The organism is Cupriavidus sp. GW823-FHT07A04 (assembly GCF_058794615.1).
Genome location: NZ_JBXAHA010000029.1, coordinates 55,106 through 104,003 on the forward strand (window position 1 = coordinate 55,106; position 48,898 = coordinate 104,003).

The window sequence follows — 48,898 nt, forward strand, 5'->3', positions numbered from 1 at the left end:
TTCGATTTCCTCTCGGCCTTCGACTACGCCGGCGTATTCGCGCACGGCGTCAAAGTCACGGCTGAACTCACCGCCATGGGCGGCGTGCTGGGGGTGACCCTCGGCATCGCCTGCGCATGGGCGCGCACCCAGGGCCCGGCCTGGCTGGCGGCCGTCGCGGGCGGCTATGTGGAGCTGATCCGCAATACGCCATTCCTGATCCAGCTGTTCTTTATCTTCTTCGGCCTGCCCAGCGCGGGCGTGCAACTGGGAGAAATGCAGGCCGCCATCCTGGCCATGGTGATCAATCTTGGCGCCTACAGCGCGGAGATTGTCCGCGCGGGCATCGCGGCCGTGCCGCGCGGCCAGCTTGAAGCGGGCGCCAGCCTGGCGATGTCGCCCTTCCTGGTGTTTCGCCACGTGGTGCTGCGCCCCGCCCTGAAGAAGATCTGGCCGGCGCTGTCCAGCCAGGTGGTGATCGTCATGCTGGGCTCGGCGGTGTGCTCGCAGATCGCGGTCGAGGACCTGACCTTTGCCGCCAACTTCGTCCAGGGCCGGAATTTCCGCGCGTTCGAGGTCTACCTGCTGACCACCGCCATCTACCTGCTGCTCGCCATCGGGCTGCGCCAGGTGCTGCGCGGCATCGGCGGCATGCTGTTCCGGAGGGCGTCATGACCGATTTTTCAACCTGGGACATCCTGCGCAACCTGCTGATGGCGGTGCGCTGGACCGTGGTGCTGTCGCTGGTGGCCTTTGCCGGCGGTGCCGTCATCGGGCTGCTGGTGCTGCTGATGCGCATCAGCCGGCGCGCGCCGCTGCGCCGCGCGGCGTGGGCCTTTATCGAAGTGTTCCAGGGCACGCCGCTGCTGATGCAGCTGTTCCTGGCGTTCTTCGGCCTGGCGCTGTTCGGCGTGGAGATCCCGGCCTGGCTGGCCGCTGGCCTGGCGTTGTCGCTGTGGTCCGGCGCCTACCTGGCGGAGATCTGGCGCGGCTGCGTCGAGGCCATCCCCAAGGGCCAGTGGGAAGCCGCCGGCTGCCTCTCGCTGGGCCACCTGCAGCAGATGCGCTACGTGATCCTGCCGCAGGCGCTGCGCATTGCCATTGCGCCCACGGTGGGGTTCGTGGTGCAGATCATCAAGGGCACGGCGCTGGCGTCCATCATCGGCTTTGTCGAGCTGTCCAAGGCGGGCACGGTCATCACCAACGCCACCTTCAGCCCCTTTACCGTCTACGCGCTGGTCGCGCTGATCTACTTTGCGCTGTGCTGGCCGCTATCCCGCTACAGCCGTCACCTGGAAAGGAAGCTCAATGTCGCTCATCGCCATTGAAAACGTAAAGAAGCGCTTCGGCGCGAACGAAGTGCTCAAGGGCATCGACCTGAAGGTGGAGGCCGGCGAGGTGATTGCCATCATCGGCAAGAGCGGCTCGGGCAAGAGCACCTTGCTGCGCTGTATCAACGGCCTGGAGAGCATCGACGAAGGCAACATCACCGTGGCAGGCGCCAAGCTCGGCAGCAGCGAGCTGGAGCTGCGCGCGCTGCGGCGCAAGGTCGGCATGATCTTCCAGCAGTTCAACCTGTTCCCGCACCTGAGCGCGGGGCGCAACGTGATGCTGGCGCCCACCGTGGCGGCCGGCGTCAAAGAGCCGGAAGCATTGAGCCGCGCGCGCGAGTGCCTGGCCAAGGTGGCGCTGGGGGAGAAGTTCGACAGCTATCCCGACCAGCTTTCCGGCGGGCAGCAGCAGCGGGTGGCGATTGCGCGCGCGCTGGCCATGCAGCCACGGGCGCTGCTATGCGACGAGATTACCTCGGCGCTGGACCCGGAGCTGGTGGTGGAGGTGCTGAACGTGGTGCGCCAGCTGGCCAGCGAGGGCATGACGCTGCTGATGGTGACGCACGAAATGCGCTTTGCGCGCGAGGTGTGCAATCGGGTGGTGTTCATGCATCAGGGGCGCGTGCATGAGATCGGGCCGCCGGAGCAGCTGTTCAGCAACCCGGCTACGCCCGAGCTGCAGCAGTTCCTGGGAATGGCGGCCTGAGTTGGCCTGCTGACAAACCAGAGGCATTCGCCGAAGCCGCCGAATGGGCCAACGCCGAGCGCCATGACGAAGGCTGTTTTCTCCCTCTCCCCTCATGGGGAGAGGGCCGGGGAGAGGGGCGGTTTGGCTAGGAGCCACTTGAAGCGAAGCCAACGGTATTATCCCGCCCGCCCTCTCCCCCCTGCCCCTCCCACAAGCATCAACGTGCCAGCACGCCCCGGATCGTATCCGCCAGGTCCTTCGCCAGGAACTTCGACACGTAAGCATCGGCCCCCACCTTGCGCACGTGGTCTTCGCTGGCCGTCCCGGACAGCGAGGAGTGGATCACCACCGGGATCGACTTGAAGCGCGCGTCCGCCTTGATCTTGCGGGTCAGCGTGAAACCGTCCATCTCGGGCATTTCCAGGTCTGTCAGCACCAGCGCGATCTCGTCCTGCACGGTGCGGCCGTTGGCGGCGGCATGATCGGCGATCTCGCCCAGTTGCTGCCAGGCTTCCTGGCCGGTCTTGGTCATCAGCACCGGCACGCCCATGGCCTTGAGGCCTTGCTCGATCAGGCTGCGGGCAAAAGCGGAATCGTCGGCGGCCAGGATCTTGGTGCCGGGGCGCAGCGTCAGTTGCGGCCCGACCGTCTTGGGGTCCACTTCCGGCTGGCGGGTCGGCAGCACGTCGCGCAGGATCTGCTCCACGTCCAGCACCTGGACCAGGCGCGGGTTCGCGGGATCGGCCTCGTTATGGAGCTTGGCGATGCTGGTCACCATATCGCCCCGGACACTGGTCTCGGCCGAGACCACCTGGTTCCACTCCAGGCGCACGATTTCTTCCACGGCTTCCACGGCAAAGCCTTGCGTGGAGCGCGCGTATTCGGTCACCAGCAGGATGTTCAGGCCGCTGCGCGGCGTGCATCCCACCATCTTGGGCAGGTCGATCACAGGAATCACCTGGCCGCGGATATCGGCCATGCCGAGCATGGCCGGGCCGCCGCCGACCACGGTGGTGACCTGGGGCATTACCAGGATTTCGCGGACCTTGAAGACGTTGATGCCGAACAGTTCGCTCTGCGCGGACTGGTCCGACTCGCCCAGGCGGAACAACAGCAACTCGAACTGGTTGTTGTTGGTCAGGTTGGTCCGTTCGTCGATGTCTCTCATCGAGCTGCTCATACGCTTCCTTTGTCCCCGCAATGCGCGGGCTCGCTGCGCGGTGTTGATCGTTTCCCCGGGCCCGGCATCGCCGCGTGGCTCCAGCGGTGCTTGGCGCTGGAGCGGCGCGCTGCAATGACGGGCCACTGCTCCGGCTAACGGCCAATCTTTGGGGAAATTTAGCGGCAACGCGGCAAAGGACTGACGAATTCGCGCCCCACCCCATTAAAGTGCGGAATCAGGCAGGCCGGCGGGGCGGCTGGCGTGCGCGATACCGGACTCCCCGCCGCCATGCTCTTCCACATGCCCGCCAAACCCAAAGCGCATGGCCGAGAGCAGCCGCTCGCCATAGGTGTGATCCTGCCGCGAGCGGAACCGCGCAAACAACGCGCTGGCTAGCACCGGCACCGGCACGGCCTGCTCGACAGCCGCGTCGATCGTCCAGCGCCCCTCCCCGCTGTCAGCGACTTCGCCAGAGAAACGCGAGAGCTTGACGTCGCTGGCAAGCGCCTGCGCGGTGAGATCGAGCAGCCACGAGGACACCACGCTGCCGCGCCGCCACACTTCGGCGATATCCGCCAGGTCGAGCTGGAAGCGCTCAGCCTCGGGCAAGCTTTCGGCGGCCTTGGTCTTGAGGATGTCGAAACCCTCGGCATAGGCCTGCATCAGGCCGTACTCGATGCCGTTGTGGACCATCTTCACAAAGTGGCCCGCGCCCGCCGGCCCGGCGTGGATATAGCCGCGCTCGGCGCGGTCGTTCGCGGGGTTGCGCCCCGGCGTGCGCGGTATGTCGCCATAGCCTGGCGCCAGCGTATCGAACAGCGGATCGAGCCGGCCGACGACCTCCTGCTTGCCGCCGATCATCAGGCAATAGCCGCGCTCCAGGCCCCAGACCCCGCCCGAGGTGCCTACGTCCACATAATGCAACTGGCGCGCCGCCAGCTCGCCAGCGCGCCGGATATCGTCCTTGTAGAAGGTGTTGCCGCCGTCGATGATGACGTCGCCGGGCTCGAGCAGGTCCGCCAGCGCCGCGATCATCTGCTCGGTGGTGTCGCCTGCCGGCAACATGACCCAGATCGCGCGCGGGGCGGCCAGCTTGCCAACCAGCGCCTCGATGCTGGTGACGCCGACGGCACCGTCCGCCGCCAGGGCCTGCACCTTGTCGGCGCTACGGTTGTACACCACCACCTCATGCTGCGCGCGCAGCAGCCGCCTTGCGATGTTCGCGCCCATGCGCCCGAGCCCTATGATTCCGAGTTGCATATCCGGTCCTCTCACTGAGTCATTGGTGATGAAACTGGTGGCGAACCCTGCTGCCACGAGGCATTGTCTACCTCTCCGAGCGCACTTGCACAGGCCTCGCTGCCCTCGTGAACGTGCCACTTAGCGCACTTCAGCCAGGCCTGCCCCGCGTTCGGGCGCACTCGGGGGGCTAAATTCCGCAACCCGGATTTACACCAACTAAACAGCCGCTTAAAATTGCCCAGCCAGCAGCGGCGGACTTGCATACGACCGGGCGGCTCCGATTTCACCGGCCAGCTTCTGGGGACACAGGCCGGCTAACCGCCCCCTAGCCATGTCCCTGCTCATGCTGACAGCCCACCGCCTGCGCCCCGCCGTATCGACCCGCCGCCTCGAGTAGCGCCCGCATCACTCCTTCGCTACCCGCTTCGCATTCGCCCCAAGACCGCACTCTCCCGCGCGCCCAAAGCATGGCGCGCCACGGTTCGTTGTCCGGGCTCTGCGCTTTCAGCGCCAAGACACTCGCCTTCGCATCGCCATGTCCGCAAACAGCACGACCCTCGCCGCCCCGGAATCCGGGGAACATCAGCAAGGCAGCATCAACCGGCGCATCGTCGCCATCGTCTTCTTCAACTTCATTGCCTACCTGACGGTCGGCCTGCCGCTGGCGGTGGTGCCCGGCTTCGTCCACGGCGATCTTGGTTATGGCACGGTCGTGGCCGGGCTGGCGGTCAGCATCCAGTACCTGGCCACGCTGCTGAGCCGCGCCTACGCCGGCAACCTGTGCGACCTGCAGGGTCCCAAGAAATCCGTCACGCTCGGGCTCACGCTGGTTGCCGCCAGCGGGTTGTTGGCCGTGGTGTCCAGCCTGTTCGTGTCGATCGGCTGGCTTAGCCTGGCGTGGCTGTTCGCCGGCCGGCTGATGCTGGGCGCGGGCGAGAGCCTGGTGACCACCGGCACCATTGCCTGGGGCATCGGCGACGTGGGCGCCCGCCATACCGGCAAGGTGATCTCGTGGAATGGCATGACCACCTACGGCGCGCTGGCGCTGGGCGCGCCGGTTGGCGTGCTGCTGGATGCGCGCTGGGGCTTTGCCTCGCTGGGCATCGTCACCACCGTCATGGCCCTGGCCGCGTTCACGCTGGCCCGGCGCAAGGCAGCGGTGCCCACGGTAAAGGGCGCGCGCATGCCGTTTCGCACCGTGTTCCGCCACATGACGCCGTTTGGCCTGTGCCTGGCGCTGGGCTCGGTGGGCTTTGGCGCCATCACGGCCTTTGTCACGCTGTACTACGCCAGCCACGGCTGGGACCATGCCGCGCTGGCGCTGACCAGCCTGGGCGTGAGCTTTGTGGTGGCGCGCCTGCTGCTGGCCGATAGCATCGGCCGCTTTGGCGGCTATCGGGTGGCGCTGTGCTCGTTTGCCGTGGAAGCCGCCGGCCTGGCCCTGATCTGGCTTGCGCCGACACCCGCGCAGGCGCTGATCGGCGCCGCCGTCACCGGCTTTGGCTTTGCCTTGGTGTTCCCGTCGCTGGGCATGGAGGCGGTCAAGCTGGTGCCCCAGAGCAACCGCGGCTCGGCGCTTGGCGCCTATGCGCTGTTCCTGGACCTGGCGCTGGGGCTGACCGGCCCGGCGGCCGGCGTGATCGCCAGCCATGCAGGCTATGGCTCGGTGTTCCTGTTCTCGGCCGCGGCGGCGCTGGGCGGGCTGGGCCTGAGCCAGGTGCTGGCGGCGCGGTCGCGGCGCGCTGCCGTGCCGGCGCCGACGCCGACGCACTGACTATCGCAACGCGCCAATCTCGCGGCACGCCAGATGAGGCCGCGAGATATTCCGATGCGATGAATTGATTCGGGAATTTCTTGATCTATTTTCAGACTTGTCCGATTGATTTTCAGGCAATCTACATGCATTCAACCTTCAAGATCGATTAATCGCAGGCATCCGCCGTTTTGTGCTTGACCCATTCAACTTGCGCCGCTACAGTACGCGGGTTCTTAATTCCAGGGCTACCCAGTGAGCACTTGTTCCGACGACAGTAGTCGATCCAGGATCGGCACCTCCGCCTGACTGGCCACGGTATCCCTAGCGACCGTGCCCCGCTTGCGGCACGGTGCTTTCGAGGCCAGACGTCCTGTCCCGCCTCTCTTCTTGAATACGGCTTCATTCTTCTGATCGCGCCTGCGTTGCAGCACGCCGCTGCCTGCGCTTGCCCGCGATTTGCACAAGACTCACCGGTGCTTCCTGCTCAATACGGGAGTTCTCATGGTGTGGCACGAATTTGCCCTGCGCTTGCTCGAAGCGCTGGCGCTGGGCGCTTGCATCGGTACCGAACGGCAGCTGCGCCAGCGCATGGCAGGGCTGCGCACAAACGCGCTGGTCGCCGCCGGCGCGGCCTTGTTTGTTTCGGTTTCCGCCTTTACGTTTGACCCGCAGGGGCATGCGCGCATTGCCGCGCAGGTCGTCTCGGGCATTGGCTTTCTCGGCGCCGGCGTGATCATGCGCGACGGCCTGAACGTGCGCGGCCTGAATACCGCTGCCACGCTGTGGTGCTCCGCCGCCGTCGGCGTGCTTGCCGGCCTTGGCCATGCGCTGGAAGCCGCTATCGGCACCGCCTGCATCCTGTGCGCCAACTTTGGCCTGCGCATGCTGGGCCAGCGCATCAATCGCAACGGCACGGCCACCGCACCGGAAGTGGAGATGGTTTATCGCATCACCACGGTATGCACCGCCCAGGAAGAAATCCGTGTGCGCGGCTTGCTGCTGCATGCACTGACCGAAATGCCCGCCCTGCTGCTGCAGTCGCTGCACAGCGAGGACACCGCCGCTGGCGGACACATCGAAGTCCGCGCCGATGTGCTGGCCGCGCCCGGCCATGAAGGCAAGCTGGAGCAGATCGTCAGCCGCATCAGCATGGAAAAGAGCGTTTCCCTCGTGCGCTGGGCCATTCCGGCCGGCGCGCTCGAATAACCCCAAGGAGAAGGAAAGGAGCTGGATATGCGTTTGTTCAACTGGATGCTCCCCCAGGCCCCCAACCGCCGCGCCGCCCAGGCGAGCCGCGGCACAGCCGCCCAGCTGTTCCAGGTGGTGCTGCTCTGCAAGGATGACTATGGCGCCCGGTTGGAGCGGCAGATCCGCCAGGAGCTGGCCGCGCGCGACCTCTCGCTGCAGCGCCTGCGCACCCGGCAGTGCGAGCGCCGCGAGCTGGTCGAGATGCGTGTGCTGGTGCATTGCCAGCCGGGCGGCAGGCCCGGCATGGTCAAGCTGGTGCAGCGCCTTGGCCTGGAGCCGCTGGTTCGCGCCGTGCGCTGGGAAACCGTGCCGCAGCCCGAGCGCGCGTTAGCCGCGGCCTGAGCGCAAGGCCCGCCCGCCAAGATCCACCCTGATTGCCTGAGGAAAAACATGGACCCAGACCCTTCTAGTAGGCAGCGCCGAAGGCACGGCGTGTTCCAGCTGGCCTGATTCCGCGCCCGGCATCCTGCCGGTGCCGCGGCACCGGCTACCTGGACCCGCCAGGCTCCCATTGCGTTTCGCGCCGTCCCGGCCGCGTGCGCGCCGGACCCGCCCCGCCTTCCGCGCCGCCTTCCCCCGTTAGCAAAGCGGGCGCTTTCGCCCATCACCGGTTACCTGCGTGGATTTGCCACCCCGCAGCGCCGGGGATGCGTCACGCCTGTCGAATCCTGTCGTCCGTGAATCCTGAACCTGCGATTCCACCGACGACGCACCGGCAACAAGCGGTGCCCCTGTCCTGGCTGCCGCCACGGCAAGTGCACCGACCGAGGAGAAAAATCCATGCAAACGCCCACCACCCGCCAAAGCTTGCCGCTGCGCCGGCAGCCAGGCCTTGCGCTCGCCGCCGTCTGCGCGGCATGTCTCGCACTGGCCGGCTGCGATGGCGCCAGCCTGTCTGGCGCCATCGCCAACACGCCCAAGCACAGTACCGAACCGGTCCGCGAGGGCAACTTCATCACGGTGCCCGAGGCCTCGCCATTGCGCACGCAGTTGCAGGTGCAGACCCTCGTCGAGCAAGCGCTGGAGCGTCCCATCGAGGTACCGGGCTCGATCGAGCCCGATGCCGCCAAGCTGGTCAAGATCGTGCCGCCAATGCCCGGGCGCATCGTTCGCCTGCACGCTGCCCTGGGCGACACAGTGCGCAAGGGAGACCCGCTCTTCACGCTGGATTCCGCCGAGCTGAGCGCGGCTCAGGGTGAGGCCAGCAAGGCGCGCGCGGCGCTCCTTGAAGCCAAGCTGAACCTGGAGCGCCAACGCACCCTGTTCGACGCGGAAATCGCGGCACGCAAGGACTATGAACAAGCCCAGCTGGCCTACGCGCAAGCCAACAGCGACGCCGTGACCACGGCCGCCCAGCTCGCGCAGCTTGGCGCCGGCACCGCGCCGCAATCGCACCGCCAGTACACCATGCACGCGCCGCTGTCCGGCCGGGTGATCGAGCTCGAAGGCGCGCAGGGCGGCTTCTGGAACGACAACGGCGCACCGGTCATGACGGTGGCCGACCTGTCCACGGTCTACCTCGCGGCCAGCGTGTCGGAGAAAGACATCGCCTCGATCTTCGTCGGCCAGCCCGCCGAGATCCTGCTCAACGCCTACCCCGGCAAGCCCGTGACCGGCAAGGTCCGCTACATCGGCGAGATCCTCGACCCCGACACCCGCACCGTCAAGGTCCGCGTGGCCATCGACAACGCGGACGGACGCTATCGCCCCGGCCTCTTTGCCAAGGTGACCTTCGCGGGCGAAAAGCATGCGGCACTGCTGGTGCCGCCCACCGCGCTGCTGCAAAGCGGGCTCTACACGCGCGTGCTGGTGGAGAAAGCCCCGCTGCGTTTCGAGCCGCGCGTGGTCACCACGGGCGCGCATGCCGACGGGCAAGTCGAGATCCTGGCCGGGCTCAAGGCCGGCGAACGCATCGTCGTGAAAAACGGAGTGCTGCTACATGATTGACCGCCTCGTCACCCTATGCTTCAACCGGCGCGCCATCGTCTGGCTGGTCTTTGCGCTGGTGGCGCTGTACGGCGCCTACAGCTGGAAGCAGCTGCCCGTGGAGGCCTATCCGGACATTGCCGACGTTACGTCGCAGATCGTAACCCAGGTGCCAGGGCTCGGCGCGGAGGAAATCGAGCAGCAGATCACCATTCCGCTGGAGCGCGCGCTGCTGGCCACCCCCGGCATGCATGTGCTGCGCACCCGCAGCCTGTTTGCGCTGTCGCTGATCACCGTGGTATTCGAGGATGGCACCGACGGCTACTGGGCGCGCCAGCGCCTGCAGGAACGGCTGAACGAGGTCGACCTGCCCTACGATGCCAAGCCGGGGCTGGACCCGTACACCTCGCCTACCGGGGAGTTCTACCGCTACACGCTGGAGTCCACGACGCGCGACCTGCGCGAGCTATCCGAGCTGCAAACATGGACCGTGATCCCGCGCCTGAAGAAGGTGCGCGGCGTGGTCGACGTGACCAATTTCGGCGGGCTCACCACGCAGTTCATGCTGGAACTCGACCCGGCGCGGCTGACGCAGTACAACCTGACGCTGACGCAGGTCACCGAGGCGCTCAACGCCAACAACGTCAATGCGGGCGGCAGCGTCATCGACCGCGGCGAACAATCGTACGTGGTGCGTGGCGTGGGCCTGCTGCGCTCGCTCGACGACATGGGCAACGTGGTGGTCACGAGCAAGGACGGCACCCCCGTGCTGGTCAAGGACCTCGGCACGCTGCGCTACGGCAACGTGGAGCGGCGCGGCATCCTGGGCAAGGACGACAACCCCGACACGATCTCCGGCATCACGCTGCTGCTCAAGGATTTCAACGCATCGGAAGCGCTTGCGGGCGTGCACGAGGCGGTGCGGGACCTGAACGACAACCTGCTGCCCAAGGACGTGAAGGTGGTCGCCTACCTCGACCGCACCTCGCTGATTGACGCCACCATGCGCACGGTGGGCTTCACGCTGACCGAAGGCATGCTGCTGGTGGGCATCGTGCTGCTGCTGTTCCTGGGCAGCCCGCGCGCGGCGCTGATCGTGGCGCTGACGATTCCGCTCTCGCTGCTGATCGCCTTTGTCTTCATGTATCACCTGCGCATCCCGGCCAACCTGCTGAGCCTGGGCGCGATCGACTTCGGCATCCTGGTGGATGGCGCGGTGGTGCTGGTGGAGAACATCCTGCGCCGGCGCGAGCAGGACAAGGACCGCGCGCTCACCCCGCGCGACGCCATCGAGGCCACCTTGCAGGTGGCACGGCCGATGTTCTTCGGCATGCTGGTGATCGTTGCGGCCTACCTGCCCTTGTTCTCATTCGAGCGCATCGAGTACAAGCTGTTCTCGCCGATGGCGTTCGCGGTTGGCGCGGCGTTGATCGGCGCCTTGATCGTTGCGCTGGCGCTGGTGCCGGGGCTGGCCTGGATTGCCATGCGCAAGCCGCGCCACGTGTTCCACAACCCTGTGCTGGACTGGCTGGGCGTGCGTTACCGCGCTGCGCTGGAGCGCGGCATTGGCCGCATCCGCTGGGTGGCCGCCAGCTGCGCGCTGGCGCTCGCCTGCGTGCTGGCGCTTGGCGCCACCATCGGCCGCGACTTCCTGCCGTACCTGGATGAAGGCTCGCTGTGGCTGCAGGTGCAGATGCCGCCCGGCATCACCCTGGAGCGCGCCTCCGGCATGGCCAGCGAGCTGCGCCGGGTAACCCGCGAGTTCCCGGAAGTCTCCTACGTGGTGACGCAGACCGGCCGCAACGATGACGGCACCGACTACTGGACGCCCTCGCATATCGAGGCCAGCGTTGGCCTGCATCCGTACAAGACGTGGGCCTCGGGCATGACCAAGCAGCAGCTGATCGACAAGCTGGCGGCGCGCTACGCGCAGATGCCAGGCTACTCGGTGGGCTTCATGCAGCCGATGATCGACGGGGTGCAGGACAAGCTTTCCGGCGCCCATAGCGACCTGGTGGTCAAGGTGTTCGGCGAGAACCTGGGCGACGTGCGCCGCATTGCCGGCGAAGTGGCCACCGCGCTGCGCGGCGTGCCTGGCGCCGCGGATGTGGCAATCGACGTGGAGCCTCCGCTGCCCAACCTGAAGATCGACCTGGACCGCGCCGCCGCCGCACGCTACGGCATCAACGCGGCCGACGTGGCCGAGCTGATCTCCACCGGCATCGGTGGCTCGCCGGTTGGCCAGCTCTATGTGGGTGAGAAGAGCTACGACATGACGGTGCGCTTCCCGCCGGCCATGCGTGCCAGCGCATCTGGCGTGGGCGACCTGATGCTGACCGCGGCCAATGGCGCCAAGGTGCCGCTGGCGCAGGTCGCACGCATCAGCACCGTGTCCGGCGAAAGCGTGATCGTGCGCGAGATGGCACGCCGCCACATCATCGTGCGCCTGAACGTGCGTGACCGCGACCTGTCCGGCTTCCTCAAGGAGGCCCAGCCCGCCATCGAGCGCGCCGTGTCCTACGACCACAAGCGCATCCAGATCGAATGGGGCGGCCAGTTCGAGAACCTGGAACGTGCGCAGGCACGGCTCGCCATCATCCTGCCGATGACGCTGGCGCTGATGTTCGTGCTGCTCTTTGCCGAATTCCGCAACCTGCGCCAGCCGGCGCTTGTGCTGCTGGCGGTGCCCCTGGCCACCATCGGCGGCCTGGCTGCGCTGCATCTGCGCGGCATGACGCTGAACGTATCCAGCGCGGTGGGCTTTATCGCCCTGTTCGGCGTAGCCGTGCTCAACGGCGTGCTGATGATCTCGCAGATCAACCGGCTGCGCGCGCAGAACGGCTTGAGCCTGCGCGAAGCCGTGATCGAAGGCGCGGCAAGCCGCATGCGTCCGGTGCTGATGACCGCCACCGTGGCCGCCATCGGGCTCACACCGGCGATGCTGGCGCGAGGTCTCGGCAGTGATGTGCAGCGGCCGTTGGCCACCGTGGTGGTTGGCGGGCTCTTTACCGCCACCTTGCTGACCCTGCTGTTGCTGCCCGCCCTTTACTACCTGGTTGAAGCCCGCGCGGAGCGTGCGGCGCAAGCGGCCAGGGGGTCGGAAACCGATGCCGAAGGCGACGCGGCGGCAACCAGCGCCGCCGGCCAGGCCTGAGGAGAATCCCATGCAAATCAAAGACAAGAACTTGCTAGCGGCACCCGCCCTGCGCCACCTCTTCCTGGCAACGTCGATGCTGGCGGCATCCGCATCCTGGGCGCAGGACGCGCCCGCCACCGCCACCGCCACCGCCACCGCCACCGCCACCGCCACGGCCCGCGCACCGGTCCGCTTCTCCTCCTATCTCGACACGGTGGAGCGGCAGAACATCGGCCTGTCCGCGCAGCAGGAAACCATCCGCGGCGCCCAAGCCGAGATCTCGATCGCCGGCGTGCGCCCGGACCCGGTGCTCAAGTACGGTCGTGGCAGCATCGAGACCAGCCGTGCGGTGTCGCCCAAGCCGCCGCGCACCCATGAGTTCGAAATCGAGATCCCCATCGAGCTGGGCGGCAAGCGCAGCGCGCGCATCCGCGCCGCCGAGAGCAACCTGCGCCTGACCGAGGCGAACCTGCAGGGCTTCAAGCACACGCTGTACCAGGAATCCGCCACAGCCTTTGTCGAAGCCTGCCGCAGCCGCGAGGCCCTGGTCCGGCAGGAATCAACGCTGTCCGCTCTGTCCAATGTGGTACGCGCCAACGAGATCCGCCGCAAGGCGGGCGACATCGGTGGCCTGGAGCTGTCGCAGTCGCGGGTCGAGCGTGACCGCTTCACCGCCGAGGTGAAATCGGCGCGCGCCGCCGCGCAGGCCGCCATGCAAAAGCTGTCCATCCAGCTTGGCGTGCGCGTGGCCGAGGCCTTCGGCAACGCGCCGCTGGCTTGCGAGTTCCAGCCCTATGATCCTGGCACCGACAGCGGCGCGCTGATCGCCCAGGCGATGGAAGCGCGCGACGAGGTCCGGATCGCCCGCGCCACGCTGGAGAATGCCCGCGACAAGTCGGGACTGGCGCGCGCCAACCGCTGGGTGGATCCCAGCGTGAGCTTCGCGATGACCATGACACCCGGCGTGCGCGGCACCACGGACGACGAGGGCCAGCCCAACGGCGATGCCACGGCGCGCTCGCGCATGCTGGGCGTGTCGGTATCGATTCCGCTGCCCTTGTCGCGGCTGCAGCGCGGCGAGCTGATCCAGGCGGAGTCGGAGGTCACGCAGGCCATGCTGGCCCTGCGCGAGGCCGAGCTGAAAACCGAGGTCGACGTGCGCAACGCGCTCATCGCGTTCCAGGCTGCCCAGGACAACCTGCAACGCTACCGCGACTCGGTGATCGCCGAGGCCGACCGGGTGCTGGACGGCATGCGCCAGTCGTACCGCCAGGGCTCTGCCTCCCTGCTGGAACTGCTCGATGCGCAACGCACCGCGGACGAGACCTACCTCGACTACCTCCAGGCCCAGGCGGACCTGGCGGGCGCCACGGTGGAGCTGCAACTTTCCACCGGCTTGCGGCCCGCGCTTTAACGGCCCGGCGCGCCCCGGCCACGGCCGGGCGCACCAGCTTCGATTGCCTCGTGTCGAAAGACAAAGGAGACCTGCCATGAAAGCCGTCAACCTTGCGCCGCCCGTCCAGCGGTGGCGCCTGTATCGCCTGAGCGTGATCGCGCGGCTTGACGATGCGCCCGCCGTACGCGTGGCCATGCGCTGCGCCGCCAGCGACTGCGGCCAGTACCCGTCCAACGAGCGGCAGATGCCGCTCGGCCTGCCGCCAATCAAGTGCATGCTGAGCTTCGAGATCCGGATGCCGCAAATGCGGGCCGGGCAGTTGCTGGTCACGCTGGAACGCGCCCTGGTGTCCGTGCCCATCATCCTGCTGCGCCTGGAGGTTATGGGCAACCATGCCGAGGCGGCACACGCCCCACGCCTGAAACGGGTGTCTTCGCCCGCGGGCGGCACCAGTTCCCGGGCCGCCGCGACCGCGCCGGCCGAGGTGGGGTGAGGCCCGGCCCATCCCGCCTGAAGGCGCGGCGATGGGCCGCTCAGCCGGCGCGATTGACCGAACTCCGGCGCAAAGCTACGATGGGCGCGGCGGAACCATCATCCCGCACCCTTGCGCCAAGCCCCAGACCAGCTCATGGTGATACCTCACGCGGCGGCCAGCGCCACCGCCACGCCGCCTACCGCCCCCTTGCGGATGGCGCGCATCCTGTTGCCCCAATCCCTGCTCACCGCAAAGCCACTGCTAGCGCTTGTGCTCTGGCTGCTGCTCACCTTGCCCGGTTCATTACCGCTTGCCGCCGGGCAGCTGCAAATCCTTGGCGAGGCCGCCATGATCACCGGCGACGGCACGCCGGCCACCGTCAGCCTGCCTTACTACTGGGACCGGTCCCGTCCCGGCCAGACGGGCGGCGCGCGATTTCTCCTGCGCTTCCCGGATTTGCCAGGCCGCCAGGGCATGGCCGCGCTGTACATCGAGCGGGCCGCCAATAGCTATGAGGTGCGGCTCAACGGCAGCCGCCTTGCCCACGCTGGCAGCCTGTCGGCCCCGGCGTCCTATGCCGGCCAGCAGCCATTGCTGATCCCGGTGCCGGCTGACCTGCTGCGCCCGGAGAACGAGCTGCTTGTCACGATCGCTGCCAGCGCCAGCTCGCGCGGCGGCCTGTCACGCGTGGAGTTTGGTGCGCCGGCACTGGTGGAGGCGCACTACCAGCGGGCGCTCTGGTTCAAGGTCATCGGCCCGATAGTCATCGCAGCGGCCAGCGTGCTGCTGGCGTGCCTGGCGGCGCTGGTGTGGTGGCGGCAGCGGGACCCCCTGTTCGGGTTATATGCCATCGCGGAGCTTGGCTGGTCTTTCGGACTGGCCGAGTACTTCGTTTCCGACGACGCCGGCGCGCCCGATGCATGGCTCGCGCTGGTGCTGGCCGGGCGGGCGGTCTTCATGTACGCGACCGCCAGGTTCGCCATCGTTGTGACCGGCCTGGAGGCGCGCTGGCTGCGCCGCGGGCTGCTGCTCTACCTGAGCATCAAGCTTCCGCTGATCGCGCTGATGGTGACGGCACACAGCACCCGCGCCATGGTGCTGGCCAATGTGGTCGTCAATGTTGCGATGGCGCTGTCGATCGTGGCCGTGCTGGTCCGCGCCGCCGTGACGCGTCCGGAGCGTGAGCGCACGGCGATTGCCGCCGCCCTTGGCCTCACCCTGCTCATCTCGGTGCTGGATTTGATCCATGTCTGGTGGATCGGGGATGCCTACTGGGACTCCTCCGTCACCCGCTACGTGTCGCTGATTTTCAGCCTGACCATGGGATGGCTGCTGGTCGACCGCTACACGCGCGCCACACGCATGCTGGCTGCCCTGAACCAGAAGCTGGACAGCGCGATCTCCCGCAAGGAGCAGGAACTGCATGCGATGTACCGCCACTCCCGCGAGATGGAGCGCGAGCAGGCCACCCTGCAGGAGCGCGGCAGGATCATGCGCGATATCCATGACGGGCTCGGCAGCCAGCTGGTGGGCATGCTCTCCATGCTGCGCTCCGGCAGCCCTTCCACGCACACGTTGCAGCAACAGCTGCAGCATGCGCTGGATGCCCTGAAACTATCCGTCGATGCGTTGCAGGACACCGGCGGCGACCTGGCCACCGTACTCGGCAACCTGCGCTACCGGCTTGGCCCGCGGCTGGAGGCGGCGGGATTGCGGGTGGACTGGCAGGTGGCGCGCCTGCCGGCGCTGCACGACCTGACGCCGCAGCGGGTGCGTGAGCTGCACTACCTGTTGCTGGAGGTGTTTTCCAATGCCATGCAGCATGCCGGCGGCAGCGCTATCCGGGTCTCGGCGCACCATGATGCCGCCCAGCAAGCCCTGGTCATCGAGATCCACGACAACGGCCGCGGCTTTACGCCCGAGGCTGCCGCGCACGGACGGGGATTGGGCAATATGCGCCGGCGTGCCGAGGCCATCGGGGCGGCGCTGGACCTGCGCTCTTCGGCGCAAGGGACGACCGTGCGGCTGACGTTCGCACTGGCGCCGCAGCCACCCGGCTCCGCCGTTTAGCCCCCCGCACCCGTTTGATGTCAACCCGGGCGCGGGTAGCTCCGTTATCGGATTGCCGGAATCAGACCTTGATGTCGATGCTCTGGCCAAGGTGAGGGGGATTGCTGGCCGGGACGCTGACTTGCGGCATCGAGCCCAGCAGGGTTGCCACGCTCTGCGCCTGCAGGTCCAGCGACTTGCGCAGCATCATGGTGGGCACGGGATCGCCGCCCGAGTTGCTAGCCGCACTGACGAGGGAAATATCCATTGAACGGTTTTCCAGGTTGAGATTGAGGTTGAGGTTGAGATTGAAGCTACGTTCGAAGCTACGGTTGAAGCTACGATTGGCATTGAAGCCAGCGGGAAGGCGCACCTCCCAGCATCCATGTTGTCGGCCATCAACCGGGAATCTTTAGCGCGGCGGCCGCAATAGCGGGCCGCCCGCTTGGCATCCGGAACGTTTATCATAAGCAGCCCGGCCGCTTTGGCCGGGAAAGACCAGACAGCCAGCACCGTCAGGATGGCGGCTGAATCCGGCGAAACCAGTCACCAGAATGAACATCATGGGTCGGGCGCAGAACATTGCGGGAAGCTTCGCTATTTCGTGTTTGGCTTTTGGCATCTCGACGGATTGCCTGGCGCTGGATTCGGCCGAACTCTATGAGCGGGAATCGCCCAGCATCTGGGTGGTATCCGTCTTTGACGCGCAAGGCACGCGGTTCGGCCTGGGCAGCTCGGTGGTGATCGGGCCGGAGGAGCTGGTCACCAACTGCCACGTGCTCAAGAGCGGCAAGTCCATCAGCATCCGGCGCGAGAAGGTCACGTATGGCGCCAACCTGGTGCACGCCGATGTCGAGCGCGACCTCTGCATCCTGCGCGCCAAGGGCCTCACCGCCCCGGCGGTAAAGATCGCGCCGCTGGCCGCGCTCAAGGTGGGGCAGAAGGTCTACGCCATCGGCGCGCCGCGCGGCTACGAGCTGACGCTGAGCGATGGCCTGCTCTCCTCGCTGAACAAGGACGAGCGCGACCGCATCGTCCGCCTGCAGACCACCGCCCCGATCTCCCCAGGCTCCAGCGGTGGCGGCCTGTTCAACACGGACGGGCAACTCGTCGGCATTACCTACCTGATGCGGACCGACGCGCAGAACATCAATTTTGCCATTCCCGCGCAATGGATCAGCGAGGTGCCGGCACGGTCCGCGCTGGCGCTGCAGAAATTCCGTAGCGAGACGGCATCCACCGCCCCGCCTGCCATGGCGCTCCCGCCTGGCCAGCCTGGGCAGCCTGGCCAGGGCGCCACGGCCTACGCCCCGGCCCGGCCCGCAGCCGGCCCGCAGGGCAGGCAACTGACCGGGGTCGAGCTGGCCAGCCATTTCACGCATCTTGGCAGGATCAATGCCATCGCGCCTTCCGGCATTACGCTCTGGATGCAGGTCAGGGAAAGCGGCAGCCTGGATGTGACCAATTCCGTCAGCCGCGGCTATTCGTCCGGGCGCTACCGCATCGAGCCGGAAGCCAACCAAGTCTGCCTGGAGATGGCCAACCCGAGTTTCAGCGCGATGCAAACGTGCTATCGGCTGACCGAGGCCGACGGACGCTATGTCATGCGATCCGCCACCAGTCCCTATTACTTTTCATACACGAAGTAGCAAGCGGGCGCCGGCCGCAGCCGCTCGCCTCGCCATTTCTCTCAGGGCACAAGACATGGGAAACCGATATCGAAATAGCGCCCCCGCCGCGCTGGCCGTGGCGTCTATGCTGCTGGGCGGCTGCGCGCCGACCACCGTCGGCGTGACCAGCCGCGCCAGCGACTACACCGGCAAGCCCACCCGCATGTATGTGCTGGGCACTACCGGCATGGGTTGGAACAGCGACTTCTCCGCGGCGTTCGCGGCCAAGTTCCGCGAGGTCACCCGGCAGTGCGGCGTGGAATCGGCGTACGACGAGATCTCGGGGCTGGAGCTGGACTCGACCGCGCTGACCGGCAGGATGCGTACGTTCGCCGCCGATACGGTGCTGACCATCGCCAACGGCGGGGGCGTGGTCAACGCGTCCGGCGGCCGCCTGTCAATCAACTATGGCACGACGCTGACGGATGTCAGGCAGAACCGCGCGGTGTGGAAAGGCAAATACACGTTCAGCCGCGGCGGCACCCTCATCCCGATCGAGGAGCGCGCTGCAGTCCTGGCGATCGACATCACCAACAGCCTGAAGAAAGATGGCTTCCTCACCGGCTGCGCGCAGATCGCGCTGGGCCAGAATGGCCGGCTCGACCCGGCTGCCGTGCCGCATGCCGCCGCCGTCGGCAGCAATGGCCCGGCCGGCAGGACGAATACGATCAGCCCGGCCCGCCCGGCGCCACCCATCTCCGCCCCCCCTGTCTCCGCACCTGCGGCCCCCGCTACCGCGGCAACCCTGCGGGACCTGCAAGACCTGCTGCCACCGAAGTGACAAGCGCGGGCCGCAACGGGATCAAGCGCCCAGCCCGGCCTCGTCCAGATCCGCGAACAGGATCGTCCCCGTTTCCGATTCGGTCACAAACACCTTGCGCGGCTGCCCCGGCTCAACGGCGGGCTGAAACGCCAGGTTGGTGGTGGTTGCGCCCGCCGGGCTGGCGAGGATCGCCTCGGGCTCGCCGCGCTTGCTCAGCACCCACACGCAGCCCAGGCTGGCATGCGCCACAAACAGCCGGTCGCGGCTGTCGATGGCCATGCCGTCGGGGCCGCTGGTGCCGTAGAAGCTAAAGAACTGCCCTACCTTCGACACGCTGCCGTCGGCCTGCAACGGCACGCGCCACACGCAATTGCCGCGCGTGGCCGCCACGAACAGCACCTTCTCGTCGCAGGACAGCGCCAGGCCGTTGGGGCTGGGCACATTGCCCAGCAGCAGGTCCAGCTGCCCGCCGGCACGCAGGCGGTAGACGCGGCCCGTGGGATCGTGCAGGCCGGTCTGGCCCTGGTCGGTGAAATACAAGTCGCCATTACGGGAGATCACGAGGTCGTTCACGCCCTTGAACTGCTCCGCGTTGCGCCGTCCCAGCAAGGTGGTCACCTCGCCCGTGTCCACGTTGACGCGCAACAGGCCGTTGCGATAGTCCGCCACCACCAGTTCGCGCGCGTTCAGGAACTTCATGCCATTGGGCTCGCCCTTGTACTCGGCGACCAGCGACCATTCCCCGGCCGGCGAGATGCGCAGGATGCGCCCGAACGGGATGTCCGTCACGTACAGGTTGCCCGCGGGGTCGAATACCGGCCCCTCCAGGAAGCTGTCGATGCAGGCCCCGCCCTTGTTGGCATCAGCCCACTCGGAGCGCACGCCAGTCTTGCGCAAATGCGCGGGCATTGCCGTGAAGACCTGGAGGGATATCTCCCGGGGCACCGTTCTGAAGTACATGTTCGTTCCTTGTTGTCCTGGCGCCGCGCAATGGCGGCGCTTGCCCATTTACTCGGCCTTCACATCGGCGGATTTTGCCACCTGGCTCCACAGCGCGGTGTCGTCCTTGATGCGCCTGGCGAATTCCGTAGGCGCAATGCCGCCAGGCTGGGCGCCCATGCTGGCCAGGCGCTCCTTCACCTCCGGGCTGTTCACGCTCTTGTGCACCTCCGCCTGCAGCTTGGCGACCAGCGCAGGGGGCGTGCCTTTGGGCGCCGCCAGGCCAAACCAGTTGATGACCTTGTAGTCCTTGAGGCCAGCTTCGGCAAAGGTCGGCACGTCCGGCAGCGCGGGCACGCGCGCGGCGCCCGTGACCGCCAGCGCGCGGGCCTTGCCGCCCTTGATCTGCGGCACCGCGGTTGGCGTGGCGGTGATCAGGATATCCACGTTGTTGCCGATCAGCCCCATCAGCGCATCGCCCGCGCCCTTGTACGGGATATGCGTGATCGATATCCTGGCGTCCTTCTTGAAGACCTCGGCGGACAAGTGGGTGGAGCTGCCGGCGCCGCCCGAGCCGAAGTTCAGCTTGCCCGGGTTTTGCCTGGCGAAGTCGATCAGTTCCTGCAGCGTCTTGAACTTCGAGCTCGCGGGCACGATCAGGATCACCGGCGTCTGCGCAATCGTGGTCACCGGCACCAGGTCGTTGTTGTAGTCCCAGGGCAGCGCCTTGAACAGCGACGGCAGCATGGTGTACGTGGTGTCGTTGGCCAGCAGCGTGTAGCCATCGGGCGCGGAACGTGCCACCTGCAGCGTGCCGATGGTGCCGCTGGCGCCGGGCTTGTTCTCCACGAAAAACGACTTGCCAGTGCTTTCGGTCAGCTTCTGCGCCACCTGACGGGCCACGAAATCGGTGGTGCCACCGGCGGTGTATGGCACAACGATGCGCACCGGCTTGTCGGGCCAGGTGCCGCCGTGGGCATAGGTAGTGGCCACGCTAAGGGTTGCCAGGGCAAGGCTGGCGCAAAGGCGGTGGTACATGGCTGTCTCCATTGATGTCTGACTGGTGTCCGGTGTCCGGTGTCCGGTGTTCGCTATGCGTGGCTCACGCCAGCTCTCGGGGCGGCGGGTCGCTCTTCCGAAGTTGGTGCGCCTACTTGTTCTATTAGACGGAATAACATTCCGATTAATTGTAGGAGCCGTTGATTCGCCGGTCAATCCGGGGGCTTTCCCTAGCGAGCCTCGTCCCGGGCGGGGCGGATTTGCCATTGGCGGCAATGTGGGTGTTCGGCCGGGCAGCGCTGCCTGCGTTACCATGGCAGCGTACGTCTCACCTTGCGCATGCCCTCGCGCTGCCGCACCCACCTCGCGCCTTCGCCGCCATCACCCAATCGCCATGACCTCAGCACTGCTGCTTGAAAACATCCATGACACCGCCGTTGAGCGCTTCAAGGAAGCGCATGTCACCGTCGAGCGCCGCACCGGCGCGCTCGCTGGCGACGAACTGCATCGCGCTCCCGCGGCCCACCAGATTCTCGGCATTCGCTCCGCCACGCACCTTGGCGCCGCTGAAATCGAAGCCGCCAAGCACCTCGTGGCCATTGGCTGCTTTTGCATCGGCACCTCGCAGGTAGACCTCGACGCCGCAGCCCGCGCCGGCATGCCGGTGTTCAACGCGCCGTTCTCCAATACGCGTTCCGTGGCCGAGCTGGTTATCGCGGAGGCGGTCCTGCTGCTGCGCCGCGTTCCGGAGAAAAACGCGCTGGCGCATGCCGGCAAATGGGCCAAGGGCGCAAGCGGGTCGTTCGAGGCGCGCGGCAAGACCATCGCCATCATCGGCTACGGCAATATCGGCTCGCAGGTTGGCGTGCTGGCAGAAGCCATGGGCATGCGCGTGGTGTACTACGATGTGCAGGCCAAGCTGTCGCTGGGCTCGGCGCGCGCGGCGCGCTCGCTGGCGGATGCGGTGTCGCAGGCCGACATCGTGACGTTGCACGTGCCGGCCACCGCGCAGACCAAGAAGATGATCGATGCCGACGTGCTCCGGCAGTTCCGGCGTGGCGCGATCCTGATCAATGCGTCGCGCGGCACCGTGGTGGATATCGAAGCGCTGCGCGCGGCGTGCGATGACAACCATATCGCCGGCCTGGCGATCGACGTTTTCCCCGAAGAGCCCAAGACCAACGCTGACCGCTTCACCAGCCCGCTGCAGGGCGTGCCCAACGCGATCCTGACGCCGCATATCGGCGGCAGCACGGAGGAGGCGCAGGAAAATATCGGCACGGAAGTCGCCACCAAGCTGATTGCCTTCCTCAGGACGGGCGACACGATTGGCGCGGTGAATTTCCCCGAGGTGAGCCCCGGCCCGCTGACGTCGCCGGCGCGGCTGCTCAACGTGCACGGCAACGCGCCGGGCGCGCTCGCCGCGCTCAATACGCTGCTGGCGCGCGACGGGGTCAACATCGTGGCCCAGCACCTGCAGACGCATGGCCAGATGGGCTATGTGGTGACCGACCTCGACAAGGTGCCCTCGCCGACGCTGGCCGCCGCGCTGGATGCGGAAACGACGTTTATCCGCTGCCGCACCATCATTAACCCGCTGGCCTGAACGGCAGCGCGGCGCCATCGCTGCCTCGCCGGCAGCGACCAGGACAGCGGCCATCGGCCGCTGTCTTCAATTCACCCGGAAATGCTCCACCGACTGGCCCGCGTTGACTGCGCGCAGCAGCCATGCGGGCATGGGGCCCACGCCATCCCAGACCTGTCCCTCCGCATTGCGGTAGCGGCGTGCGGGCGCGCTCGCCTGCGCCAGTGCTGGCGCAGGTGCGGCCGCTGCCGGCGCGGCGGCGGCCTCGGCTACCTGTGCCGGCACCGCTGGAGGTGCCGCTGGTTTCACGGCTCCCGCTTTCTGCGCGGGCACGGACATGGTCACCCGTGCAGGCGCAGGAGCGGCGGCCAGGGCTGCCACCGGCTCGGCAACCAACGCTGCCGCCGGCTTTTCCGCGGGCACGGCGTCAGCCGCTGCCACCGCATCTACGACAGGCGCGGCGACCGGTGTTGCGATTGGCCTTGCGACCGGCACAGCAGGTGGCGCTGATTGCCTGACAGGGGCAGGAACGCGTTTGCGCGCTACGGCCTTGCGCAATGGCGCAGGTGCGACTACCGGCGGTGCGGTGATTGGCCCGGCAGGCAACAGCGCGGGCGGTGCCGTGATCGGCCCTGCGGGCAACAGCGCCTGGGCGACATCTACATCCATTTCATTTTCCTTCACGATGGGTTCCTCGATCGGCGCCCTGGCGGGCGCCGCCTCCCAGTCAAAACAACCTGCCGCCTCCAATTCATCCATGGAGATGCCGAGCCGCTCCATCTGGACGCGGATCCAGACAATGGCGGCGACTTTCTTGACGTCGGCGGGATCAGAAGAAGGCATGGCAAAAGACACAATAAATGCAGGTAGAAGGGGCGGGGAAACGGTCGCGGATGCGGCGCTGGCCGCACACTGAAGATCCTGAGGATCGCACATGATAGCCGAGCGCGGGACCAGCCCCCGCCGAGCCTCGAATCCGGACGCAAAAGCCGGGCCAAAGGCCCCTCTCCTGCACCCCTTCAATGACCGCAAATCCGCCTCCGGGGGGCATCGGCCAGCCTGAGTCCATGCCCTGCCCCCAACGCTGCGCCATCATGCAAAACCCACACAAATTAAATGAGAACGATTATCATATGCGACTTCACGGTCACGATTTCCTAGCCGTCCCAGCCAACGGCCTGTGCGCAACACGGCACCGCCAGCCTCCCATCTTGAAAGGATGCATAGCCCATGAATCGCCTCATCACCTCGGCCCTGCTTTGCGGCGCCGCACTGAGCGGCACCGCTCAGGCTCACCAGGTCTGGCTTGAGCAAACGCCGGCGGCCGCCCAACTGTATTTTGGCGAATTCAACGAGAACCTGCGCGAAGTTTCGCCGGGACTGCTGGACCGGTTCGTGCAGCCCACCGCCGTGCTGGTAACGGCCAGGGGCGAGCAACCCCTCAAGGCCGACAAGACCACCAACGGCTTCGTGCTCTCGGGGCGCGCAGGCGCGGGCGAGACCATCGTCGCGCAGGACACGGGCTATGCGCTGCTGGAGCGCAAGGACGGCGACAAGGTGATCCGCACCGCCTGGACGCCGGCGGCTCGCTTGCTGGGCGCTGGCTCCACCACCGCTGTAACGCCCAAGCTCACGCTGGACATCGTGCCGACCGGCCGCGCCGGCGAGTACCAGGTGGTCTATGCCGGCCGCCCACTGCCCAAGGCCAAGGTGGGCGTGGCCGTGCAGTCCGGCTGGGGCCGCGAGCTGCGCACCGACGAGCAAGGCATCGTGCGCCTGGCGCAGCCGTGGCAAGGCACCTACGTGCTGGAGGTGCACCACATCGACAAGACCGCCGGCGAGCGCAATGGCAAACCGTACGACATCGCCAGCTACGTCACCACCCTGTCGCTGACGCAGGGCGATGGCCTGGCCGCGGTACCCGCAGTGCCGGCAGCCGCGCCCAACAAGTAAGGGAGCGCTTGTCATGGGGTTGAGCCAGACCGGCCGCTATCGCCTTGGCGTTGCCTCGCGCGTGGTGGCCGCCATCGGGGGCGGCTATGTGCTCGCGGCCGTGGCCACCGGGCTGCTGGCCGTGGTGGTGCCCATGCCGCCGGACGAGGCGGTGATGACCGCCACGCTGCTGTCATTCTCGCTTTACGCGTGCGCGGTGCTGTGGGTGTTCGCCGCCGGCAGCGCGTGGCGCGCCTGGGCCGGCGTGGTGGTGCCTGCCGCGGTGCTCGGCCTCTTGCTGGCTGCCTTGCGGAGCGCGCCATGAGGGCCGGGCTGCGTCAATCGATGGCCTGGCTGCATAGCTGGTCCGGGCTGCTGGTGTGCTGGGTGCTGCTGCTGGTGTTCTGCGCCGGCACCGCCAGCTACTTCAAGGACGAGATCACGCTGTGGATGAAGCCCGAGCTGCACCGCTCGGCCGCCACGCAAGTCTCCAGCGCCGAGGCCGCCAGCCGTGCGGTAGCGTACCTGCAGCGCAACGCCTCGGACTCTCCCCGCTGGTTTATCGACCTGCCGGATGCGCGCAACCCCGCGGTAAACGTGCTGTGGATGCGCCCACCCGGCGCGCCGGCTTCAGGCATCGGGGGCGGCCGCGGCCGCTTCGAGAGCCGCACGCTGGATCCCGCCACCGGCGCCTTCCTGCAGACCGTGCGCGACACGCGCGGCGGCGAGTTCCTCTACCGCCTGCACTTCGACCTGTACTTCATGCAGGCGATCTGGGCGCGCTGGATCGTCGGCTTCTGCGCGATGTTCATGCTGGTGGCCATTCTCAGCGGCATCATCACGCACCGGCGCATCTTCCAGGACTTCTTCACCTTCCGGCCGCGCAAGGGCCAGCGCTCCTGGCTCGATGCGCACAATGCCACCGCCGTGCTGGCGCTGCCCTTCCACCTGATGATCACCTACACCGGGCTGGTCACACTGATGTTCATGTACATGCCGTGGGGCATCCAGACTGCGTACCAGGGCAACCAGCAGGCTTTCAACAACGAAGCCTTCGGCCGCGCGCCGCAGGGCAAGCCAAGCGGGCAGGCGGCGCCGCTGACGCCGGTCGCCCCGCTGGTGGAACAAGCCATGCGCCATTGGCATGGCGCGCAGCCCAGCCGCGTCGCCATCATGCTGGCGGGCGATGCCAACGCCACCATCACGGTGTCGCGCGGCACCGAAGGCTCGTTGTCCGCCAATGCGCCGTCGATGCGCTTTAACGGCGTCACCGGCGCGCTGGTATTGGCCACGGGCGACGCGCCCGGCGCGGCCAACCAGACGCGTGGCGTGATGGTGGGCCTGCACGAGGCGCATTTCGCCGGGCCCTTGCTGCGCGCGCTGTTCTTCGTGAGCGGGCTGGCAGGTTGCGCCATGGTGGCCACCGGCGCGCTCCTGTGGGGCGTAAAGACGCGCCAGGGCCAGGCCAAGGCACTGGCGGCCGGCGCCCGCCCGAGCTTTGGCTTGCGGCTGGTGGACGCGCTCAACCTCGGCGCTATTGCCGGCCTGCCGATCGCGTTTGCTACGTACTTCTGGGCCAACCGCTTGCTGCCCGCGGGCATGCCGCACCGCCCCGACGCGGAGATCCATGCCTTCTTCATCGCCTGGGGGGCGGCAGCCGTGCTGGCGCAGGTGCGGCCGACGCGCACCATGTGGCGCGTGCAGCTGTGGGCCGGCGCGCTGATGCTCGCTGCCATTCCCGTGCTCAACGCCTTCACCACGCAGACCCACCTGGGCGTGACGCTGCTGCAACGCCAGGGGCCTGCTGCCGTGGCCGGGTTCGACCTGACGGTGCTGGCGCTGGGCATTGCGCTGGGCGCGGCAGCGCATATCCTGGGGCGGCGCGCCAAGGCGCGCGTACCCGCGCGGCGCCCGGTGCCAGCCAAAGACATCGGTATGCCATCGAGCGATGCGAAGGGAGCCGCATGAGCGCAAGCCTGGGTTTCTTCACCGCGCTGGCCTTCACCTATAGCGGTTTCACCGCGCTCAGCCAGACGCTGGACCGCCACTATGCCGATCGCCACGGCCGCGGCGCCGCGCCTTCGCCCGCCGAGCGCTTGCGCCTGCAGGGACTAGGCTGGGCCGCGCTGGCCCTTGCCCTGGCGGCTTGCGTGCGGCAGCTAGGCTGGCCGATGGGCAGCGTCTCATGGATCGGCACGCTGACGCTCGGCGCGCTCGTGCTGGTGCTGCTGCTCAGCTACGCGCCGGCCATCGCGGTACGCGCCGCCCGCTGGGCGGGGATGCTGGGCGGATGCGGGCTGCTAATGATGGGTGCAATGCCCGCCTAGCCATCTCTGGGGCCTGCGAACAGGATCAGGCGCACGGCAGACACATCTCGCCCGTCCCGTCGGAGAGCGTGACAGCGAAGCCGTCCAGATTGCCGCGGGCCGCCAGCGGCTATCATGACGGCAATTCCAACACACCGGCACAGTCCTTCGCTCGCCATGCCTGACAACACCCCCGCAAGCCAGCCATACGCGCTGGAGAATCCCTTTCTCGAATCGCTGAATCTCACCATCGTCGAGTGGCAGCCGGACCTGGTGCGCATGTCGCTGATGCCGCAGGCTGCGCACCTCAACAACACGGGCGTTGTGCAAGGCGGCATCCTGGCCACGCTGCTGGACGCGGCGGGCGGCTACGCCGGCCTGTTTCCCGAGAATGGCGTGCGCCGCGCCGCCACCACCATCTCGCTGAACGTCAACTATGTCTCGTCCGCGCAAGTGGAGCCGCTGCTGGTGGTTGGCCGGCGCGTGGGCGGTGGCCGCCGGGTATTTTTCTCCAACGCCGAGGTCACCGACAGCCAAGGCCGTCTGATCGCCACCGCGCAGGCCGCATTCCGCAGGAAGGATCCGGTCTGAGCAGACTAGACCGCGCCCGTGTTGCCGGCGCGCCATGCAAGGTGGGCTAATCGCGCGACGACAGCGGCGGCGCAATCTCTTCCAGCGGGCGCTTTTCCGCATTGACCGCATAACGCAGGGCAAACAAGCCCGCGACGATCACCAGCGCCGCGCCAATGCCATAGCCAACAGCCACCGCGGCGCGGCTGCCGCTCTCGATCAGCGCGCCGAACAGCAACGGCCCGATAAAGCCTCCGGTGCCCGTCCCCACGGCGTAGAACACCGAAATGGCGAGGGCGCGCGTCTCGATGGGAAAGACCTCGCTCACCGTCAGGTAAGCGGAACTGGCCGCCGCGGAGGCCAGGAAAAACACCGCCGACCAGCACAGCGCCTGGCTGCGCGCGTCAAGCCAGCCCTGCTCGAAGGCCCACCCGGTCATGGCCAGTCCCACGCCGCAGAGCACATAGGTAAGCCCGATCATGCGGCGCCGCCCGATATGGTCGAACAGCGGCCCCAGCAGCAGTGGCCCCAGCACATTGCCCAGCGCAAAGGGGAAGATATACAGCCCCACGCGGTTATCGGGCACGCCGTGAAAGCGCGTGAGCACCAGCGCATAGGTAAAGAAGATCGCGTTATAGAAGAACGCTTGCGAGACCATTAGCGCCAGGGCGACCGCGCTGCGCAGCCGGTAGCGCTTGAACAGCACATGCGCGACCTCGCCAAGCGTAGGCGCCGCGCGCCTGGAAAGCAGGATCGTGCCCGTGGCCGGCGGCAACGCGCCGTACTGGGCCACCACCTGCGCCTCGATGGCGGCGACGATGCGCCCGGCTTGCTCGCCACGCCCGTGCGTCAGCAGCCAGCGCGGGCTCTCCGGCACGTCCCGGCGCACCAGCAAGATGGCTAGCGCCAGCACTGCGCCGAGCAGGAACGCCGCACGCCAGCCCACGGCCGGGCCCAGCACGCGCGGATCCAGCAGCACCAGGCTCAGGCCCGCGCCAAGCGCGGCGCCGAACCAGAAGCTGCCGTTGATGGCCAGGCTGACGCGCCCGCGCACGCGCGCCGGGATCAGTTCGTCGATGGCCGAGTTGATCGCCGCGTACTCGCCCCCGATGCCAAGGCCCGTCAGGAAGCGGCACACCGCGAAGAAGACGAAACCCGTGGAAAAAGCGGTGGCCAATGTCGCCGCCATGTACACCGCCAGCGTCACCAGGAACAAGGCCTTGCGGCCAAGGCGGTCCGCAAGGCGGCCGAACACCAGCGCGCCCAATACCGCGCCAGCTATGTACAGCGACCCTAGCCACCCTACCTGCGCCGCATTGAGGCCCAGGCCATCCGGGCGCTCGAGCACGCCGCCCAGCGATCCCACCAGCGTCACCTCGAGCCCGTCGAGCACCCACGCCACCCCCAGCGCGACTACCACCCTCCAGTGCCAGCGCGACCACGGCAGGCGGTCCAGGCGGGCGGGGATATCGCTCTGAATGAGTGGCATGGCGGGTTCCGTCCCGGTGCGGCGAATGGCAAGCTGGCGCTGCGACCCGCGCCTGAGAGGCGCTTCCGGCATCAGCTCAGCCGTTCACGATGTTTCCGTCATGGATCTGCACGACCAGGTCGCTGAAGTAGCTAGCCAGCTAGCCGCGCTGGAGGCCAGGAACACCTAGCCGCCAGCGCCCAGCACGCCAGGCGCACGAAGCCTACAATGAATCATGGCCACCATAAAAGGGAACCGCCATGATCGCCTATATGCTCTTCCTCGGGGCAGTCGTCCTGCTCTACGCCTTCGTCATTCGCGCAGGCTTTTTCCACAAGTCGGTGCTCTATCCGGAACACGCCCATCCGTTCCATTACTGGTGGGACCGGATCGTCCATCACCAGAAGAAAGAGAAAGCCAGCTAAGGCGCTTGGACCCCGCAAGGCCTGACCAGGCCGCCCAGCCCGCCGATCGGCGGGCTGTTTCATGCCGGTGACTGGCACCGGGCGCCGGACGTGGCCCCGGAACGGAAAATGGAAAACGAGCGCCCCGACAAAGAGGCCCTTGCTGCTCATGACTGCCTGCCCGGGTGCTAAACTGGCCGCCCTTCTTATCCGGCCGTTGCTCCCTATCCATGCGCATTTCCCGCCTCGCTACCCGAGCTGCACTCCTCTCTGTCTGCCTGGCGTCCGCCAGCGCCGGCGTCATCGCCGCCGAGGCCCCGCCCGCGCCCACGCCCGACCAGGTCACCGCCGCCATCCAGCAAGCGGAGGCCGAGCGCCTGAAGCAACTGGAGCAGACTGACCCGGCCGCGGCCGAGCGTGCGCGCTCGCCGTTTGTGGCAGGGATCATGGCTTCCATCAAGGCGCATACGGTCAAGGGCTGCCTGCCCGCCAGCGGCGGCGAGATCGTCTGCATCGTCGGGGTCAAGGCCGGCCGCCGCGACGGCTACCGCGCACTGGCCTTCGGCGGCAATCCGGAGCCGTGGGTACTGGTGCGCCGTGAAGAACCCGCCATCAGTGGCCCGGACGCCGCGCAAGCCACCGCATCGATGCGCGAATTTGCCCGTGGGCAATTGCAGACCCAGACGGATGCGCAGGCAGTCGCGGAACTGACCGCAATGGCCACATCGCTGACGGTCAAGCAGCTCGACGAGTGCAGTCTGAGCCACGAGAGCGGCAACGTGCGCTGCTCCGCCATGATCTCCACCGGCGGCAAGCCCGACCAGCGCGTCACCGGCTTTGCCTTTGCGCTCGAAGCCGGCGGCTGGCGGTTTGTGCCACGCGAGCAGTAAGCAGGCCGCTGCGGCCATCGCGGGCCACTGCCCCGCAGGGAGCGGAGATCACATCTCATAGCTTTTAATGTTGATCCAAGTCAAGTGAGTGATGGAGCACAATCCCCACGCTATTGGGGCAGATGCCCAGCGCCCACGGTGAGACACTGCGTGCGGGCGGGAAAAGCGTCTCGCCCAATGTCACTTCTTCATGCCCTCCATTTACCTGGCGGGCATTTTTTTTGGCCTTGCTGCCGCGATTCATTGAGCCGTGAACCTTGTTCGCTCAATGTTGAACCGCCTGCTTAGGCCGGCAGGCTCGATTCACCCGACTCCGATGGATACAGGACCGGGGGATGTTCCATGTCCTTTGGCCATGAATTTACGGCCATGAATTTACAAATTGTCCAGATATAGATAATATGTACAGATTGATCGCACCTCTGAGTACCCGCAAGCAGCAAGAGCTGCTCGAGCAGGAACAGGGAAGGGAAAGCGGACCACGGTTTGATTGAGACTTTCGCACCAGTTGCAATCTGACCGACATGGCGCCGCAGGCCATGACGATGGCACGCCTGCCCAGCGGCGTGCTATCGATACTCAAGGGCCCCAGCATCCATCGGCCCTGACAGCGCCTTCAATCTAACAAGACTTAACGATGATCCTGAATCTTCCAACCTTCGATGACGTGTTAGCGGCCGCGCGCCGGATTGAAGGCTTTGCCCACCGGACTCCCGTGATGCGCTCCCAGACCGCCGACAAGGAACTGGGCGCCGCTTTATTCTTCAAGTGCGAGAACCTGCAGCGCACTGGCGCCTTCAAGTTCCGTGGTGCCTTCAATGCGCTGGCGCGCTTCGATGCCGCGCAGCGCCGCCGGGGCGCTCTCGCCTTCTCCGGCGGCAACCACGCGCAGGGCATCGCACTGTCGGCGGCATTGCTGGGGATACCGTCGACGATCCTCATGCCGCACGATGCGCCGGCTGCCAAGGTGGCGGCGACCAAGGGCTACGGGGGCAAGGTGGTGCTCTATGATCGGTACACCGACGACCGCGAGGCAATCTGCCACAAGCTGGCGGAGGAACAGGGCCTGACGCTGATCGGGTCCTATGACCAGCCGGACGTGATTGCCGGCCAGGGAACCGCCGCCAAGGAATTGTTCGAGGAAACGGGCGAGCTCGATGCCCTGTTCGTCTGCCTGGGCGGCGGCGGCCTGCTCTCCGGCTCCGCACTGTCCGCGCGCGCACTGGCGCCGCGGTGCAAGATCTACGGCGTAGAGCCCGCCACCGGCAACGATGGCCAGCAATCGTTGCGCTCCGGCGCGATCGTGCATATCGATACGCCGAAGACCATCGCCGACGGCGCGCAGGCGCAGCACCTAGGCCGTCACACGTTCGAGATCATTCGCCGTGATGTCGACGATATCCTTACCGCCAGTGACGAGGAGCTGGTCGATGGCATGCGCTTCTTTGCGTCACGCATGAAGCTGGTCGTGGAGCCAACCGGCTGCCTGGGCCTCGCCGCCGCACGCGGCATGAAGGCCGAACTGATGGGCAAGCGCGTGGGCATCATCGTTAGCGGCGGGAACGTGGACATTGACCGTTTCGCGGCGCTTCTTGCAGGCTGAGTTGCGTGATTCGCGCGTGTACACCCGAAACACCGGGCCCTGCGCGAAACGTCCTCGCTGCAATGGCCTATGGCGCTCATCCGCATCATCCCGATGGTGGATCGCCGGGCGTCGGCACGGGCGCTTTTCCGCCGTCAATAGTCCTTCACGATTACCCCAACAAGGGGGATCGTCCCCACGCAAGATGGGTGCACAATCCGGCCTGAAACAGCAACCGCAGGCCTCGAATCCCATGCTAAACGACGCGAAACCACAGATCGATACGGCCCGCCGCGGCGAAACCGTGAAGGAGTTGGGCGCCGGTGCGCTCACGGATATGGGGATCCCTGGCGCTCTGGCCACGGTGCAGCAGATCGCGGAACGCCGGACGCGGGCCCTCGCGGATTTGCTCGAGGAGGCGATTCGGAGCGGGACGCCGCGGGCGCTGCGCAGCCATCGCAGGCGGTAACTTTCTCCCTTCCACCCGTTCTCCCTTCCGCCCGTTCTCCCTTCCGCCCGTTCTCCCTTTCGCCCATTCTCCCGCTCGCCGGCGTCCAGGACCGGCGCGACTGGCGCACCGGTCATAGCCGGCACCGTGATCCTCCTGGCCCCTGCCGCGGTCGTCATCGGCACCTTGATTACCTGCCGCGTAATTGGCGCGCAGCCCCCCAGCTCCCACACTGAGCTTGCCTGGACTCGCCAGGTAACCGCCACCGGAGCTGTCTCATGCCTGCCGCCGCCATTTCACATTCCGCCCCGTCCCTGCGCCATCCCGGCGCATCAATCCCCGCTCGGCTCCATTCCACACAGCCCGGCCATGTGCTGACCCGTGACGGCGTGTCGCTGTTCGTGCGCGACTGGCACGACGGCAATCCGGCGGCGGACGTGGTGCTGTTCGCGGCCAGTTGGGCGCTGCCATCGGACGTCTGGGGCGGGCAGATGCGGGCGCTGCATGCTGCAGGCGTGCGCTGCATCGCCTACGACCGCCGGGGGCATGGCCGCTCCAGCGATCCCGGGCATGGCTATGACTTCGATACGCTGGCCGACGATCTCGCGGACGTCATCGACGCGCACGGCCTGCGGCGCGTGACGCTGGTCGGCCATTCGATGGCTGCGGGAGAAATCGTGCGCTACCTGTCGCGCCACGGCGCGGGCCGCGTCGCCGGCATCGTGCTGGTGGGCTGCACCACGCCGTGCGTGCCGCGCAGCGAGGACAACCCGGACGGCATCGATCCCGCGCTGCTGGCGCAAGCGGCGGCCGAGCTGGCGGACGACTTTCCGCTCTGGGTGGAGAACAATCTCGCTGCGTTCGGCGGCGGCCTGTGCTCGGCGCCGCGGCTTGCGTGGGTGCGCGCCATGGCCCTGCAGACTTCGCTGCAGGCGCTGCTGGGCTGCAACCACGCCAGCACCCATGCGGATTTCCGCGCGGAACTGCCGGCCATCAAGGTGCCCGCCCTGCTGGTCCACGGCGACAACGATGCCTCCTGCCCGCTTGCGCTGACCGCCGAGCGCACAGCGGCCCTGCTGCCCGACGCCCGCCTCGCCGTCTACGCTGGCGCGCCGCACGGCCTGCCGTTCACGCATGCGCAGCGGCTGGGCGCGGACATCCTGGCGTTCGTGCGCGAACTCGGCTAAGGCCCCTTGCCAAGGACTCCAGCCATGACCTCCTCGAGCCTGAACCGCGCCGAGAGCGCGCCCGTCCCGCACCACGCCGCCGCATCGTCCCCGACCCCCATGGACCACCTGGCCCTGTTGGTGATGCTAAGCGGCACCTTCATGGTGGTGATGGATTTCTTTATCGTGAATGTGGCGCTGCCGGCCATCCAGCACGAATTGCACGCCAGCGCCGGCGCGCTGCAGTTCGTGGTGGCGGGCTATGGCCTGGCCAATGCCACCGGGCTGATCACCGGCGGGCGGCTGGGCGACATGCTCGGGCGGCGCCGCATGTTCATGCTGGGCCTGTTGCTGTTCGCGCTCGCCTCCGCCGCTTGCGGGCTTGCCCCGTCCGCTCCCGTTCTGGTCGCGGCACGCGTGGCGCAGGGCCTGGCGGGCGCGCTGCTCCAGCCGCAGGTGCTGGCCATGCTCTCGCTCACCTACACCGGCCCCGCGCGGGCGCGGGCATTCGCCGCGTACGGTCTCACGCTAGGCCTGGCGGCGCTGCTCGGCCAACTGGTGGGCGGCGCGTTGATCCGGGCCGACCTGGGCGGGCTCGGCTGGCGCACCTGCTTCCTGATCAACGTGCCCGTGGCAATCATTGCGCTGCTGCTGGCGCCACGCGTGTTGCGCGCATCGCCGCCCACCAGCGGCAGCAAGCCGGACGTGCCTGGCATGGCGCTGTTGGCGGCGGCACTGGGTGCGCTGGTGTGGCCTCTGGTAGAAGGCAGGCAGCAAGGCTGGCTGGCCGCCCGCCGCCCTGCTTACGCTGGCCATGGCGCCCGTGTTGCTCGCCGTGTTCGCCTGGCATCAGCGCTGGCTGCATGCGCGCGGCGGGCAGCCGCTGGTGAGCCCGGCGCTGTTCGCCGCGCCAGGCTTTGCGCGCGGCCTGGCCGTGACGGTCGCCTTCTACGCCGGCAATGCCTCGTTCTACTTCGTGCTGGCGCTCTACCTGCAAGACGGCCTTGGCCTGAGCCCGCTGCAAGGCAGCGGCGCGTTCACGATGCTGGCGCTGGGCTTCTTCGCCACCTCACTGGCCGCGCCGCGCATCGCCGCCCGCCTGGGGCGCTCGTCCATCGCCTATGGCGCCATGCTGCTGGCGGCGGGCCACTGGCTGCAACTGGCGAACACGCTGCTGCCATGGCAGGCGCAAGGCACCGGCTTGATGACCGTGATGCTGATCCTGCTGGTGGTAGAGGGCGCGGGCATTGGCATGGTGATGGCGCCGCTGGCCTGCGCCGTGCTGGCGGGAACGGCGCAACACCATGCCGGCGTGGCCGCCGGTGTGCTGGCCACGGTGCAGCAGGTGGGCAACTCAGTTGGCGTGGCGCTGCTCGGGAACCTGTTCTATGCGCGGCTGGAAAGCGCCGGCACGGCGCATGGCTACGGCAGCGCCTTTGCCTGGTGCCTGGGATGCCTGCTCGGCCTTGCGCTGCTTGTCACCCATCTTTGTCGCGGGCGGCGGCTGGCCGCGGCCCTGTAGACCCCGCAAGTCCCGCAGGCCGAAGGGGCATTCGGTGGCATCCCCCGGCAGGATGGGGGGGGCCAAGGCTGCCGCGCCAGAATCGGCTGGATTTCGCCTCTTCCGGCATCTAGAGTTACCAGCATCCTTCCCTACGCCCCGGCGCCCGGGTATCCAGGTATGCGCCGGCGGCGGCGACGAGGTGACTTATGCAGAACGGAAAAGACGTCGCCCGCGGCCCTAAGCCTGCCAGCCCATGGCAGGTGCCGGACCTGACACCGGAGCGGGTGTTGCAGCTCGGGATGGGCTTCTGGGCTTCCAAGACCTTGCTCAGCGCGGTGGAGCTTGGCGTGTTCACGCAACTGGCGAAGGCGCCGCAGCCGGCCGGCCCCCTGGCCGCCGCCCTTGGCCTGCATCCACGCGGCGCGGTGGATTTCCTCGATGCGCTGGTGGCCCTGCACCTGCTCGAGCGCGAAGACGCCGAGGCGCCCAGCCGGTACAGCAACACGCCCGACACGGACCTCTTCCTGGACAAGGCCAAGCCCAGCTATGTAGGCGGCCTGCTGGAGATGGCCAATGCGCGGCTGTACCCCAGTTGGGCGTCGCTGACCGATTCACTGCGCTCCGGCCTGCCGCAGACCCAGGCCGACGAGCATGGCGACCTCTTCGCCGCAATCTATCGGGACGAACAAGGCTTGCGCGGATTCCTGCAAGCCATGACCGGCGTCAGCCTGGCCGCCGCCCAGGCGATGGCGCGCAAATTCCCCTGGGCGCAGTGCCAGACCTTTATCGATATCGGCACGGCGCAGGGCGCCCTGCCGGTACAGATCGCGCTGGCCCACCCGCACCTGCGCGGCGGCGGCTTCGACCTGCCCGCGGTTGGCCCGGTCTTCGAGGAATATGTCGCCTTGCATGGCTTGCAGGATCGGCTGCGTTTTTATCCCGGCGACTTCTTCAACGACCCCTGCCCGCAAGCAGACGTGCTTGTCATGGGGCATATCCTGCACGACTGGGATCTCGAGCAGAAGCTATACCTGCTGGAAAAATGCCACGCCGCGCTGCCCGCCGGCGGCCGCCTGATCGTCTACGACGCCATGATCGACGACGCGCGCAAACAGAACGTGTTTGGCTTGCTGATGAGCCTGAACATGCTGATCGAAACTCCGGGCGGCTTCGATTACACCGGGGCGCAGTGCTGCGCCTGGGCCAGGCAAGTGGGCTTTGCGCAAGCGCGGGTGGAACCGCTCACCGGGCCGGACTCCATGATGATTGCGACCCGCCAATGACGTAGCAGCGCCAACCCATCGGAGAGGACGTGCCATGGCTGAGATGGAAAAGGAACAAGTGGTCAGCGTGCTGAACCGGATCCTCGAAGCCGAGCTTGCGGGGGTGGTCCGCTATACCCATTACTCGCTGCTTGTGTTCGGCTTCGGCCGCATCCCGATCGTTTCCTGGCTGCGCGAGCAGGCCAACGAATCGCTGCTGCATGCCCAGCAGGCGGGAGAATGGATTACCACGCTGGGCGCCTATCCGTCGCTGGCCATCGGCAAGCTGCTCGACAGCCACACCTTCGATATCGCTGCCATGCTGCGTGAGTCGCTGGACGCGGAAAACGCTGCCCTCAAGCTGTATCGCGAGTTGCTGGCGCTGGTGGAGGATCGCTCCGTGGCACTGGAGGAATTCGCGCGCCAGATGATCCAGATCGAGGAACTGCATGCCGGCGAGGTCGACAAGATGCTGCGCAAGCCGGGGCAGGCCGCAGCCTTCGCACCGCCGCCAAAAGCCTGACGCGCCATCCGCGTGGCCGCCGGACCGCGTATCCCCCACGCCGTCGCCATGGCAAACAACACGCCGTTCGGCCTGGCCGCGCACTTCCATACCGGCAGCCACGCCCGCTCCTGGCGCGTGACCGATGCACTGGATTGCGCCATCATCGCCTGAATGCAGGCATCATCTCCACCGCGGTGGCGCCGTTTGCGCCGTTTGCGCCGTTTGCGCCGCGAGAAGACGCCCGGCGTTGGCTCCGAGAGCCCAAAATACGGGATCGAGGATGACCTGGAATCAATTAAATCGGAGCCGGCAGCGCCTGGCGGCAAGCGCGGCCGGGCGCTGCCGGACTCGGATATTCGCACCTGGCAGAAAACACAAGATCGGAGACAACATGAAAACAATCGGCATGATCGGCATCGGCATGATGGGCCATGGCATCGCCACCAACATCGCCAGGCACGGCCACCCGCTGGTGCTGCTCGACCATCCCGGCAACCAGCCGGTGGACGACCTGCTGGCGGCCGGCGCCACCACGGCCGCCACCCCGGCCGAGCTAGCGCGCGCGGTCGATATCGTGATCCTGTGCGTCACGGGCACCCCGGAGGTGGAGGACGTGCTGTTCCGCCCGGACGGTGTGCTTGCCGGCCTGCGCCAGGGCGCCGTGGTGATCGACTGCTCCACCGCCATTCCCTCGTCCACGGAGCGCATTGCCGCAGCGGTGGCCAAGGCCGGCGCACGCTTTCTTGACGCGCCCATGACGCGCACGCCCAAGGAAGCCGAGGAAGGCCGCCTCAACCTGATCGTCGGCGGCGACCGCGCCTTGTTCGAGCAATGCCGGCCACTGCTGTCGTGCTTCGCGGAGAACATCGTGCACGCCGGGCCCGCCGGCTCGGGCCACCGGCTCAAGCTGCTGCACAACTTTGTCTCGCTGGGCTTCTCCGCCGTGCTGGCCGAGGCCGCTGCCTGCGCTGAGCGCTCAGACGTAGACCCGGGCGTGCTGGTGGAAGTGCTGGCCAAGGGCGGCGCAGACGGCGTGATCCTCAACCGCATGCGCCCCTACATCGAGTCGCAGGACAAGTCCGGCTTCCGCTTCTCGATTGCCAACGCGCTCAAGGACATGGGCTACTACACCACGATGGCGCAGGAGCTTGGCGCCGCGCGTGCCACGGCGGAGGCGGTGCGGGATACCTACGAGCGCGCCAGCCACACCGCCCGGCCGCAGCCGACGGTGCCGGAGCTGATTTCGATCCTGGCGGACGAGGCAGGCAAGGCGGCCTGATCCTCGCTCAGATCGCCCGCAGGTCGGGCAGCAGGCGATCGCACTCGCGCTTGACCACGGCATAGCACTCGCACACGCGCTGCTCCAGCCCTGGCCGATCGAGCACTTCGATATGCCCGTGGTGATAGCGAATCAGGCCGGCATTCTGCAGTTTCAGCGCTGCCTCCGTCACGCCGGAACGCCGCACGCCAAGCATGTTGGCGATCAGCTCCTGCGTCATCTTCAATTTGTTGGTTGGCAAGCGGTCCATGCTGAGCAGCAGCCAGCGGCACAGCTGCTGTTCGATGGAGTGATGCCGGTTGCACACGGCCGTCTGCGCCATTTGCGTGATCAGCGCTTGCGTATAGCGCAGCAGCAGCCGCTGCATGGGGCCGGCGCGATTGAATTCCGCCTTCACCGTGGCGCTGTCAAGCCGATAGGCCGTGCCGGCGCTCTGGACGATGGCACGGCTTGGCGTGGTCTCGCCCCCCATGAACAGCGCAATCCCGACCATGCCCTCGTTGCCAACGATGGCGATCTCCGCCGATGCGCCGTTTTCCATCACGTAGAGCAAAGATATGATCGACGTGGTTGGAAAATACACATGATTGAGCCGGTCCCCAGACTCATAGATCACCTGCCCCAGCGGCAAATCCACCAGCACCAGCTGCGGCGCCAGGCGCGCCCATTCTTCTTCCGGCAACACCGCCAACAGATGATTGGCTCTGGCGTATTCCTGTGTCTGCATGGGTATGCCCCGTAGGTTCAGGACCTGCCTCTTGCCGGCATCTGCCATGGCAAATCGGGGTCAGGACCGCCATCTGAGCCCCAGTGTAAACCAGCCGCATGGCGCGCTTGCCGAAGCCGCCAGACACTGGCGCCATAAAAAGAGAACCCGACTTGCACGCTAGCGTACCGACTTGCCATAGGCCCCCGCCTAAGATGCCCCAGATGTCGATCGGCCAGATGCCATAGGGCTGCAGGCCGCATCACAGCCAAGGCATGCCTCTCCCTCCCCTTGGGGCATACGGTAACTAGTGGCGCTCGACCCACTTGGCAGGGGAAACGTTTTGGAGGGCGCATGCAAGCCCAAGCTAATGGTCACAGTGTGATCGTCTATCCCGACATGGTCGGTGGATGGTACTTCGCGGAAATCGACAGGAAAGCTGTCTACCGCTTCGGGCCATTCGAGTCGCACAAGCTCGTCAGGGAGCTGGTCGTGGTGTTGTTCCCGGAGATTCCAGTGCTTGAGTTGGTAGAACCGTCGCCAGAAATGGATGACAGCGCCCTGATGATCCTGGGCAATGGGGAACGGGTATCACAAGTCACAGAAGAGCAGGGAACTGCCAGGCAGTAGACGCGGCTGCAACCGGGCAGGGGTCGTGCAGCCGACCGGCGATGGCGGCAAACGCAAGCCAACGCTGAACGCTATTCCTTTCATGCCCTTGGCCTTCGGGCCGAGGGCTTTTTTTTTGCATGGCGCGCCGCATCGGATTCCGTGTCCGCCATCGTACCGACTTCGCAGCCGATCCATGTCAGTCTCAGCCTGTCGCGGCGCCGCATTGCGGGCCTTCGCCATGTAGCGAGCGCGATGCGATGGATCTCGAGGTGACATCATGCGCAGCGTCCTTTATTTCCGGCTTAGCGGCATCGCCGCCGCGAGAAGCATGCAATCGTCGTTGCAGGCGTTACCTGTTGCCCCTGTCCATATCGGCGGGCCCTGGTTCATCCAGCGCGACGACCAGCCCTTGGAAGGGTTGCCCCGAGCCGCGTCCAAGCAAACAACGTATCGCCAGGAATGGGCGATAGCGGGCACTGTGGCCGGCGCCATATTGGCCATTGCCGCGACGCTGCATCTTGGCACCTCGGCCGGCACCTTTGCCAGCATCCTGGCCTGCGTGGCGAGCGGGGCGCTCGGCGGCTTGTGCGGCGCCTGGCTCGCGGGCCAGCTTGGCGCGCGCATCCTGCGCGGCAAGGTTGCCCGGGAACGCGCGCAGCTCGCGCAAGGCGAAATGCTGCTGGTCGCGAGCTGCGCCGGGGACGCGAAGGATTCCGTCAAACGCATGATCAATGCGCTGGGCGGCGTGAGCGTCGAGGAGCACAGTGACGTCATGCCAGGTTTCCGGTGGGCGTGACGCATTGCGGATGACCGCTGCAGCGCATCACGCCTGCGGCGTGGTATCGATAGGAGCATGTCATGCGAACTCGTCTTATTATTTGCGCTGCTGCGCTCGCGCTCACCCAAACGGGGTGCTTGTGGGTACCCGGCGGCGAAGGCCGCACCGGTGGCGATGGCGGCTATCGCGGTGCGGACCGGCATGACGGCCATCCAGGCAATGAGTGGAACAACGATCATCGCTCCGGCGATCGCGGACAGCCGTACGGCACGGAGCGCAACGGCGACAACCGGGAGCGCGACTATTCGCCAAGAGGCGGCTGGACGCAATGACGTTGCCGGATAGCACGCGCGCAAAAATGCGGCACAGCGCGGGTGCTATCATCCAACGGCTCTAGCCTCCCCCAATCGCGCCGATGCCGCCGGACCCCGCACCAGACAAGCCCACTACCGCCAACGCGCTCCCTGATATCCACCGCCTGCGCGCCCGCTTTGTCGCCATTTCCTGGCGCGACCTGGCCGTATCCTTCGGCCCCGTGCTGGCCCTTGCCCTGGCAGCCATCTGGCTCGCAGTATGGCTGGTGCAGCCGGCGCCGCCGAGCACCATCTCCATCAGCGCGGGCCCCAAGGGCAGTTCCTTCTACAACGCCGCCGAGAAGTACGCAAGGGTCCTCGCACGCAATGGCATCACGTTAAATGTGCTGGCCTCCGAAGGCTCCCGCCAGAACGTGCAGAGGCTGGCCGATCGCAAGCAGGACGTTGACCTGGCGCTGGTGCAGGGCGGTGTCTCCAGCGATGTGGATACCGAAGGGCTGGTCTCGCTGGGCAGCGTGTTCTACGCGCCCATCACGGTGCTGTACCGCGGCAAGGAGCAGCACAAATTGTCCGACTTCCACAAGTCGCGCATCGCCATCGGACGCGAAGGCAGCGGTGCCCGCGCGCTGGCGCTGACGCTGCTCAAGGCGAACGGTATCGAGCCGGGCGGCAGTGCCGAGCTCATCGCGTTCGATGGCGACGACGCCGCCCAGGCGCTGGTCGACGGCAAGATCGACGTGGCCATGCTGACCGGCGATTCCGCCACTGGCCCGATCATGCGCAAGCTGTTTCGCATGCCGGGCATCCGCCTGCTGGATTTCGCGCAGGCCAATGCTTATACGCGGCGCTTTCTCTATCTGCAGGAGCTGGTGTTGCCCGCCGGCGTATTCGACCTGGGCAAGAATCTCCCGGCGCATCCCATCCGCCTGATCGGCCCGACGGTGGAACTGGTGGCGCGCGATTCGCTGCATCCCGCGCTGTCCGACCTGCTGATCGAGGCCGCGCGCGAGGTCCACGGCAAGGCCGGCCTGCTGCAAAGCGCCGGGCAGTTTCCCTCGGCCACCGCGCATGAGTTCCCGCTGAGCGACGACGCCACACGCTATTACGCGTCGGGCAAGGGCTTCCTGTACCGCCACCTGCCCTTCTGGCTGGCGAGCCTGCTCTCCCGTGCACTGGTGCTCGTGCCGGTGATCGTGATCCTGATTCCGGCCTTCCGGCTGGTGCCTTCGCTCTACAGGTGGCGGGTCAAGTCCCGTATCTATCGCTGGTACGGCACCCTGATCGACATCGAGCGCGTGGCACTGGTGAACCCCTCCGAGGAAGAAAAAGCCGCCCTGGCCCAGCGCCTCGACCACATCGAAGACGCGGTCAACAAGATGAAGATGCCGCTTGCCTATGCCGACCAGTTCTATGTGCTGCGCGAGCATATCGTCTTTGTGCGGCGCAGGCTGACGGGCGCGCTCTAAGCTGGCGCAAGACATCCTCCGCATCGACACCGTGGTTGCCATAGTGCGATCTGGGCGCTCTACCACACCAAACCACGACACCGAAGCGCAGAAAACGAAATAGAATCGACGCCTGAGACCATTCAAGGATTCTCATGGCGGGAAAGACAAAGCGGTTCGGTGAACTGGCTACCGCGTTGGCGGCGCGACATGCGACAGCTTTCCTTGCGGCATGGCGCAATGCCCTATCCACTGCCTGCGCTGCCTGCGCGGCGCTAGCCGGCGTTTCTTATCTCCCGCCCGCTGCCGCCGCGCCCCTCACCTTCGCATCGCCTCCCGCCGAAATCGCCAAGGCCGTGCTCGACGATGAACCCGGCACCGTGGCCGTGGGCATCTGGCGGAACCAGCAAGGCCGCTTCGCGCTGCAACGCAATCCAGTGGGTAGCGTCGGCGAGGTTGTGGAGGGCGGCAGCGCGGACGCGCAGCCGTTCTTCGAGATCGGCTCCATCAGCAAGGTATTCACCGGCTTGCTGCTCGCGCAGGCCGTGGAGCGCGGCGAGCTGTCGCTGGACGACACGCTAGGCAAGCTGCTCGAGGCAAAGGCCACCTTGAAGCCCGAAACCGCCGCCATCACCCTGCGCCAGTTGGTGACGCACAGCGCCTGCCTGCCCCGCGAGCCACAGGACTTTCCCGGCTACGGCACACCAAATCCCTTCTCCCGGCACGACCGCTGGAAAATCTACGCCGGTCTTTCCGGCATGACGCTGGAACATGCGCCACCCTGCGGCGCGGCGTACAGCAACCTGGGCATGGGCCTCCTCGGCCAACTGCTCTCCGACCGCTACGCAAAGCCATGGGATGTGCTGGTGCGCGAGAACATCACCGGGCCGCTGGGCATGCGCGACACGATGCAATACCTCGGCCGGCAGGCCAGCCGCCTGGCCACCGGATATCAGCACGAGGCGTTCCAGGCACCATGGGATTTCGAGGCGCTGTCAGGCGCCGGCGCACTGCGCTCGACGGCCCCCGACCTGCTCCTGCTGGCGCGCGCCCTCATGGCTGGCCGGGCCGGCCCGCTTGGCCCGGCGGCAGAACGGGCGCTCACCCCCCTGGGCCACTTCCGTGGAGAAGAGATCGGCTACGCCATCCTGATCCGCGGGCCGGCCGGGCATCGAACGTATCACCACGACGGGCTTACCGCGGGCTACCGGACACTGCTGGCGTTTGCGCCGGATACCCAGGAAGCTGCGGCGATACTGGCCAGTAACTCGCACGCCAACCCGGTTAAGGTTCTGACAGGCATTGCGGCTAGCCGCTACCCGATCGCCCCGGCTACCCAAATGGCTCCGGCAGCTGCGGATTTGGCCGAATATGGCGGCAACTACCAGGCAGACAAGGACACCCGCTTCACCTTCGTGCCGCAGGATGGCAAGCTCTATCGCCGCTCGACGGGCACAGGGTTTCGCGCGCTCTCGCCCGGCGGGCCAGACACCTTTGTCGACGCCGATGCCGGCACGCGGTACGTGTTCAGGCGCGAGGCCGGCGAGATCGTTCGGGTCGACTACTACCTGGGTGATGGCGGCTTTGGCGGCTTTAGCGGCTTTGCGGGGCTACGCACGAAGGAAGCCGCGCCGCCGGTTGCCGTCGTGCCGCTCGACAGGCAACTGGACTACGCCGGCCGCTACCGCGCCCGCCGCATCATTCGCACAGATCTGGACCTTGATGTTCGCGCGGAGAACGGGCAACTTGGCGTGCGCGCCGGAAACTGGTTTCGCCGCCCTGTGTTCCCCGTCGCCGACAAGCCGGATCGGTTCGCCTACGAAAACGGCAGCAGCCAGCTCCAGTTCGAGCGCGATGCGACCGGGCGCGTCGCAGGCGTCGTCCTGTATGAGAATGGCGCGATTCGGCTGCGCCGGGTGCCTTGAGGCTGGCACGGCTGCATGGCGGCCATCACTTGCGTTGCGGCCTCTGCTGCCCAACCAGCTTGTCATGGTCTTTGCAAGCGCCTCGGCCAGCGCTGGTTGGTTCAGTCTCGCAAGGCAGCGCCCGGGCAGGCGATCATGGTGCCGGATGAGGATACAATCCGGCAGCGCCGACTTGTCCATCACGACCCGACCCCATCCATGCCTAACCCTACCCGGGCCTTCCTTCTTGGCCCGCTGCTCAAAGGCGTTTCACGCTCTTTCTATCTCACCCTGCGGGTGCTGCCTGCAGGGATGCGCGATCCGATCGGCCTGGCTTATCTGCTGGCGCGCGCCGCCGACACCATCGCGGACACCTCGCTGATTCCTCCGCAGCAACGGCTGGAACTGCTGCTGTCGCTGCGTGATCAGGTCAACGGCGCCACGGACGATGGCACGCTCATGCGGCGGCTGGCGGCAGAGGTCGCCGGGCAACAAGCGCTATCGGACGAGAAGGTTCTGCTCGAATCGCTCGGCCCGGCGCTGACGGCGCTGTCCCAGCTGAGCGCGGCCGATCGGACGGCGGTTCGCGAGATCGTGTCGACCCTGGCTTCCGGCATGGAGTTTGATCTGCGGACCTTCCCCGACGAAAGGTCCGGGCAGATCGGCGTGCTGCGCGAATGGGAAGAGCTGGACCGGTACACCTACCTGGTCGCGGGATGCGTGGGGGAATTCTGGACCAAGATGACCTACGCCCATATGCCCGGGACGCTCAAGGGAGAATCCGAGGCGATGCTGCTGCGAGGCGTGCGCTTTGGCAAGGCGCTTCAGATGACCAATGTGCTGCGGGACTGCGCCAAGGACCTGCGAATCGGGCGTTGCTACCTGCCGGGGGCGATGCTGGACCAGTATGGACTGACGCCGCAAGATTTGCTGTTGCCAGGCAATTCGGCGCGTGCGAAACCACTTCTGCTCGCGCTGATCCGCACGACGCTGGGTCATTTCCGTGAGGCGGTGGATTACACGTTTGCCATTCCTGCGTTCTCTGTTCGATTGCGCCTGGCGTGTTTGTGGCCAGTGCTTATCGGGCTGGAGACGCTGCTGCTGCTTGCAAGCAATGACGATTGGCTGGATCCGGCGAAGGTGCCCAAGATACGGCGGAGCGAGGTGTATCGGATTGTGGGATATTCGGCGTTGATGGCACCGTCCAATGGCTTGCTGCGGATCTGGGTTGAGCGGTTGATTGGAGGGATCGAGGCGCGGCTGGAACGTTAATGGCGAAGGAAGCCTTCCGCATCTGCGGGGCGAACCCCTAGGCCATTGCGCGCCTTTGCCCCCACCGCGCGACGGGCCATGGACGCGACTCGCGCCTGAGCCACGCACCGCACAGCGTTTTTTAAGGCCGCAATCACTTGCTGCTGGAGTGGTCGTCGCCCCCAAGCGGATCGACAATGATCATGGTGCGGTCCAGCACCCCGCGATCGTCAAAGTAAGCGCTGAAGTGGGCCGGCTGGTAAGCGCCGATGTAGAGCCGGTACGACCATGCCTCACGCTTCATCAGCGGGTAGTACTGGACCGGCTCGCGCGGCAGGCCGAAGCGTTGGGCCACGTCCTGCTTGGTCCAGGTACCCGGGCGCGCCTCATAGATCTCCTTCTCGGTCAGCATCTGGCGGAAACTGGTGAGGTTTCCGCTGGCGTCGAAATCCGCCGCGTAGACTTCGAACCCGAGCGGCTGCTTCGAGTAGATCCAGCGGCTGGTGCCGCCGGCGAGCTGGTAGGTCTCCGTGGGCTTGCCGAAGGTGTCGCGCACGGCGCTCTCCGGGCCACCGATCATTTTTTGCGCGGTCTCGACCGGCTGCAGGAACGCGCAGGCACACAGCGCGAGCGCAGCGGCGGTAGCCCCCATCCATCTGGCGAAGCGATATTGCATGACCATTCTCCATCGTTGGCGCGGGTGGTGTTCTCGGGCCAGGAACCCTTCCAGCATAGTGCAAGCGTGCGCGCACGCCGCGCACCCGGCCCTTACGGTAAACGCTTCGGGCAGCGGGATTATTCCACTGGTTTCCACTAACCCGGCCGACAGTGGGACAGTGGCAAAGTTGGCCTCAACAAACGTACCCCTCGATATAGCAGAACGCCGCCGTGCCGCTCCCGTACTCGGTGTCGCGCAGCGTGAATGAACCGGACAGGCAGATGAACGCGGTCATGCAGGCCAGGAGAACAAGCAGGCAAATTGCCAGAATGGACAGCTTTTGCATGGCAAACCCTTCCCTCAGAGAAGCAGCGGACGCCGACACGATGAGCCGACGCATGGGGAAAACCGGGGAGCCAGTCGCAAAGGCGGCGCTGATGCACCCGTTGTCCACCATTACGCATTTCCCATGCCCGTGCCAGCACGGCGGAAAAGCGCCCGATTGTGCTTCGGAAGGAAGCCGCGCCGCTAGCGCTGTTGGGCTGTGCCACACACCGGGGTTGGCGCTGCCCGAACTATTACCGGAGCGCTCTACTTCGCGTTCCCCACTTCGCGCGCCCTATTCCGCGCGCCCGTCCACTCGCCGCAACGCCGCCCCCACATCCCCATAAAACTCCCGCAGCGCCGCCACCTCCAAGTCCGGCGGCAGTAGTGCTGGCCAGAGCAGCGCCACGATATCCTTGGCGGTCCGCTCGATATCCACCGGCCGCTGCCTGGCGATTGCGTCCCAGAGAATGTGCTCCATCGGCCCGAAGATCGCCGAGCGCAGCAAGCTCAACGGCAGGTCGGCCCGGATCTCCCCACTCTCCCGCGCGCGCGCCAGCATATCCATCAGCGGCGCGGTGTAGCGCCGTTGCAGCGGCACGAACACCTCGCCCAGCCCCGGCCCCCTGGCGCGGCCTTCGGAGAGCACTAGCGCGCATAGCCCGGTGCCCTGGATCAGGAACAGCCGAAGATGCGTGCGCACGAAGAACTCGAGCTGCGCCTTGGTGCTCTGGCCGCGCGGCATGCCTTCTTCCACCGCAGCGATGATCTCGTCGTACCAGTCCTCGATCACCCGCACGCAAAGCTCGCGCTTGCCGTGGAAATAGGTGAACACCGTGGCTTCGGAGATGCCCAGGCGCTGGGCGATCTCGGTGGTGGTGGTGCGCTCGTAGCCCATCTCGGCAAAGACTTCGCGGGCCACGCGCAGGATGTCGCGGATGCGTTGCTCCGCCTTGGCGCTCGCGGGGACGCGGCGCCGCACCATGATGTCGTCCATCGACGTGTTACCTCGCTTGCCGGAAGCCGGCGATTATAGTGCGGCGCAACATAAAACAGATGCCCGGGCACGCCTTGGGGCGCAACTCGCCCCCGTCACGGGATTGTAATTGATCTTTACTCAACTCATGGTTGCAATTTTTCGGGTCTGCGTGTACTTTTCCAGTCAACGCCACTGCCCCGATGCTACATAGGACGGGACAAGGGCCAGAATATATGCGCACTCCCCGACTTGAGCCACACTCAACAAAGTTGAATAACCCTCAAGAAACCGGGATACGGACAATATTGCGACAGCGCTTTGGAGACGAGTTATGACGATGCAGGGTGCGGCTAGCCCAACGATCTTGCCCATTGGCGGGCTCTCCCACGTCAGGGGCAGTACCGACATTCCCTTGTCCGAGCTGACGGTGCCGGCGCTGCTAGCCGAAACCGTAGCGCGTTTCCCGGATCGCGAGGCGGTGGTGTTTCGCGAGCAGGGCATCCGCTGGAGCTGGCGGGAATTTGCACAGGTGGTGGACGCCATGGCCGGGGGCTTGCGCCTGCTGGGCCTGGAGCGCGGGGACCGCATCGGCATCTGGTCGCCGAACCGGGTGGAGTGGCTGGTGACGCAGTTCGCCACCGCACGCCTTGGGCTGGTGCTGGTGAACATCAATCCGGCTTACCGCCTGGCGGAGCTGGAATATGCGCTGAACAAGGTGGGCTGCAAGGCGATCGTGGCGGCGGAGTCGTTCAAGACGTCGCGCTACCTGGAAATGCTGCAGACGCTGGCGCCGGAGTTGCAAAGCTGCGAGCCGGGCGCGCTGCAGGCAGCGCGCCTTCCCGCGCTGCGCTGGGTGATCCGCATGGGCGGCGAGCGCACGCCGGGCATGCTGAACTACGACGCGCTGCTCGCGCATGGCACGCATGCCCTGACCGGGGAGCTGGACGCGATTTCCGCTCAGCTGGACCGCTACGACCCAATCAATATCCAGTTCACCAGCGGCACCACCGGTGCGCCCAAGGGCGCCACGCTGACGCACCGGAACATCGTCAATAACGCGCGCTTCATCGCCATGGCGATGCGCTTCTCCGAGCAGGACAAGCTGTGCATCCCGGTGCCGTTCTATCACTGCTTCGGCATGGTGCTGGCCGTGCTGGCCTGCGTATCCACCGGCGCCTGCATGGTGTTCCCCGGCGAGGCGTTCGAGCCGGCGGCAACCATGGCGGCGGTCAGCGAGGAGCGCTGCACGGCCTTGCACGGCGTGCCGACCATGTTTATCGCCCAGCTGGATCATCCGGATTTTGCCAAGTACGACTTCTCCACGCTGCGCACCGGGATCATGGCGGGTTCGCCCTGCCCCATCGAGACGATGAAACGCGTGATCTCGCAGATGCACATGGCGGAAGTGACGATCGCCTATGGCATGACCGAGACCAGCCCGGTTTCCTTCCAGAGTTCCACCACCGATCCGCTCGACAAGCGCGTGACCACCGTGGGGCTGATCCAGCCGCATCTTGAGGTCAAGCTGGTGGACGGCACCGGCGAGATCGTGCCCGTTGGCGAAAAGGGCGAGCTGTGCACGCGCGGCTACTCGGTGATGCAAGGCTATTGGGACGACGAGCCTCGCACCCGCGAAGCGATCCGCGATGGCTGGATGCACACGGGCGACCTCGCCACCATCGACGCCGAGGGTTACTGCAACATCGTTGGCCGCGTGAAGGACATGCTGATCCGCGGCGGCGAGAACGTCTACCCCCGCGAAATCGAGGAATTCCTGTTCCGCCACCCGAAGGTGCAGGCAGTGCAGGTGTTTGGCGTGCCCGACCCCAAGTACGGCGAGGAAGTCTGCGCGTGGATCGTGCTCAAGCCGGGCGATACGGCCACCGAGGACGATATCCGTGCCTTCTGCCGCGACCAGATCGCGCACTACAAGATTCCGCGCTACATCCGCTTTGTCGACGAAATGCCCATGACCATTACCGGCAAGGTGCAGAAGTTCGTGATGCGCGAGCGCATGACGCTGGAGCTCGGGCTTGGCGACAAGACCACGTGACGACCCAACCGAATCCCATCTGACATCGGGCCGCCGTCTGCCGCGGCCGTATTCCACTAGATAACGAGCACTCAACCATGAACGAACTCCCCGGCCTCAATTTCCACCTTGGCGAAGATATCGACATGTTGCGCGAAACCGTGCGCAACTGGGCGCAGGCCGAACTGGCGCCGCGCGCGGCCGAGATCGACCGTACCGACCAGTTCCCGATGGA

At 66.6% G+C, this 48,898-nt stretch carries 47 protein-coding genes and 1 pseudogene (1 of these 48 only partly in view); 37 read left to right on the top strand and 11 right to left on the bottom strand.

The annotated features are described in order from the left end of the window. The 3 genes in view from AC1Q7Q_RS36380 to AC1Q7Q_RS36390 are tightly spaced (each overlapping or abutting the next) and all read left to right on the top strand, a layout consistent with a single transcriptional unit that may run on beyond the window. Positions 1 to 654: the 3' portion of an amino acid ABC transporter permease gene (locus AC1Q7Q_RS36380; protein WP_416052185.1), read on the top strand. It extends 12 nt beyond the left edge of the window; only the last 654 of its 666 coding nucleotides appear in the window; its start codon lies beyond the left edge, outside the window; it ends in the stop codon at positions 652 to 654. Beyond that, on the top strand, positions 651 to 1,307 hold the full coding sequence (locus AC1Q7Q_RS36385; RefSeq protein WP_174424714.1) for an amino acid ABC transporter permease: 657 nt from the start codon (positions 651 to 653) through the stop codon (positions 1,305 to 1,307). Before AC1Q7Q_RS36380 ends, AC1Q7Q_RS36385 begins: the two co-directional genes overlap by 4 nt. After that, positions 1,288 to 2,016: an amino acid ABC transporter ATP-binding protein gene (locus AC1Q7Q_RS36390; RefSeq protein WP_253931565.1), complete on the top strand. Its 729-nt coding sequence runs from the start codon at positions 1,288 to 1,290 to the stop codon at positions 2,014 to 2,016. The genes AC1Q7Q_RS36385 and AC1Q7Q_RS36390 overlap by 20 nt, the downstream gene beginning before the upstream one ends. Before the next feature lie 199 nt (positions 2,017 to 2,215). On the opposite strand, the gene AC1Q7Q_RS36395 is transcribed toward AC1Q7Q_RS36390, so the two are convergent. Both AC1Q7Q_RS36395 and gnd read right to left on the bottom strand, forming a co-directional pair. Next, the gene (locus tag AC1Q7Q_RS36395) at positions 2,216 to 3,178 is read right to left on the bottom strand and encodes a chemotaxis protein (RefSeq protein ID WP_416052184.1); all 963 of its coding nucleotides are present in this window, start codon (positions 3,176 to 3,178) and stop codon (positions 2,216 to 2,218) included. Positions 3,179 to 3,382: 204 nt separating this feature from the next. Further along, positions 3,383 to 4,420, bottom strand: coding sequence for a phosphogluconate dehydrogenase (NAD(+)-dependent, decarboxylating) (gene gnd / locus AC1Q7Q_RS36400; protein ID WP_492376663.1), 1,038 nt, complete (start codon positions 4,418 to 4,420; stop codon positions 3,383 to 3,385). A 517-nt stretch (positions 4,421 to 4,937) separates the two neighbouring features. On the opposite strand from gnd, the gene AC1Q7Q_RS36405 reads away from it, so the two are divergent. The 8 genes from AC1Q7Q_RS36405 to AC1Q7Q_RS36440 all read left to right on the top strand — a co-directional run bounded on the left by AC1Q7Q_RS36405 (position 4,938) and on the right by AC1Q7Q_RS36440 (position 16,409). Beyond that, entirely contained in the window at positions 4,938 to 6,176 is a 1,239-nt protein-coding gene (locus AC1Q7Q_RS36405) for an MFS transporter (RefSeq protein WP_492376662.1), read from the top strand. Positions 6,177 to 6,662: 486 nt separating this feature from the next. Continuing rightward, positions 6,663 to 7,364: an MgtC/SapB family protein gene (locus tag AC1Q7Q_RS36410; RefSeq protein ID WP_463322600.1), complete on the top strand. Its 702-nt coding sequence runs from the start codon at positions 6,663 to 6,665 to the stop codon at positions 7,362 to 7,364. A gap of 27 nt (positions 7,365 to 7,391) precedes the next feature. Further along, on the top strand, positions 7,392 to 7,748 hold the full coding sequence (locus AC1Q7Q_RS36415) for a hypothetical protein (protein ID WP_492376661.1): 357 nt from the start codon (positions 7,392 to 7,394) through the stop codon (positions 7,746 to 7,748). A 438-nt stretch (positions 7,749 to 8,186) separates the two neighbouring features. After that, entirely contained in the window at positions 8,187 to 9,353 is a 1,167-nt protein-coding gene (locus AC1Q7Q_RS36420; RefSeq protein WP_492376660.1) for an efflux RND transporter periplasmic adaptor subunit, read from the top strand. Next, complete coding sequence (locus AC1Q7Q_RS36425) at positions 9,346 to 12,486, top strand: efflux RND transporter permease subunit (RefSeq protein ID WP_492376659.1); 3,141 nt, start codon at positions 9,346 to 9,348, stop codon at positions 12,484 to 12,486. The genes AC1Q7Q_RS36420 and AC1Q7Q_RS36425 overlap by 8 nt, the downstream gene beginning before the upstream one ends. Before the next feature lie 10 nt (positions 12,487 to 12,496). After that, positions 12,497 to 13,882 carry a TolC family protein gene (locus AC1Q7Q_RS36430; RefSeq protein WP_492387275.1) on the top strand — a complete coding sequence of 462 codons (1,386 nt, stop codon included), beginning with the start codon at positions 12,497 to 12,499 and terminating at the stop codon, positions 13,880 to 13,882. A gap of 76 nt (positions 13,883 to 13,958) precedes the next feature. Next, on the top strand, positions 13,959 to 14,357 hold the full coding sequence (locus tag AC1Q7Q_RS36435) for a hypothetical protein (protein ID WP_492376770.1): 399 nt from the start codon (positions 13,959 to 13,961) through the stop codon (positions 14,355 to 14,357). Between the two features lie 135 nt (positions 14,358 to 14,492). Beyond that, positions 14,493 to 16,409, top strand: coding sequence for a sensor histidine kinase (locus AC1Q7Q_RS36440; RefSeq protein WP_492376769.1), 1,917 nt, complete (start codon positions 14,493 to 14,495; stop codon positions 16,407 to 16,409). Positions 16,410 to 16,470: 61 nt separating this feature from the next. Here the strand turns inward: AC1Q7Q_RS36440 and AC1Q7Q_RS36445 are convergent, their stop codons facing one another. Then, the gene (locus AC1Q7Q_RS36445) at positions 16,471 to 16,656 is read right to left on the bottom strand and encodes a YjfB family protein (RefSeq protein WP_492387276.1); all 186 of its coding nucleotides are present in this window, start codon (positions 16,654 to 16,656) and stop codon (positions 16,471 to 16,473) included. 286 nt (positions 16,657 to 16,942) lie between these two features. Here AC1Q7Q_RS36445 and AC1Q7Q_RS36450 point away from each other — a divergent pair, with 286 nt between their 5' ends. Then, positions 16,943 to 18,037, top strand: a complete 1,095-nt coding sequence (locus tag AC1Q7Q_RS36450; RefSeq protein ID WP_492376767.1) for a S1C family serine protease — start codon at positions 16,943 to 16,945, stop codon at positions 18,035 to 18,037. A 55-nt stretch (positions 18,038 to 18,092) separates the two neighbouring features. Further along, on the top strand, positions 18,093 to 18,839 hold the full coding sequence (locus tag AC1Q7Q_RS36455) for a hypothetical protein (RefSeq protein ID WP_492387277.1): 747 nt from the start codon (positions 18,093 to 18,095) through the stop codon (positions 18,837 to 18,839). A 21-nt stretch (positions 18,840 to 18,860) separates the two neighbouring features. Here AC1Q7Q_RS36455 and AC1Q7Q_RS36460 read toward each other — a convergent pair whose 3' ends face one another. Further along, on the bottom strand, positions 18,861 to 19,781 hold the full coding sequence (locus AC1Q7Q_RS36460) for an SMP-30/gluconolactonase/LRE family protein (protein WP_492375691.1): 921 nt from the start codon (positions 19,779 to 19,781) through the stop codon (positions 18,861 to 18,863). 48 nt (positions 19,782 to 19,829) lie between these two features. Beyond that, positions 19,830 to 20,798, bottom strand: coding sequence for a Bug family tripartite tricarboxylate transporter substrate binding protein (locus AC1Q7Q_RS36465; protein ID WP_492375690.1), 969 nt, complete (start codon positions 20,796 to 20,798; stop codon positions 19,830 to 19,832). Between the two features lie 355 nt (positions 20,799 to 21,153). Here AC1Q7Q_RS36465 and serA point away from each other — a divergent pair, with 355 nt between their 5' ends. Continuing rightward, entirely contained in the window at positions 21,154 to 22,365 is a 1,212-nt protein-coding gene (gene serA, locus AC1Q7Q_RS36470; protein ID WP_492375689.1) for a phosphoglycerate dehydrogenase, read from the top strand. 66 nt (positions 22,366 to 22,431) lie between these two features. Here the strand turns inward: serA and AC1Q7Q_RS36475 are convergent, their stop codons facing one another. After that, positions 22,432 to 23,187 (bottom strand): H-NS family nucleoid-associated regulatory protein, encoded by a 756-nt coding sequence (locus tag AC1Q7Q_RS36475; protein ID WP_492375688.1) that lies wholly within the window; start codon positions 23,185 to 23,187, stop codon positions 22,432 to 22,434. 387 nt (positions 23,188 to 23,574) lie between these two features. Between AC1Q7Q_RS36475 and AC1Q7Q_RS36480 the strand changes: the two genes are divergently transcribed. The 5 genes from AC1Q7Q_RS36480 to AC1Q7Q_RS36500 all read left to right on the top strand — a co-directional run bounded on the left by AC1Q7Q_RS36480 (position 23,575) and on the right by AC1Q7Q_RS36500 (position 27,173). Continuing rightward, positions 23,575 to 24,297: a cobalt ABC transporter substrate-binding protein gene (locus AC1Q7Q_RS36480; protein WP_492375687.1), complete on the top strand. Its 723-nt coding sequence runs from the start codon at positions 23,575 to 23,577 to the stop codon at positions 24,295 to 24,297. 13 nt (positions 24,298 to 24,310) lie between these two features. Further along, positions 24,311 to 24,601, top strand: coding sequence for a DUF3649 domain-containing protein (locus AC1Q7Q_RS36485; RefSeq protein WP_492375686.1), 291 nt, complete (start codon positions 24,311 to 24,313; stop codon positions 24,599 to 24,601). Continuing rightward, complete coding sequence (locus AC1Q7Q_RS36490) at positions 24,598 to 26,244, top strand: PepSY-associated TM helix domain-containing protein (RefSeq protein WP_492375685.1); 1,647 nt, start codon at positions 24,598 to 24,600, stop codon at positions 26,242 to 26,244. The genes AC1Q7Q_RS36485 and AC1Q7Q_RS36490 overlap by 4 nt, the downstream gene beginning before the upstream one ends. Further along, on the top strand, positions 26,241 to 26,603 hold the full coding sequence (locus tag AC1Q7Q_RS36495) for a DUF3325 domain-containing protein (RefSeq protein WP_492375684.1): 363 nt from the start codon (positions 26,241 to 26,243) through the stop codon (positions 26,601 to 26,603). The genes AC1Q7Q_RS36490 and AC1Q7Q_RS36495 overlap by 4 nt, the downstream gene beginning before the upstream one ends. Positions 26,604 to 26,759: 156 nt before the next feature. Next, entirely contained in the window at positions 26,760 to 27,173 is a 414-nt protein-coding gene (locus AC1Q7Q_RS36500; protein WP_174424783.1) for a PaaI family thioesterase, read from the top strand. Between the two features lie 46 nt (positions 27,174 to 27,219). On the opposite strand, the gene AC1Q7Q_RS36505 is transcribed toward AC1Q7Q_RS36500, so the two are convergent. Beyond that, complete coding sequence (locus tag AC1Q7Q_RS36505; RefSeq protein WP_492375683.1) at positions 27,220 to 28,641, bottom strand: MFS transporter; 1,422 nt, start codon at positions 28,639 to 28,641, stop codon at positions 27,220 to 27,222. A gap of 239 nt (positions 28,642 to 28,880) precedes the next feature. Between AC1Q7Q_RS36505 and AC1Q7Q_RS36510 the strand changes: the two genes are divergently transcribed. From AC1Q7Q_RS36510 to AC1Q7Q_RS36555, 10 genes and pseudogenes are all read left to right on the top strand, one after another. Next, positions 28,881 to 29,045, top strand: coding sequence for a hypothetical protein (locus AC1Q7Q_RS36510; protein WP_253931542.1), 165 nt, complete (start codon positions 28,881 to 28,883; stop codon positions 29,043 to 29,045). Positions 29,046 to 29,254: 209 nt separating this feature from the next. Further along, positions 29,255 to 29,914: a hypothetical protein gene (locus AC1Q7Q_RS36515; RefSeq protein ID WP_492375682.1), complete on the top strand. Its 660-nt coding sequence runs from the start codon at positions 29,255 to 29,257 to the stop codon at positions 29,912 to 29,914. Positions 29,915 to 30,551: 637 nt separating this feature from the next. Next, complete coding sequence (locus AC1Q7Q_RS36520) at positions 30,552 to 31,517, top strand: threo-3-hydroxy-L-aspartate ammonia-lyase (RefSeq protein ID WP_492375681.1); 966 nt, start codon at positions 30,552 to 30,554, stop codon at positions 31,515 to 31,517. 184 nt (positions 31,518 to 31,701) lie between these two features. Then, positions 31,702 to 31,965 carry a hypothetical protein gene (locus tag AC1Q7Q_RS36525; protein WP_492375680.1) on the top strand — a complete coding sequence of 88 codons (264 nt, stop codon included), beginning with the start codon at positions 31,702 to 31,704 and terminating at the stop codon, positions 31,963 to 31,965. 257 nt (positions 31,966 to 32,222) lie between these two features. After that, positions 32,223 to 33,131 carry an alpha/beta fold hydrolase gene (locus tag AC1Q7Q_RS36530; RefSeq protein WP_492375679.1) on the top strand — a complete coding sequence of 303 codons (909 nt, stop codon included), beginning with the start codon at positions 32,223 to 32,225 and terminating at the stop codon, positions 33,129 to 33,131. Between the two features lie 150 nt (positions 33,132 to 33,281). Continuing rightward, positions 33,282 to 33,806 (top strand): annotated as a pseudogene (locus AC1Q7Q_RS36535) (MFS transporter); the annotation flags it as partial. Between the two features lie 118 nt (positions 33,807 to 33,924). Beyond that, a complete protein-coding gene (locus AC1Q7Q_RS36540) occupies positions 33,925 to 34,632 on the top strand; it encodes an MFS transporter (protein ID WP_492375678.1) in 708 nt (235 codons plus the stop codon). Between the two features lie 188 nt (positions 34,633 to 34,820). Then, entirely contained in the window at positions 34,821 to 35,897 is a 1,077-nt protein-coding gene (locus tag AC1Q7Q_RS36545) for a methyltransferase (RefSeq protein ID WP_492375677.1), read from the top strand. 34 nt (positions 35,898 to 35,931) lie between these two features. Further along, complete coding sequence (locus AC1Q7Q_RS36550; protein ID WP_492375676.1) at positions 35,932 to 36,399, top strand: ferritin-like domain-containing protein; 468 nt, start codon at positions 35,932 to 35,934, stop codon at positions 36,397 to 36,399. A 373-nt stretch (positions 36,400 to 36,772) separates the two neighbouring features. Continuing rightward, positions 36,773 to 37,660, top strand: a complete 888-nt coding sequence (locus AC1Q7Q_RS36555; protein WP_492375675.1) for an NAD(P)-dependent oxidoreductase — start codon at positions 36,773 to 36,775, stop codon at positions 37,658 to 37,660. Between the two features lie 7 nt (positions 37,661 to 37,667). Here the strand turns inward: AC1Q7Q_RS36555 and AC1Q7Q_RS36560 are convergent, their stop codons facing one another. Further along, positions 37,668 to 38,387, bottom strand: a complete 720-nt coding sequence (locus tag AC1Q7Q_RS36560) for a Crp/Fnr family transcriptional regulator (RefSeq protein WP_416052156.1) — start codon at positions 38,385 to 38,387, stop codon at positions 37,668 to 37,670. Positions 38,388 to 38,720: 333 nt separating this feature from the next. On the opposite strand from AC1Q7Q_RS36560, the gene AC1Q7Q_RS36565 reads away from it, so the two are divergent. The 6 genes from AC1Q7Q_RS36565 (at position 38,721) to AC1Q7Q_RS36590 (ending at position 44,691) form a co-directional block, all read left to right on the top strand. Further along, complete coding sequence (locus AC1Q7Q_RS36565) at positions 38,721 to 38,996, top strand: hypothetical protein (RefSeq protein ID WP_253931532.1); 276 nt, start codon at positions 38,721 to 38,723, stop codon at positions 38,994 to 38,996. Positions 38,997 to 39,255: 259 nt separating this feature from the next. Further along, positions 39,256 to 39,774, top strand: a complete 519-nt coding sequence (locus tag AC1Q7Q_RS36570; RefSeq protein WP_492375674.1) for a hypothetical protein — start codon at positions 39,256 to 39,258, stop codon at positions 39,772 to 39,774. Between the two features lie 62 nt (positions 39,775 to 39,836). Further along, a complete protein-coding gene (locus tag AC1Q7Q_RS36575; RefSeq protein WP_492375673.1) occupies positions 39,837 to 40,088 on the top strand; it encodes a hypothetical protein in 252 nt (83 codons plus the stop codon). An 83-nt stretch (positions 40,089 to 40,171) separates the two neighbouring features. After that, positions 40,172 to 41,536 carry a TAXI family TRAP transporter solute-binding subunit gene (locus AC1Q7Q_RS36580; protein WP_492375672.1) on the top strand — a complete coding sequence of 455 codons (1,365 nt, stop codon included), beginning with the start codon at positions 40,172 to 40,174 and terminating at the stop codon, positions 41,534 to 41,536. Positions 41,537 to 41,670: 134 nt separating this feature from the next. Continuing rightward, a complete protein-coding gene (locus AC1Q7Q_RS36585; RefSeq protein ID WP_492375671.1) occupies positions 41,671 to 43,440 on the top strand; it encodes a serine hydrolase in 1,770 nt (589 codons plus the stop codon). Positions 43,441 to 43,638: 198 nt separating this feature from the next. Beyond that, on the top strand, positions 43,639 to 44,691 hold the full coding sequence (locus AC1Q7Q_RS36590; RefSeq protein ID WP_492375692.1) for a phytoene/squalene synthase family protein: 1,053 nt from the start codon (positions 43,639 to 43,641) through the stop codon (positions 44,689 to 44,691). Positions 44,692 to 44,824: 133 nt separating this feature from the next. On the opposite strand, the gene AC1Q7Q_RS36595 is transcribed toward AC1Q7Q_RS36590, so the two are convergent. The 3 genes from AC1Q7Q_RS36595 to AC1Q7Q_RS36605 form a co-directional block, all read right to left on the bottom strand. Further along, positions 44,825 to 45,346, bottom strand: a complete 522-nt coding sequence (locus AC1Q7Q_RS36595; protein WP_492375670.1) for a hypothetical protein — start codon at positions 45,344 to 45,346, stop codon at positions 44,825 to 44,827. Positions 45,347 to 45,521: 175 nt separating this feature from the next. Beyond that, on the bottom strand, positions 45,522 to 45,785 hold the full coding sequence (locus AC1Q7Q_RS36600; protein ID WP_492375669.1) for a hypothetical protein: 264 nt from the start codon (positions 45,783 to 45,785) through the stop codon (positions 45,522 to 45,524). A 162-nt stretch (positions 45,786 to 45,947) separates the two neighbouring features. After that, complete coding sequence (locus tag AC1Q7Q_RS36605; RefSeq protein ID WP_492375668.1) at positions 45,948 to 46,649, bottom strand: TetR/AcrR family transcriptional regulator; 702 nt, start codon at positions 46,647 to 46,649, stop codon at positions 45,948 to 45,950. A 313-nt stretch (positions 46,650 to 46,962) separates the two neighbouring features. Between AC1Q7Q_RS36605 and AC1Q7Q_RS36610 the strand changes: the two genes are divergently transcribed. Both AC1Q7Q_RS36610 and AC1Q7Q_RS36615 read left to right on the top strand, forming a co-directional pair. Then, entirely contained in the window at positions 46,963 to 48,684 is a 1,722-nt protein-coding gene (locus AC1Q7Q_RS36610) for an AMP-binding protein (RefSeq protein ID WP_492375667.1), read from the top strand. A 77-nt stretch (positions 48,685 to 48,761) separates the two neighbouring features. Continuing rightward, on the top strand, positions 48,762 to 48,898 hold a 137-nt coding region (locus AC1Q7Q_RS36615; protein WP_492387278.1), incomplete at its 3' end, for an acyl-CoA dehydrogenase family protein.

Coding starts and splice junctions, on each gene's coding strand:
- AC1Q7Q_RS36390 (WP_253931565.1), top strand. CDS start 1,288: ATGTCGCTCATCGCCATTGAAAACGTAAAGAAGCGCTTCGGCGCGAAC.
- AC1Q7Q_RS36450 (WP_492376767.1), top strand. CDS start 16,943: ATGAACATCATGGGTCGGGCGCAGAACATTGCGGGAAGCTTCGCTATT.
- AC1Q7Q_RS36585 (WP_492375671.1), top strand. CDS start 41,671: ATGGCGGGAAAGACAAAGCGGTTCGGTGAACTGGCTACCGCGTTGGCG.
- AC1Q7Q_RS36565 (WP_253931532.1), top strand. CDS start 38,721: ATGCAAGCCCAAGCTAATGGTCACAGTGTGATCGTCTATCCCGACATG.
- AC1Q7Q_RS36545 (WP_492375677.1), top strand. CDS start 34,821: ATGCAGAACGGAAAAGACGTCGCCCGCGGCCCTAAGCCTGCCAGCCCA.
- AC1Q7Q_RS36490 (WP_492375685.1), top strand. CDS start 24,598: ATGAGGGCCGGGCTGCGTCAATCGATGGCCTGGCTGCATAGCTGGTCC.
- AC1Q7Q_RS36605 (WP_492375668.1), bottom strand. CDS start 46,649: ATGGACGACATCATGGTGCGGCGCCGCGTCCCCGCGAGCGCCAAGGCG.
- AC1Q7Q_RS36455 (WP_492387277.1), top strand. CDS start 18,093: ATGGGAAACCGATATCGAAATAGCGCCCCCGCCGCGCTGGCCGTGGCG.
- AC1Q7Q_RS36520 (WP_492375681.1), top strand. CDS start 30,552: ATGATCCTGAATCTTCCAACCTTCGATGACGTGTTAGCGGCCGCGCGC.
- AC1Q7Q_RS36425 (WP_492376659.1), top strand. CDS start 9,346: ATGATTGACCGCCTCGTCACCCTATGCTTCAACCGGCGCGCCATCGTC.
- AC1Q7Q_RS36395 (WP_416052184.1), bottom strand. CDS start 3,178: ATGAGCAGCTCGATGAGAGACATCGACGAACGGACCAACCTGACCAAC.
- AC1Q7Q_RS36405 (WP_492376662.1), top strand. CDS start 4,938: ATGTCCGCAAACAGCACGACCCTCGCCGCCCCGGAATCCGGGGAACAT.
- AC1Q7Q_RS36515 (WP_492375682.1), top strand. CDS start 29,255: ATGCGCATTTCCCGCCTCGCTACCCGAGCTGCACTCCTCTCTGTCTGC.
- AC1Q7Q_RS36590 (WP_492375692.1), top strand. CDS start 43,639: ATGCCTAACCCTACCCGGGCCTTCCTTCTTGGCCCGCTGCTCAAAGGC.
- AC1Q7Q_RS36510 (WP_253931542.1), top strand. CDS start 28,881: ATGATCGCCTATATGCTCTTCCTCGGGGCAGTCGTCCTGCTCTACGCC.
- AC1Q7Q_RS36415 (WP_492376661.1), top strand. CDS start 7,392: ATGCGTTTGTTCAACTGGATGCTCCCCCAGGCCCCCAACCGCCGCGCC.
- AC1Q7Q_RS36550 (WP_492375676.1), top strand. CDS start 35,932: ATGGCTGAGATGGAAAAGGAACAAGTGGTCAGCGTGCTGAACCGGATC.
- gnd (WP_492376663.1), bottom strand. CDS start 4,420: ATGCAACTCGGAATCATAGGGCTCGGGCGCATGGGCGCGAACATCGCA.
- AC1Q7Q_RS36610 (WP_492375667.1), top strand. CDS start 46,963: ATGACGATGCAGGGTGCGGCTAGCCCAACGATCTTGCCCATTGGCGGG.
- AC1Q7Q_RS36530 (WP_492375679.1), top strand. CDS start 32,223: ATGCCTGCCGCCGCCATTTCACATTCCGCCCCGTCCCTGCGCCATCCC.
- AC1Q7Q_RS36420 (WP_492376660.1), top strand. CDS start 8,187: ATGCAAACGCCCACCACCCGCCAAAGCTTGCCGCTGCGCCGGCAGCCA.
- AC1Q7Q_RS36495 (WP_492375684.1), top strand. CDS start 26,241: ATGAGCGCAAGCCTGGGTTTCTTCACCGCGCTGGCCTTCACCTATAGC.
- AC1Q7Q_RS36570 (WP_492375674.1), top strand. CDS start 39,256: ATGCGCAGCGTCCTTTATTTCCGGCTTAGCGGCATCGCCGCCGCGAGA.
- AC1Q7Q_RS36475 (WP_492375688.1), bottom strand. CDS start 23,187: ATGCCTTCTTCTGATCCCGCCGACGTCAAGAAAGTCGCCGCCATTGTC.
- AC1Q7Q_RS36595 (WP_492375670.1), bottom strand. CDS start 45,346: ATGCAATATCGCTTCGCCAGATGGATGGGGGCTACCGCCGCTGCGCTC.
- AC1Q7Q_RS36555 (WP_492375675.1), top strand. CDS start 36,773: ATGAAAACAATCGGCATGATCGGCATCGGCATGATGGGCCATGGCATC.
- AC1Q7Q_RS36445 (WP_492387276.1), bottom strand. CDS start 16,656: ATGGATATTTCCCTCGTCAGTGCGGCTAGCAACTCGGGCGGCGATCCC.
- AC1Q7Q_RS36460 (WP_492375691.1), bottom strand. CDS start 19,781: ATGTACTTCAGAACGGTGCCCCGGGAGATATCCCTCCAGGTCTTCACG.
- AC1Q7Q_RS36440 (WP_492376769.1), top strand. CDS start 14,493: ATGGTGATACCTCACGCGGCGGCCAGCGCCACCGCCACGCCGCCTACC.
- AC1Q7Q_RS36575 (WP_492375673.1), top strand. CDS start 39,837: ATGCGAACTCGTCTTATTATTTGCGCTGCTGCGCTCGCGCTCACCCAA.
- AC1Q7Q_RS36540 (WP_492375678.1), top strand. CDS start 33,925: ATGGCGCCCGTGTTGCTCGCCGTGTTCGCCTGGCATCAGCGCTGGCTG.
- AC1Q7Q_RS36500 (WP_174424783.1), top strand. CDS start 26,760: ATGCCTGACAACACCCCCGCAAGCCAGCCATACGCGCTGGAGAATCCC.
- AC1Q7Q_RS36560 (WP_416052156.1), bottom strand. CDS start 38,387: ATGCAGACACAGGAATACGCCAGAGCCAATCATCTGTTGGCGGTGTTG.
- AC1Q7Q_RS36430 (WP_492387275.1), top strand. CDS start 12,497: ATGCAAATCAAAGACAAGAACTTGCTAGCGGCACCCGCCCTGCGCCAC.
- AC1Q7Q_RS36485 (WP_492375686.1), top strand. CDS start 24,311: ATGGGGTTGAGCCAGACCGGCCGCTATCGCCTTGGCGTTGCCTCGCGC.
- AC1Q7Q_RS36525 (WP_492375680.1), top strand. CDS start 31,702: ATGGGTGCACAATCCGGCCTGAAACAGCAACCGCAGGCCTCGAATCCC.
- AC1Q7Q_RS36600 (WP_492375669.1), bottom strand. CDS start 45,785: ATGGTGGACAACGGGTGCATCAGCGCCGCCTTTGCGACTGGCTCCCCG.
- AC1Q7Q_RS36435 (WP_492376770.1), top strand. CDS start 13,959: ATGAAAGCCGTCAACCTTGCGCCGCCCGTCCAGCGGTGGCGCCTGTAT.
- serA (WP_492375689.1), top strand. CDS start 21,154: ATGACCTCAGCACTGCTGCTTGAAAACATCCATGACACCGCCGTTGAG.
- AC1Q7Q_RS36505 (WP_492375683.1), bottom strand. CDS start 28,641: ATGCCACTCATTCAGAGCGATATCCCCGCCCGCCTGGACCGCCTGCCG.
- AC1Q7Q_RS36385 (WP_174424714.1), top strand. CDS start 651: ATGACCGATTTTTCAACCTGGGACATCCTGCGCAACCTGCTGATGGCG.
- AC1Q7Q_RS36465 (WP_492375690.1), bottom strand. CDS start 20,798: ATGTACCACCGCCTTTGCGCCAGCCTTGCCCTGGCAACCCTTAGCGTG.
- AC1Q7Q_RS36580 (WP_492375672.1), top strand. CDS start 40,172: ATGCCGCCGGACCCCGCACCAGACAAGCCCACTACCGCCAACGCGCTC.
- AC1Q7Q_RS36480 (WP_492375687.1), top strand. CDS start 23,575: ATGAATCGCCTCATCACCTCGGCCCTGCTTTGCGGCGCCGCACTGAGC.